This is a genomic window from Roseibium denhamense (genome assembly GCF_009711415.1).
GTDB classification, from domain to species: Bacteria; Pseudomonadota; Alphaproteobacteria; order Rhizobiales; family Stappiaceae; genus Roseibium; species Roseibium denhamense.
On record NZ_SMLZ01000087.1, the window covers coordinates 1 to 57500 of the forward strand.

The window sequence follows — 57500 nt, forward strand, 5'->3', positions numbered from 1 at the left end:
TCCGTTATTGTTCATAAACTTGCCCTTTCGGAGAATGCCAAGAGCCTGATAGGAAACGCCGACGATTGCCGATAAGGAACTCTGGGAATGCAAGTGCTCTACAAGGCCTATGTTTACCTGACCTGCGGCCCGGAGCTTCTCGTCTTCAGCGAGCCCGATTCGCCCGAAGTGGGTTTGCAGATACCGGGCGGGACGCTCGATCCCGGCGAAAGCTTTCTTCAGGGCGCCCGCCGGGAGTTTTTCGAAGAGACAGGACTTTCATTGGATATCGCAATCGAATCGTTCGCCGATCAGGATCACATCCCGGAAGATGGTTCCGTCTATCTCTCCGGTGTGCATCGGCGGCGGCATTTTCATGGAGTTTTGAAAGCCAAGCCCGCCGAGACGTGGGACCATTTCGAAATGACGCCCAGCGCTGGCGGACCCCCTATCCGGTTCCGCTTGTTCTGGATCGACGTGCTTTCCAGCAAGGCGCCGGAAGATGGACTGTTGTCACAGGGCTTCGGAGCACAGCTTGAAACACTACGGCCGCGCATGGAAAGGCAGATCAATGGGTGCCATTAACTCGATCGGCGTGATCGGCGGTGGTGCCTGGGGCACAGCCTTGGCCCTGACAGCCGCGCGGGCCGGGCGTACCGTGTGCCTGTGGGCCCGTGATCCGGCCACCGTGTCCGATATCAGGGCACGTCAGCAAAACCCGCGCTATCTGCCGGGAATAACATTTGACGAAGATCTGAATGCGACCGCGAAACTGGCCGAAGTCGCGGATGCAGATGCCATTTTGCTGGTCACTCCCGCACAAACTACCCGCACGATCCTGGCTAGTTTGAAAGCCACAGGCCTTGTCCGCGGCCCTGTGGTGCTGTGCGCGAAGGGGATCGAACAGTCGTCCGGCAAGATCTTGTCCAAAATCCTGTCTGAGGAATTGCCGGGGATCGAACCTGCGGTCCTGTCGGGCCCAAGCTTTGCCGATGACGTGGCGCGCGGATTGCCAACAGCCGTTACAATTGCGGCCAACTCCGCCAAAACCGCTCTCAGCCTGTGCGAGGCCCTGCAATCTCCGACCTTCCGCCCCTACGCGTCGATCGACCTTCTCGGCGCCCAGATTGGCGGCGCCCTCAAAAATGTTCTGGCGATTGCTTGTGGGGCTGTCGTTGGCCGGAAGCTGGGAGCCAGCGCACAGGCCGCCTTGACCGCAAGAGGGTTTGCCGAACTGAACAGGCTGGGGATCGCAATGGGCGCCCAAGGCGAAACACTGACCGGCCTGTCCGGCCTTGGCGACCTGGTGCTGACCTGTTCGTCGAGCCAATCGCGCAACTTCTCGTTCGGGCTCCGGCTTGGAGAGGGTTTTATGGCGTCGGAACTCATCTCTGCGGGTGGAAAGCTTGCTGAAGGCGCCTATTCGGCACGCGTTGCCGTGAAACTCGGCCGCAAGTACGAGGTGGACGTTCCGATTTGCGAAACCGTTGCGCAAATGATCGATGAGGATCTGAGCATAGACGATGCTTTGACCACGCTCATGGCTCGCCCGCTGAAGGCCGAGTCCGGCATGCTTTAACCGACCCAATTGCCATTGAGTTTAAAGGACCGCGGCCCTAGTGTGGCGGGGTTGAAATCCGTCCCCTACTTGAAGCGACTCCCGGGATGGATTTCAGCTCCCGAACCCACACTCGAAACAAAAACGTGCTCGTCACCTTCAAAAATTTGAAGTTCGTTCAGAGCAGACCGGGACATGAGCCGGGCTTCAGTTTCAGGTGACTGGGTTCAGCGCAGTCTGAATCGCGAGGATCCACATACATGCTCTACGCCTTGATTTGCACCGACAAAGCCGGTGCCCTGCAAACACGTCTCGACAACAGGCCAGCCCATCTCGAGTTCCTGAACGGCCTTGGTGATGCCCTGAAAGCTGGCGGCCCTTTCACCGATGACGAGGGCAACATGACCGGATCGATGCTTGTCATTGAGGCCTCAAACCGGGACGAGATTCTTGCGATTTCCCAGGAAGATCCTTACGCCAAAGCGGATCTGTTCGAATCAGTCGAAATCAGGCCATGGAAATGGGTGGTCAAGAATCCGGAGGCGAATTAAGTGCAATACTGGCTGATCAAGTCCGAACCGGACAAATGGTCCTGGGAACAGCAAAAGGCCAAGGGTGAGGCCGGCGAGGAATGGGACGGCATCCGCAATTACCAGGCCCGCAACAACATGCGCGCCATGGAGATTGGCGATAAGGCCTTTTTCTATCATTCCAATATCGGCAAGGAAGTGGTCGGTGTTGTTGAGGTCTGCAGCGAGATACACCCGGACAGCACAATCGATGATCCGCGCTGGGAGTGCGTGGACTTCAAAGCGGTTTGCGACATGCCGAAGCCTGTCACCCTTGCCGATGTCAAAGCAGAGCCGCGCCTGGCGAATATGTCACTCGTCACCTCCATGCGATTGTCCGTGCAACCGGTCACGGAAGAAGAATGGAAAATCGTCTGCGAAATGGGCGGCATGAAAGAACCGGCATAAAGCATTAAGGCCTGCCGGTGCAGTGGAGAGCGGATGGCAAAGATATTGGATCCTGTCCGCTTCATCCAGGAGCAGACCCGTGTAAAGCCTGTCCCGCACGCCGAAGAGATCAGGCTTCATGTCGCCGACGAGGCCATGGACCTCTGGCAAAAAACCGAGGACGAACTGGGGGAGCTTGGACTTCCCCCGCCCTTTTGGGCGTTTGCATGGGCCGGTGGCCAGGGCCTCGCAAGATACATTCTTGATCATCCGGATATGGTCCGGGAAAAGTCGGTTGTCGATTTTGCCTGCGGATCCGGGCTTGTCGGTATCGCGGCCATGCTGGCGGGAGCGCGGTCCTGCCACGCGGTCGACGTCGATTCATTTGCACTTGAAGCAACGCAGCTGAACGCGGCGTTGAACGGTGTCGAGCTCTCGGTCGAGGCGGCTGACATTACGGGTGCACGACCGCCCCTTGCCGACCTTCTGGTCTGCGGCGATGTTTTTTATGACAAGCAGATGGCCGGAAAGGTTTTGCCCTTCCTGCAAGCTGTTCTGGACAGCGGAACGATTGTTCTTATCGGCGACCCGGGACGGTCCTACCTGCCCACGGCCCGTCTGAAAGAACTGGCGGTTTACCGCGTCCCGGTGGTCGGAGCGCTGGAAGACAATGAGATCAAAACAACACGTGTTTTCCGGTTGTTGGAAGAATAATCCCGCAAGATTACCAATTCACGAGAAAAGCGCCCAGACACCTCAACTGGCGCAAGAATTTTATCCGGAGCCACTTTCCCTTTTAAGCAACTGAGGTAGTTTACCCGCTCAAGCGCCGATGCGCAGGTCGTTTCACGTTCAAGGAGCCCTTCATGCCAATTGTCAACCGCCTGGCCGATCTAGCTGATGAGATCACCGCGTGGCGCCGTGACTTTCACGAGAACCCGGAAATTCTATACGAAACCGTCAGAACTGCCGGGAAAGTCGCCGAGTTGTTGACAAGCTTTGGGGTCGATGAAGTTGCAACCGGCATTGGCAAGACGGGTGTTGTTGGCGTCATCAAGGGCAGAAATGGCGGCACCGGCAGAACCATTGGCCTGAGAGCCGACATGGATGCGCTGCCGATTGAGGAAATCACCGGAAAACCTTACGCGTCCAAGATCCCGGGCAAAATGCATGCCTGCGGACACGACGGGCATACCGCCATGTTGCTTGGCGCAGCGAAATACCTTGCAGAAACGCGCAACTTCGACGGAAGTGTGGTTGTCATCTTTCAGCCGGCCGAAGAAGGCGGTGCAGGTGCCAAGGCCATGATCGACGATGGCCTCATGACGCGCTGGCCGATCGAAGAAGTCTACGGGATGCATAATTTTCCCGGAATGCCTGTCGGTGAATTTGCGATCTGCAAAGGCCCGATCATGGCAGCAACGGACGAGTTCAAGATCACGGTTACAGGGCGCGGCGGCCATGCCGCCAAACCCCACGAAACCGTGGACCCGATTGTCGTCGGCTCAAACATCGTCAACGCGCTTCAGACGATTGCAAGCCGCAACGCCAACCCGCTCGATTCGGTCGTGGTCTCCGTAACCGTGTTCAAGGCAGGCAACGCATATAATGTGATCCCGCAAGAGGTCTTCATGCAGGGTACCGTTCGCACCCTCAGCCCGGACATGCGGGACCTTGCGGAGGACAGGATGCGCAAGATTGTTCAGTCAGTGGCGGATGCCTTTGATGCCAAGGCGAATCTTGAGTTCAACCGCGGCTATCCGGTCACCGCAAACCATGACGCGCAGACTGATTTTGCTGCTGAAGTCGCAGAAGGCATTGCGGGCAAAGGCAAGGTCATTCGTGATATTGACCCAATGATGGGGGGAGAAGACTTCTCCTACATGCTGGAAGAACGTCCCGGCGCCTTCATCTTTGCCGGGAACGGCGACAGTGCCGGCCTTCATCATCCGGCCTATGACTTTAACGACGATCTAATTCCCCTGGGCTCTTCCTACTGGGTCAAACTCGTCGAAACCGCCTTGCCCACGGCGGCCTGACCGAAATATGATAGGGAAACGCCGGGCCTTTTCCGGCGTTTTCTTTGGGCGTATCATCATGACTTTCCTGCCGTTCCGGCTTCCGTTTTTAGCAACCTACATTCTTGTCGGCGCTTTCGTCGGCGTCCTGATCATTCATCCGCTTACCTTGCTGGTTGCCTGGTGGGAGCTGTCCCGTTTTTCCGAAACAGCACCAGATTCCCTGGAATTCCTCTCTGCGCGGCTATGGCTCGGGCTTTTGCCAAGACACTGGGATCTTGGGCTCGCTTTTGCCATCATGGGCGCGATTGTCGGGCTCGCATTTGGAATTTTCACCCGGAATTATATGCAGACCAGCGCAGCCTACAGGAACTTGCGGGAAGAGCAGACCGCCCTCATCCCCGAACTCATGCGTCAGGGAGAGAGCGAGCGCACGGAATTCAAATCCTCCCTTCGCTGGGATCTTCAGGAAAACCGGACAAACCGAAACCTTGAGAAGGTCATTGCCAAGACCATTGCTGGTTTCTTGAATGCCAAAGGGGGGTATCTGCTTGTTGGCGTTGACGACAACGGTGCCCCGCTCGGGCTTGCCCCGGACATGGCAACCCTAAAGAGCCCGGACCATGACGCCTTTGAACGCACGGTTACCGAGGTTGTCTCAAAAAATCTCGGCGGCGACGTGTGTCCCTATATCCATACGGTTTTTGCGACGGTCAGCGGACTTGAGGTCGCAATGATCATCATCCGGCCCTCGCCCCGGGCGGTCTATATGGAAGAAAACAAGACATCGGTGTTTTACCTGCGCAGCGGCAACTCAACGCGCAAACTCGATGTGCGCGAGGCGGTCAACTACGCCAATACACGGTGGTCCTAAGGGGATGGAGCTGCTTTCCGACGGACTGCACTGGGGCGCTGCTCTCCTTCTGATTATCGCGAGCTTTGGAACATCGGCCATGACCGCAGCCGTTGGGCTGGGCGGCGGTGTGACGCTGATTGCAATCATGGCGGCGGTCATGCCCGCAGCTGCCCTTGTTCCTGTCCATGGGGTCATCCAGCTTGGGTCCAATGCCGGACGCGCGCTCGTCCAGCTCAAACACATTGACTGGTTGATCGCCCTTTGGTTTGCGCTCGGCGCAGCTGCAGGTGCGGGACTGGGGGGCGCGATTGCCGTCGAGCTTCCTGACGAGATCCTGAAGACCGGGATCGGCATTTTCATTCTTTGGATCGTCTGGGGACGGCCGCCGAAATTCCAGAAGGCGCGCAAGCGCGCCATGGCCGGGGCGGGCTTTGCTTCAACATTCCTGTCGATGTTCTTCGGGGCGGCCGGTCCCGTGGGCGGTGCCGTTCTGTCGACGCTGGGTCTGACGCGGCACCAGTTCGTTGCCAATCAAGCGGTCACGGCGCTGATCATGCATGTGTTCAAGATCGTTGTGTTCGGATTGCTCGGCTTCGCTTTTGCTCCTTGGGCTGAACTGATCGTCCTGATGATCGCAAGCGGTTTTCTCGGAACCCTTGTTGGCAGCAGCCTTCTTGGAAAGATGAATGAGGCTGCCTTCAAGACCGGCTTCAAATGGGTGATGACGGTGCTTGCCTTAAACCTTCTGGTCCAGGTGGGACGCAGCTGGCTCCCCTCTTGAGCGATCAACGGCCCAGCTGAATTCGTTTGACCTTTGCAGGCGCATTGCTTGAGTTCTTTGCAACACCGGAGAGCTTGAAAGACGGTGAGCGACGGGGTAACCCAACCCTTCAGTTTCATAAAATACGGGGATGGAATGTCTATGGCGTCTCAAAATCTGCTGCTTTTGCCCGGCGATGGCATTGGCCCGGAAATCATGGTTGAAGTGAAGAAGGTCATTGCCTGGTTCAATGAAAAAGGCGGCATGTCCTTTGAAACAGACGATGGTCTTGTTGGCGGGTCGGCCTATGACGCCCATGGCCAGTCCATTTCCGAAGAAGATATGGCAAAGGCCATGGCGGCAGACGCTGTCATCTTCGGCGCGGTCGGCGGTCCGAAATGGGATGATGTGCCCTATGAAGTCCGCCCGGAAGCAGGCCTCTTGCGGTTGCGCAAGGACATGGAGCTGTTTGCCAACCTGCGGCCTGCCATCTGTTATCCGGCGCTGGCCGACGCGTCCTCCCTCAAGAAGGACATCATCGAAGGCCTCGACATCCTGATCGTGCGGGAGCTGACCGGCGGTGTCTATTTCGGCGAACCGAAGGAAATCACGGATCTTGGCAACGGCCAGAAGCGCGGCGTCGACACCCAGGTCTATGACACTTACGAAATCGAGCGCATTTCCAAGGTGGCCTTCGAGCTGGCGCGGACCCGGAACAACAAGGTCTGCTCGATGGAAAAACGCAACGTCATGAAGTCCGGCGTTCTGTGGAACGAAGTCGTCACGCAGACCCACAAGGCTGGCTTCGAAGACGTGACGCTGGAGCATATGCTGGCCGATGCGGGCGGCATGCAGCTTGTGCGCTGGCCGAAGCAGTTCGACGTGATCGTCACCGACAACCTGTTCGGCGACATGCTGTCTGATGTTGCTGCCATGCTAACCGGCTCGCTCGGCATGCTGCCCTCCGCGTCGCTCGGGGCACCAGATGCCAAGACCGGCAAGCGCAAGGCGCTGTATGAGCCGGTCCACGGTTCTGCGCCGGACATTGCCGGGACAGGCGCCGCCAACCCGATAGCGATGATCGCAAGCTTTGGGATGGCCCTGCGGTATTCCTTTGAAGAAGTTGCCGCCGCAGACATGCTGGATAAGGCCATCGCAAATGCTCTGGACAAGGGTCTGCGCACCAAGGACATCGCAGCTGCCGGCGAAGCCACCGTTTCAACGACCGAAATGGGCGACGCGATTGTGGCTGAACTGGACGCCTTGAGCGCCTGAAACTGACCTGACGATTTGCATGAAACGCCGTCTGCGGGTATCCCGTGGACGGCTTTTTCCTTAAGAGACCCTTGGACGCAATGACCGAAGACAAACTCGCCCCCTTTCTGGGCACCTGGATCCTGGACGCAGACGAGAGCGAATTCGAGCAAGGAGATCCGCCCAAGAGCGCGACACTCCGGATCGAGGACAATTTCGGAATGGCCATCTTCACGATGAACCAGGTTGCAGCAGATGGTGAAGTCACCAATGATAGCTTTGAAGCCATGCCGGACGGGCCCGAAGTGAAACTTGGCAAAAGCGGACTGGTGGATGCCATGCGCCTCGTGTTCAACGGGGACCGGACCCTTGTTTCAGAAGCGCGGCGCGGCGGGTTGACCATCATGAAAGCTGAACGGGAGCTGTCGGAAGACGGCCGGACATTAACGGTGACGCAAACCGTTCATTTGGTCGATGTTGCCTCATTTGAGAACGTGTCCGTATACCGGCGCGCACAATAAACGGCAAGCAAGAACGCTTCTCTGACGCAGAGGCCCCCCAAAGATAAAAGCGTTGGTGTGCGGATATATTCGTTCATCCGGATTATTGCAAAATATCTTACTTGCGATTTTGAGGATGTTACTCGTCAGAAGAAACAGGGCTGCCTAAATACACATCAAAACAACCCTTGGTTTAAACGTGCATTAACCTCACTCATGAACCCTTGGATGAATATTTGGAGGGTTTCATGTGGGATCGCTTATCTATCCGTTTTAAAATTCCGGCTGCCATACTGGGCGTAGCGCTCGCGGTTGGGGCCGGCATCGGGCTGAGCAGCTACTTTTCCGCTGCACATGAAATTCAGACGCTTACCAAGAGCCGGCTCCAGGCGATTTCAACCAGCCGGGTGCTCGAGCTGTCCGACTATCTGAAGGAAATCGACACGGATCTGGCGCTGGTCAGTCAGCTCCCGTTTGTCCACGAGGCCGTCCGGGAGTTTGATGCCGCATGGGCACAAGTCGGCGGTGACAAGACCCTGGCACTGAAATCCGCTTACATCCGGGAAAACCCCAATCCGCTCGGCCAGAAGCACCTTTTCGACCAAGCGGCAACGGGAACACCCTATGACGCGGCGCATGCGAAGTATCACCCCTGGCTGCGCAAGCTGCTCCTGGATCGCGGCTACTACGACATCTTCCTGTTCAATATGAACGGCGACCTGATTTACACCGTGTTCAAGGAGGAGGACTTTGCCACCAATTTCCGGGCGGGCGGCCCCTGGTCCGACACGGACCTCGGGCGTGCGTTCCGCGCGGCTGCCGATGGAGCGCCCAGCGCTGTCCACTTCTTCGATTTTCAGCCCTACGGGCCCAGCCATGGCGCTGCGGCAAGCTTCATGTCACGGCCGATCCAAGCAAATGGACAAACGCTGGGCGTGCTGGTCTTCCAAATGCCGATTGACCGGATCAATGCCCTCATGAGCCGATCAGCTGGCCTGGGAGACACGGGAGAGACCGTGCTTGTCGGAGAAGACAGTCTGTTCCGGAACGACTCGCGGTTTACAGAGGAAAACGACATCCTGAAAACCGCGCTGACAACGAAAACAGCTGCTGCCGTGCTCAACGGCCAAACCAAGGTAATGATCGGCCCAAGCCATCGGGGCGAAGGCTTTATAAAGGCTGGAGCACCCTTGGAGTTTCTGGGCAACACCTGGGCCGTGCTGGCCATGCAGACCGAAGCCGAAGCCATGGCTCCATTGAACAGTCTCAAAAGCTGGATGATCGGGATCGGCATTGGCTTGTTCGTTCTTGCAGCACCAGCCGGGTATTTTCTGGCCCTCACGTTTACCCGTCCGCTTGGGCAATTGATCGGAAACATTCGTGACATCATCGATGGCCGGCTCGACACGCGGATCGACGGGACCGACCGTGCAGACGAGATCGGCGATATGAAACGGGCTATGGAAGTGTTCCGGGACAATGCAAGCGAGATTAAACAAAACGAAGAGGCCGCAGCGCTCAGGCGGTCAACCGAAACCGCAAGGCGCGCCGAGATGGACCGGCTGGTCGACACTTTCAAGACCCAGATCGCCGACGTGAAAAGACAACTGGCAGATCAAACATCGATCTTGAGCAATACGTCCGATCAACTGGCCGGGAATGCGACGTCTTCCCTGACAGCGACAAAAAGCGCGCTCGCAGCTTCAAGCAAGGCGGATGAAAGCGTTCAGGCATCGGCAACCGCTTCGGAAGAACTGCGCATCTCAATCGCCGAAATCACACAGCACACGACACGCGCCTTGCAAACGGCACAAACCGCGACCGATGCAGCGCGGTCCACGGACCGGGACGTGACCGCCCTTGCCGGATCGGCGGAAAAGATCGGGGCGGTCATCAATATGATCCGGGATATTGCCGAACAGACCAATCTCCTTGCCCTCAATGCCACCATTGAGGCCGCCAGAGCCGGAGAGGCGGGCAAAGGCTTCGCGGTCGTTGCTGCCGAAGTCAAGGAGCTCTCGACACAGACCGCGAAAGCGACAGACGAAATATCCGCCCAAGTCGCCGCCGTTCAAACCTCAACCACCCGCGCCGTTGAGGCGATCCGCGCCATCGCCGGGCAAATGGAAGACGTTCAAGAGGTCACGGCCGCAATAGCCTCCGCGGTGGAGGAACAAGGTGCAGCCACGGGCGAAATCAGCCACGCGATGGCCATGGCGGCCCGCTCCAGCAACGATGCGGCCCGCGACGTCTCCGACCTCCAGGCCAATATAGGTGAGACCAAGACAACTGCGGTCGAGGTCGAACGTTTGACGTCCGTCCTGGAAGATGTCAGCGACACGCTCAACACCGCTGTTGATGCGTTCCTCGCGTCTGATGTCTGGGTCTCATCCGAAGACATGATGGAGGCAAAATCAGCCTGACCGGTGCCCCGCATACCTCGAAGCATTTGCGGCCTGCCCGAGAAAAAAGCCCGGCAACACGCACGTTGCCGGGCTTTAGATTTATAGCTCCGAAGAGCCTTTTAGATCTTAGTTCAGGCGGGTCGCCGGACCGAGATCGATCAGCTGGGTCTCACCGGCCGCGTCATCAACGCCGTCATTGTCGGTGATCAGGATCAACCGGCCGTTAGCCGTGATGGTAAGGCCTTCCGGCTTGTCCAGGATCCAGCCCTTGCCTTGTGCCATGGCCGGAAGCACATCAACCGCAAACCGCTTTTCCAGAACCGGGAGGGTTTCGCCGTGGGCTGCAGGGGTTACGCCTTCCAGGGAGACAACCGTGATCTGCTTGATCGCAGCATCTTCGCCGCCCTTGTTGTCGCGCTCCAGAACGGCAAACTGGCCGTTGCCCATGGAAACGATTTCGGACAGTCCGACCCAGCCGCCAGCGGCACTTTTCGGTGCATCAAGCGGATAGTGAACGAAGCCCCAGGACTTGTCCGCCGGGTTGTAGATCGCCAGTTTGGTCAAGCCTTTCGGGTCGTCCTTCCACTCGCGCTGAACGGCGACAGCAACCATTGTCTGACCATTCATCTCAAACTCGGCAACGCCTTCGAAAGAGAACCGCTGTGCCTGGTCGATCAGCGACTGCGGCAGCAGGATTTCTTCCTGGACAGCACCTGCGTCATCAACCTTCAGGAGAAGGTGACGGCGATCATTTTCCGGATGGCCTTCAGATGCCAGCCAGAACCCGCCATCGGAAGCAACCGAGATGCCTTCCAGATCCAACTTGGACTGATTGAAACCCGTGACAGTCACATAGGACGTGATCTTGGCCGGGATTTCGGAGATGTCCATCGTGTAGATGCGGGCTTCGTCATAGAAGCTGTCGGAAACCGCATAAAGGGTGTTGGCATCTTCCGGATGCGCTGCCAGAGCGGACAATGCACCCCAGCCGATCGGCGCGCTCTTTTCAGGATCCATTTCAGAAACAACGGACGGATAAACCGGAACATCCGCACCGAACTGATAGACCGACAGATGCGACCGCACGCCATCTTCATCGACTTCGTTGGCAACCACAAAGAGGTCGCGTTGCGGAATTGCCAGCAAGCCTTCCGGACCCACATGGGTCGGCAGGAATTGCAGGAATTCCGGCTCTGCACCGGTGTCTTTATAAACGGCGACGAAGTTACCACGCTCGGAATTGACGAAGATCAGGGTCTCGCCCCCGAACTCTCCAACAGCAACACCTTCGGGCTCGGTGCCCTTCTTGGCGGCGCGCTTGGCCGGATAATGGCCGTGGGACATGCCCAGATGTTCCATCTGGTTACCGCTGTCGAACAGGACGTCGCCGTTCTTGCTCCAGATGGTGAACCCGCGTGAGCCGCCTTCATAGTCGCCCTCGTTCGCCGTGACGAAACGCTCGCTGTCGATCCAGGCGACCGCATCCGGTTCGCGGGCCACGTTTTCCGTGGTGCCGGAGGCGTCGCTCATACGCGCATCGATGACCGGAACATTTTCAGCCGTTGCCACGCCAGCGGAGAAATGGGAGACCACCTCACCAGTTGCCAGGTCAACCACGGCCAGGTGATTGTTTTCCTGCAAGGTGACGACTGCCTGGTTCTCAGCGTTGATGGAGACGAATTCTGGCTCCGGATCGGTCGGAGCCACGTCCGCCAAACCGGTCAGGTCGACAATGCGAACCGCATCACAGTTGGTGGGCAGGCCGTTCTCATCCAGATCAAAGACGGCCAAATGCCCTGCCGGCATTTGCGGGATAACGCCGTCGTTCAGATCTTCGTCGCGCTCGTTTTCGATCGCGATTGCCAGGAATTTGCCATCCGGCGAGATCGCGACGCTGTCCGGCTGGCCCTTAGCGTCGCATGTTGCCGTAATGCCCATTTCGGCAAGGGAAATCACAGCCATGTGGCCGGAGGCGTTGATGTAGTCCTCAGAGGTGTTCACACCGGCATAAGCGGCCATTTCACCCAAGGCAACGGAAGTTGGCTCACCGCCCAGGGCAACACGGCCCATCGGCTGGATGTTGAGCGGGTTCGCGGCATTGACGAACACAATGTCTTCACCCGGGCTGTCGGTGAAGGCGAGCGTGCGGCCGTCCTTGGAGGCATACACGATTTCAGCAACTGTTTCGGTGGACTTGTCCGCCCCTTCCGGCAAGGTCTTGTAGACTGGATAACTGTTGATCCGCTCGAAGAAATCAGCTTGAGCTGCCGGCACGGTTCCAAGACCGAACAGAACAGCGAGGCTGACGCCTTTCAAAAAACGTCCGCGAAGGTTCGCCATCACACGTGCTCCCATACTTTTTGTGGGTTGAGGTTGCGGCAAGCTAGAAGCGCTGCTTGCAAAGCCGGTGACGATTTCAAGAAGGTTTGATGACAGCCGAAACTGACGGGATCACGAAGGCCGAAAGTACCGGCGAACGGGCCGTTCATTCACGAAATTAAACTTGGGTGACCAGAGAAGCTGGTCCGCGAGCATGACCTGAAGCCGCCGCATCCGCGGCGGCCGGTCTCGTCCCTACACGAATAATCCCGCCGGAGGCAGGCGCCTGACATATCAGGCTGTTTCGGCAACCGCCTGGCCGATCTCGTCCAGCTTTTTCTGAAGCGAAAGCTTGTCCAAGGAATCCATGGGCAAATTCATAAAGATCGAAATCCGGTTGTTCAGCATCCGGAAAGCTTCGGTGTAAGCCAATTGATGTTCGACATCATTGCCCCCAGCACCGACCGGATCTGGAACACCCCAATGGGCGGACATGGGCTGACCCGGCCAAACCGGACAGCTTTCCTTGGCCGCGTTGTCACAGACCGTAAAGACAAAGTCCATGACCGGTGCATCCGGGCCAGCAAACTCGTCCCAGTTTTTGGACCGCAAGCCCTCTGTTACGAAATTCAGTTTCTGCAGCAGATGCAATGCTTCCGGACGGACTGCGCCCGCAGGCTGCGATCCCGCTGAATAGGCCTTGAAGCGTCTTTGGCCGTCCCGGTTCAAGATGGCCTCAGCCATGATCGAACGCGCTGAATTCCCAGTGCACAAGAAGAGCACGTTATAAACACCCTCTGACATGGTTATCTCCCTTTGTAAGCTATTGGGCCTCGACACATGCGATGCCATCGATCACTTGAGCGCAGAGTTCCGGATGACCGCCGCAACAATCTGCCACCAGGAAAGTCAGCAGTTCCTGGGTTCCGCTTAGATCGGCGTAGTACCGGATAGTTCGGCCTTCGCGGGTGTTGCGGACAAGGCCTGCCTGCAACAACACGGATAGATTGGCCGACATGGTGTTTTGCTTCACGCCAAGATCTTCGCCGATTTCTCCGGCGGTCATTCCGTTTGCACCTGATTTGATCAAGAGGCGGAAAACCTCCAGCCGGGTTTTTTGACTGAGCGCTGCAAAAGCGCCGAGAGCTGCATTTATATCCATAATTCATGATATATTGATATTTCAGCAAACACAAACGCAAAATGCTGCAGGCACCGCAATGGCGGACCATTTGTGACACGCACTGATTCGCGCAGATTGCCCTTGCCAGCAGGCCTTTGACCTGATGCTGTACGGCAAAGAAAAATGAGGACCGCATGCAGTTTCAGAACAATCCATGGAAAGGCACAGGCCTGCCAGATTTGACCGGTCTTGCCGATGGCAATGTTTCCCATGAGGTGGAGCAAGCGAAGACCCTCTTTGCCCCTTACAAAGGCCAGGACCCGACACCTCTCGTCGATGACCGGACCATGGCGGCCGAGCTCGGCCTTGGCGCTCTTTATATCAAGGATGAGAGCAGCCGGATGGGTCTCGGCAGCTTCAAGGCCCTGGGAGCCGGTTATGCGATTGCGAAGTCCGCCAGCAACGGCACGGCGGAAAGCGGAAACAAGGCCGATCTCGCGGACATCACCTTTATTTGCGCCAGCGCCGGCAACCACGGTCTGTCCATGGCATCCGGCGCCCGGAGGTTTGGTGCAAACGCCGTGGTTGTCATTTCCGAGACAGTTCCGGAGGCCTTTGCCCAGAGGCTGAGAGCCCTGGGCGCCGACGCCGTTCGTGCCGGCAAAATCTACGAAGAGAGCATGGCGGAGGCTGAACGGCTTGCCGCCGAAAATGGCTGGCACCTCCTCCCGGACAGCACCTGGCCCGGAATGACGACACCCGGCCATGATGTGATGGAAGGCTATCTCATCATGGGGGATGAAGTGGCAGCGCAGGTGCCCGAACCCCCAACTCATGTGTTTTTGCAGGCCGGTGTTGGTGGCATGGCTGCCGCATGTGCCGTGAGTGCCAGGATTGCCTGGGGCGGCGCCCCGCAGATCATTATTGTGGAACCGGACGCTGCGCCTGCTCTTTGGGCGAGTATCGAAGCCGGCCGGCTTGCCGTTGGCGCTGGCCCCGTTTCCAACATGGGCCGGCTCGACTGCAAGGAGCCCTCCCATCTGGCATTGAAATATCTGGCCCGTGAAGCAAACGGTTTCGCGCTGATTTCCGATGACGAGGCATCGCAGGCGGTCGATTGGCTCGCCGGACATGGCCTCAAGACCACTCCGTCCGGCGGCGCAGGCATCGCTGGCGTTCTTCATGCCAAGGCAAACAAGACCGCACTTGGTCTCGACAGCGCCTCCCGCGTTCTCTGCTATTTGTCCGAAGGTCCGGAAGATGGTTGATTTGGACTTTGCCACCAGCGAATTCGAGCAAAGAACAGAACGCGCGCAGACACTCATGAGCGAACAGTCGCTCGACGCCCTCCTGTTTATGACAGAGCCGGAAGTTCGCTATTTCACCGGGTTTCGAACGTTGTTTTGGCAAAGCCCGGCCCGGCCGTGGTTTGTAATCGTCCCAAAAACGGGAAAGCCAATCGCGGTCATCCCGCAAATCGGCACGCATTTGATGGCAAGCACCTGGATCGACGACATCCGGACCTTTGCGGCGCCCCACCCTGATGATGAAGGCATTACGGCACTTGCCAACGCCCTGACCGGCTCAGAAAAAATCGGCCTGCCCATGGGCCGCGAAAGCGTCTTGCGGATGCCGCTGAAGGACTTCCGTCTTCTGACATCAAAGCTGCGCCATGCCACGTTCGTTGATGCCTCCCCGCTGATCCATGCCCTGCGACAGATCAAGTCCGAAGCGGAAATCGCAATTCTGAAGACAATTTGCGCGATTGGCTCCAAGAGTTTCGGAAACGCGGGCAGCTTGTTTCATGAAGGTCAGACCTTGAAGGAGGCCTTTCGGGCCTTCAAAATCGACCTCATCAAAAATGGCGCAGATGATGTGCCCTATTTGGTCGGCGGCGCCGGGCAAGGCGGTTACGGCGATGTCATATCGCCCCCATCGGAGCAAAGGCTTCAGTCCGGCGATGTGTTGATGCTCGACACAGGCGCGACACTGAAGGGCTATTTCTGCGATTTTGACCGCAACTATGCCATCACCCATGCCAGCGAAACCGTTCAATCTGCCCACCGGACGCTTGTGCAGGCGGCTCATGCGGCGGCCTCGATTGCGCGCCCCGGAAAGACGTGCGCTGATCTGTTCAAGGCCATGATTGAGGTCATCGGCCAGAGTGACAGCGACGTCGGCCGGATGGGTCACGGGCTCGGCAGTCAGCTGACCGAAACGCCGTCATTAACCCATTTCGACAACACTGAGCTGGGCGAACGCATGGTTCTCACGCTGGAACCAAGCCTGTCGCTTGGCGGCGGCAAGATGATGGTCCACGAGGAAAATATCGTCATCCGCGACGGAGAGCCTGAGTTTCTCAGCACACCTGCGGAGCCGGATATTCCGGTGATCGGATAAGGGCGGTGAGATGGATCTGAACTTCGTTTGTGATGACGGACTTGCACAACGCGCCGCCTTCGGCCTGATTGTTCTGCAAGCCGACGAGACAATGGAAAACGAATTCCGGACGCTTTTTGATTTAAAAGGCGTCACACTCAACCATGCGCGCATCCCGAGCGCACCGGACGTCACACCGGATACGCTGATGCGCATGAAAGAGCAGCTAACCGGAACGGCGGCCCTGCTGCCGAGCGCACGCCCACTGGATGTCATTGGATATGGCTGCACGTCTGCATCAACCATCATTGGATCGGACACCGTCGCGGCGGCAGTGCAAAAAGCCCACCCGACTGCCAAAGTCACCAATCCGGCCGCCGCGGTCATAGCCGCGCTTCAGAAACTGAAGGTGAAAAAGATTGGCGTTGTTACGCCATATATCGCCGAGGTTTCCAAGGCCGTGGTGACCCTTTTGGAAAACAACGGCTTCACCGCAGACAAAGTTGGTTCCTTCGGCCAATCGGAAGAAGCCGTCGTGGCGCGGATCGCCGCAGACTCGGTGGAAGCAGCAATCTGTTCCGTCGGCGACGCTCCGGACATTGAGGCCGTTTTTGCGTCCTGCACCAACCTGCGCACTTTCCCGATCATCGAGGCCTGCGAAGCAAAACTGGGCAAACCAGTGATCAGTTCCAACTCCGCGCTCGCCTGGCACATGATGCAACTGGCCGGACTTGAGACCAAAGGACGTGGACCGGGCCGGCTTTTCGGATAAGAAGACGCAGCTTACGCCCGTTGCCGAAACAGCACGATATCAGGCAAAGGTCACCTTCCTGGCCGTAGGTGATCTTTGCAGGTTGACTTCCCAAGCGTTCCGGGCAAAAACACGCCGTCTTTTGTGAACCAACGTGCGAGTTTTCGATGAAACGGCTGAAAGCCGACATTCTGGATATGTTGTCCGAAGCTCTTGCCAGCGCAACTTTTTTGCGCGGCGAGACGAAGACGCATGCCGCGACCGCATATAAACGCACAACAAAGACCACCAAGACCACCGCTTAAGGTGCTGCTCATCCCGTGCTCCCCGGGGATGGGGAGCGCTGAAAGCCAAGGCTGTCCGGAAACAGGGCAGCCGGCGAAGCGGGGAGACGGATAAGGACCAGACCGAAAATGGGTTTCAAGATCGCAATCGCTGGCGCAACCGGAAACGTTGGCCGGGAGATGCTGGATATTCTCGCAGAGCGCGGCTTTCCGGCTGATGAAGTTGTCGCCCTGGCGTCCCGCCGCTCTCAGGGAACGGAAGTCTCCTTCGGGGATAAAACTCTGAAAGTCCAGGCGATGGAGAATTACGACTTCTCCGATACCGATATCTGCCTGATGTCCGCTGGCGGCACCATTTCCAAAGAATGGTCCCCAAGGATCGGCGCCAAGGGCTGCGTTGTCATCGACAACTCTTCCGCCTGGCGCTATGACGCGGACGTGCCGTTGATCGTTCCTGAAGTGAATGCCGATGCCATTACCGGCTTCACCAAAAAGAACATCATCGCCAACCCAAACTGCTCCACTGCACAGCTTGTGGTCGCTCTGAAGCCGCTTCATGATCACGCCAAGATCAAGCGCGTTGTCGTTTCCACGTACCAGTCGGTTTCCGGCGGCGGCAAGGACGCGATGGAAGAGCTGTTCAACCAGACCCGTGCGGTTTTCGTGAACGACCCGATCGAGCCGGAAAAATTCACCAAGCGGATCGCCTTCAACGTGATCCCGCATATCGACAGCTTCATGGAAGACGGCTACACCAAGGAAGAATGGAAGGTGCTGGCCGAAACCAAGAAGATGCTTGATCCGAAGATCAAGGTGACCTGCACCGCGGTGCGCGTGCCGGTTTTCATCGGCCACTCGGAAAGCGTCAACATCGAGTTTGAAAACGAGATTACAGCCGAGGAAGCCCGCAACATTCTGCGCGAAGCGCCCGGTTGCCTCGTCATCGACAAGCAGGAAGACGGCGGCTATATCACGCCTTACGAATCGGCCGGTGAAGATGCGACCTATATCAGCCGGATCCGTGAAGACGCGACCGTCGAGAACGGGCTGAACATGTGGGTGGTTTCCGACAACCTGCGCAAAGGTGCGGCGCTCAACACAGTCCAGATCGCCGAGGTTCTTGTGAACCGTGGCTTGATCTCCCCGAAAAAGGCAGCTGCCTAAATCTGATTAGACGGGCGCCTCGGGCGCCCGTTTTTAACTGCCCTGCCTTCTTGTTCGTCTTCATTCACAGAGTTTGATCTCATGACCGAGGCATTCGCCGGGTCCTTCCAGGATTTCCTGCTGGCTAACCCCAATGCCAGGTTCACGGATTGGCTCGCCGACCGCGCCGAACCGCACTGGAGCGCCGCCACCGGTCATGTGTTCACCAAGGCCATCGGCGACGGCACGATGCCGGAAGACGCCTACGCGCGCTATCTCATTGAAGACTATACTTTCATAACCGATCTTGCCGCGACACTCGGCTATCTGGTGGCAAAGGCCCCGTCGATGCGCTCCAAGGCGCGGCTCGCCGGATTTCTCGCGTTGTTGACGTCGGAGGAAAACGACTACTTCCTGCGCTCGTTCGAGGCGCTTGGGGTTTCTCCGGCCACTTATGAAACCGCCGCGCAGGGACCGGTCACACGTGCGTTTGCCAACCTGTTGATGTCTTCGGCTGGCCAGGGCACCTATGCTGAGGGCCTGGCGTGCTTGCTTTGCGCGGAATGGTGTTACCTGACCTGGGGGCTGCGGGAGGCCCGCAAGCCGCGCCCGGAACAATTTTATCTCGCCGAATGGATCGACCTTCACGCCGTTGAGGGTTTTGAAAGTTTCGTCAACTGGATCCGGGAGGAAATGGACCACACCGGCGCTGCGTTGCCTCCTTCAGAGCAGCAAAAAATCGCCGATCTGTTCCGGCAAATGTGCATTCTGGAAGTCGCCTTCTTTGACGCTGCTTGGACCGGAACACCCGGCGCCGCCGCCAGCAAGACCAGCGGGGTCTAGCAGCCTGTGTTCATTTATGAAGCCGCTGCCGTTGGCGCCGCCGCCTTGTGGGCCATTGGCGGCCTGATTTCAGCCGCACCATCCCAGCATCTTGGCGCCATCGCGTTCAACAAGATCCGCATGATCCTGGTGTTTGCGATGCTGGCCGGATATGTGGCGCTGACCACGGGCTGGACGTCGATCACCCCGGACCACTATCTGCCTCTGATCCTGTCCGGTTTCATTGGCATCTTTCTTGGCGACACCGCCCTTTTCCTGACCTTGAACCGCATGGGACCGCGCCGGACGGCCATGCTGTTCTCGCTGAATGCCCCCATGTCCGTCATCCTGGGCTGGATCTTTCTGTCGGAAGAGCTCACGCCGATACAGATTGCGGGAATTGCGCTTACGTTTGCGGGTGTTCTCCTGGCCATCCGCTTCGGAAAACGGCCATCGCAGCTGCATCAATGGGAAAGCATCAAGGGCCCCTTGTGGGCAGGTGTTCTGCTTGGTCTGGCAGCTGCGCTCTCACAGTCCATCGGATCTCTGATTGCGCGACCGGTCATGGAAACCGGCGCCGACCCTGTTGCCGCCTCCAGTATCCGCGTCGGTGTTGCAGCCCTTGGTCTGATTGTCCTCACGCAGCTGCCATTCACCTGGGTCAAGCCGGCCGGAAAGATGACCGTGCCGATCCTTGCAGTCGTCGCCTTGTCGGGCCTGATCGGGATGGGGATCGGCATGACGCTGATCCTGTTCGCCCTGACAGGCGGCGAAGTCGGCATTATCGCGACGCTCTCGGCCACCACCCCCGCGCTCATGCTGCCGATGCTGTGGTGGCGGACCAAAGAAATTCCGGCCCTTGGCGCCTGGGCCGGTGCCGGTCTGGTTGTTGTGGGCAGTGCATTGCTGTTTTTAAACTGACGCTTTCGGGCATCAATTTTTAAAAGACACCGCGCGTCACGATCTGTCAGAAGGCACCGTGATCACGATTGTGCCCAGTGCCAAACAGCATGCGGACAAAAGATCGTCGTCCGCCAAGCCCGCGCGCAGCCTCAGAACCCAGTCAAAGTCTGCAAAAAGTCTCCGGACCTTTCCAAACAATCCCTTTGGCGGCTCGGGATTGCGCGGCTCCCGCGAGATGTAACCGATGATCTCGCCGCCTTTCATCAGATGGTATGCATCCGGCCAGCCGTTCAAGGCATTGCGCAGGAGCTGATCTTTCAGCTTGGTTGCATCCAGCATCGCCAGCTCTGCCCCGGAGCGGATCTGCGCTTTCCAGCCCGTTGATGCAAGATTGGGAGCTTTCAAGTACCCGGCTTGGGCCTTATTATCCATGAAGACCCAGCTCATCCCGCCCAGACCGGTCTTGCCTTCAAGAGACCCGTTGGACCCGGAATGGCTTGTAACCTCAGTCCGGCCCATCATGCTCCGCTTCGAAAACAGGAACTCGAAGCAATGATCAGATTGATCGGCAACCACCGAGTAGCGCTCGACCGTGCCTTTGGGCAGATCGGCCGCGTTGGTCGTCCGCTGAATCCGATAGGAGATAGGAAAATCACTGATCCGGTGCATCTTGTGTTCCCAGGGTCAGGAGCCATTCTCAGTAAAAAGGAATTGCCGAAACGGCCATTACATCAAATCCGGCATGAACGGCAGATCGGTTACACCAATATCAATCCCGGCCTGGGTTAAAAGCGTCGAAATCTGGCCCCGATGATGCGTCTGGTGATTGAACATGTGGGTCACCAAGAGCCATTTCGGGCGGACCTTGGTGAGACCGCGCGTGTTCGTCCATTCCAGCTCCCCGGCCAGCCATTCCGGCGTCAGCGTTCCGGTGAAGGCAATAATGTCGCCGGCGATTGCCAGATGCGCCGATTTCAGGCCTCCAAAGTCGGCGTAAAGATCAACACCCATGCCCTTGATCTCATAAGGATGCCCTGTAAACCGGCTCATCCATGCGCGGTCCGCAAACAATAAATGGTTCAATGTCGAGTGGACGGACTTGAAGAAGGCGCCCCGGTCCCGCTTCCGCTCCTCGTCGGTCATCTGACCCGACGCAGCGTATAGTTTCTCGCTCATCCAGAGATTGTAGGCGGCCATACGCCTGTACAGGGCCGGATCGGCGCTCATGCCGGGCCCCTTATTCGGCCGCGGCAATGGGGATTGGAATTGCCTTCGGGCCGTTTGCCGTTTCAAACCGCTCTGTGGCCGGATCCATCACCCGGAGTTCCGCAGACCCGATGTCAAACCAGGCGCCGTGCAGCTGCAGCTCCCCGCGTTCTACAGCCTCTTTGATGAACGGAAAAGTCATCAGGTTCTTCAAGGACTGGCGGACACCGGCATATTCCATGGCCAGCTGCGGATCTTCAATCTTGTCGACCGGCATGCAAGCCATAGAGATGGCTGCCGGTTCCAGGAGCTTGATCCAGCGGCCGATGAACCCGCTCGGCGGGTGATCCTGATTGGCACTTTCCCGGAAGGCTTGAATGCCGCCGCACTTGCAATGCCCCATGACGACGATGTGCTTCACATGAAGACCCGTCACACCATACTCGATGGCTGCACTTGTACCGTGCTGGCCCTCGGTGGCCTCGAACGGTGGAACCAGATTGGCGACATTACGCACGACAAACAGCTCGCCCGGACCGGCCCCAAAGATACCTTCCGGCGTCACGCGGCTATCGCAGCAGGAAACCACCATGACGTCCGGGGTCTGACCGTAGATCGCCAGGTGTTCCTGGATTTCCTTGTGGCGCACAAAGCCCTTGTTCAGATAACGGCTGTATCCGCTCAGCAGTTCGGATGGGAAAGCCATCGCCGCGATCTCCTACCACTTGGCGCGCCAGAACCACCGGGTCTTGAGGAAAACACCCAATGATGCCTGGCTGCTTAGCAATCGGTCCGCGTTGGACGGCAAACCGTTTCCGGTTTGGTGTCCGCTGATCTGATTGCAGTCCAACAGTATTACGGGATCGTCTTTGCCCGCCCAATCAGGGGAAGTACTTACACGCCTTCAGCAATGCAGCTAAAGGACTGTCCAGATGCCTTTTAGAACCGTTCGGCGCGCAAGACCTGGCAGTCGGAAACGCAAACGACACCGATGTGACGCTCAACAACACCGAAAGCGGCTTCCAGGAGCTGATCCAGCCGCTCAGGCCGGATGATGCAAATAATGGTTACCATGCCGCCCGCGCGCGACACCTGGCCCTCCCGGCTCCAACGCCCGGACCGGCCACTTCCGCCCAGAACCGGCAAGATCGTGTAGCCGGTCACCCCGGCACGGTCCAGGGAATCGGTCAGACGGTTTTCCATCGGCGCTTCGATGGTGATCTCCACCCGCTTGGCCTGTTTCATTTCCATGCGTCTATCCTCCGAACGCCTGCGCCATGGTCAAGTAAAGCGGGATACCAACTGTCAGATTGAATGGGAAGGTGATCCCGAGAGACATGGTCAGATAGATGGCCGGGTTTGCATCTGGCAAGGCGACACGCATGGCCGCGGGGACAGCGATGTAAGAGGCGGAGGCAGACAGGGTCATGAGAAGAACCGTGCCGCCCGGCGACAAGCCGATCAACAGCGCTGCGGCAAGACCGGCCAGCGAGCCGAGAACCGGCATGAGGATACCGAACAGGATAAGCCCGGGGCGCAGCTGATGCGCACTCGCCCTCAGCCCCCTCCCGGCGACAAGGCCCATATCCAGCAGGAACAGGCACAACACGCCTTTGAACGGAGACACGATGAAGCTCTCGATATCGGCCAGGCCCTTCGGCCCGGAGATCAGACCGATTGCAAAGGAGCCGAGCAGCAGCACGATCGATCCGTTCAGGAGGATCTCACGGTAAAGACCCTTGGTATCTTGTGCTTGATCCGCTTGCTCTTTCGGACTGGAGTAGCGTGCCGCAATCCAGAGCGCCGACAAGATGGCCGGGGCCTCCATCGCAGCTGCGACAGCAACCATGTAACCTTCGCTGGCAATTCCCTGGCTCTGCAAAACGGATGTGGCAGCCACAAAGGTGACGATCGAAATCGAACCGTAGTGACCGGCAACCGCGGCGGCATCGATCGTGCCGAGCTGCGTCATGACCCGCAACAGACCAAAGGCTGCGAAGGGGATTGCAAAGGAAAGGACCGTGCCCGCGACCAACGAGAGTAGGAGCGTGGAGTCGACCCCATGCGAGGCCACACTGACGCCACCCTTGAAGCCGATGGCGAACAAAAGATAGATCGATAGGGCTTTGGCTGCCGCTTCGGGTACCGAAAGATCGGACCGCACCAGCGCAGCGCCAAGACCAAGTGCAAAGAACAGGATGATCGGCGACAGAAGATTCGTCGCCGCCAGCGTCAGAACCGTATCGGCCACAGTGGCGTTACCCCTTGGCTTGAGCCGCAAGACCGGCCTGAATGGACCCAGCGCCAGCCAAGTATACCTACGTAATCGAGGCCATATGAAACACTTTTACGGAAGATACAAGGGTGACGGGCAGATTAAGACGCTCCGCGAAGCAGATCATTCATGGGTCATCACCACAAGACTTGAGAGCCGGAAATTCAATTACCGGCTTTAGCGCGTGTCGCATTCTTTCGGATTCATCATGTGTCGTCTTTTGCGTTGAAATCATTGATTTTAGAAAGTGAAAGACGACACCGATCAAATGCGATTTGCTCTAGGTCGCAACATTCACCGTATGCTCATCCTCGTCTGCAGACGGATCTTCATAGGCATGCCGGATATTATCGGCCGATGTGTACCCGGCCGGTCCGCGCAGGGGCTGAACGGGACCATGGTCAATTCCAGGCTCGAGCACACTGAGGGCGGTCGCCCGGTATGCGGCAACCCCATCAAGAGCATGGTCGACATAATGATGGTCATCAACGAGGACCGCAGGCTCTTCGTTGGAAGACCCTGGTTCCTGATCCGGGCGCTGTGCGTCACGCTTTTTGTGCTGACCGGCACCATGACCGTCGCGATCAGCTGGATACTCTGTCGCATGCGCCACGGATTGCGGCCCCTTGGGCCTTTCAATCGTGTTCGCCATTTCGGCCTCCTGGCCTTCACAGAATAACCGCCTTCTGGCGGCCTTAACAGAGTATGTGAAAAATTCGTTAACGAATACTTACGTAGCGGAACCAAAATCCAATCGGTCACAGCAGACAATAAGACACGCTTCCGCTTCGTGATGCGTGCGACCGAGACCCGCCGGGAAGTATTTAAGCAGCGCGTTCACCGGCGTGTCCGGCAATCTTCACAACATCGGCCATGATGTCCGTCAACTGGAAATCCTTGGGCGTATAAACGGCCGCGACGCCTTGAGCCTTCATTTCCCGCGCATCCTCGTCGGGGATAATACCGCCGACCACAACCGGGATGTCATCCGCTCCAGCCGCACGGAGCCGGTCCAGCACATCCCGGACCAGCGCCAGATGCGACCCTGACAGGATCGACAAGCCGATCACATGGACGTCTTCTTCCACCGCAGCGTTCACGATTTGCGCTGGTGTGAGACGAATGCCTTCATAGACGACTTCCATGCCGCAATCCCTTGCGCGCACGGCAATCTGTTCCGCCCCGTTCGAATGTCCGTCGAGTCCCGGCTTCCCGACAAGAAACTTCAGCCGGCGTCCCAGTTTCGCGGAGACCGCCTCCACATCCCGCCGGACAGCATCCAGGTCGCCGGCCTCTTCGCGGGCAGCTTTACCGACGCCCGTCGGGGCGCGGTATTCGCCAAACACTTCGCGCAAGGTCCGGCCCCATTCGCCAGTCGTTACCCCAACCTTGGCAGCGGAAATGGAGGGCTCCATGATGTTCCGGTTTTCACTGGCGGCGGCTCTCAAGTCCTTGAGAGCGGCATCGACCGCAGCCTGATCCCGTGCCTCACGCCAGGCTTTCACTTTCTCAATTGCCTCGCCTTCAACATGTTCCGGAACGGTCAGAATTCCGCCGTCTTCCCCCGCCGCGAGCGGAGAAGGTTCGCTTTCAATATATTTGTTCACGCCAACGACAACCTGGTCGCCGGTTTCAATTCCGGACAGCCGTTCGGAGTTGGCGTCCACCAGTTGGCGCTTCATGTAACTTGATTCAACGGCGGCAACGGCCCCGCCCATGTCATCGATCCGCTTCAGCTCCGAACGGGCCTCATCCTTCAAGGCCTCGACCTTGCGGGTAATTTCTTCGGACCCATCGAAGATATCGGCATAGTCCAGCAGGTCGGTCTCATAGGCGACGATCTGCTGCATCCGCAAGGACCACTGCTGGTCAAACGGGCGCGGCAGGCCGAGCGCCTCGTTCCAGGCCGGCAATTGAACCGCTCTTGCACGGGCATTTTTGGACAACACCACCGCCAGCATTTCGATCAGGATGCGGTAGACGTTGTTTTCCGGCTGCTGTTCCGTCAGGCCAAGCGAGTTGACCTGAACGCCATAGCGGAAGCGGCGGTAACGCTCGTCCTCAACGCCATACCGTTCCCGGCAGATCTCATCCCAGAGCTCGGTAAACGCGCGCATCTTGCACATCTCGGTGATGAAGCGCATGCCCGCATTGACGAAAAACGAGATCCGGCCGACGGCTTTGGGAAAGTCCTCTTCCGGGATCGCCCCGCCGGCTTTCAGATTGTCGAGAATGGCAACCGCGGTCGCGAGCGCAAAAGACAGCTCCTGCACCGGCGTCGCACCTGCCTCCTGCAAGTGATAGGAACACACATTCATGGGGTTCCACTTGGGCATGTTGGAGTAGGTCCAGGCGATCACATCCGTTGTCAGGCGCAAGGAGGGGGCCGGCGGGAACACGTAGGTTCCGCGCGAGAGATACTCCTTGATGATGTCATTCTGCGTTGTGCCGGACAGCAAACTGCGGTCGGCGCCCTGCTCATCGGCCGCCGCGATATAAAGCGACAACAACCACGGAGCGGTCGCATTGATCGTCATGGACGTATTCATGCGCTCCAGCGGGATCTCGTGAAACAGCGTGCGCATGTCGCCCAAATGGGAAACCGGCACCCCAACCTTGCCCACTTCCCCCTTGGCCAGGAGATCATCCGGGTCGTAGCCGGTCTGTGTTGGAAGGTCGAACGCAACGGACAGGCCGGTCTGGCCTTTGGCGAGATTTCCCCGGTACAACTTATTCGATTCGGCAGCCGTCGAGTGTCCGGCATACGTGCGGAAGATCCAAGGACGATCCCGCTCCTGCTTGCCCTGGCCTGTTGCACTCATCTTGGCTCTCCTCCTAAGGCACTCAACTGCCTCGACTATTCTCACTGTCAGCGGCGCGTACGCGGTCCGTCTTTTCACAAGCCGCCCCGTGGCGGACCTTACGTGCGCGCAAGATTTCTCTCGCAATGCAAAATATGCTTGGCATCAAAACGCAAGTTAAGCAATAGTCGTATAGATGACGCTTCAATTTTGAACAATAGTTGCGCAAAAGCCGGTTTCCAGCCGGCAACTTTTTTGCGCTTGCGAAATTCTAAGGCCATTGAACACGCCCTGGGAGGGGAGAATGACAGCAACAGCCGAAGCCAACGACAATCGTACGCTTGGAGATGCTCCGGTGAAAGATCTTTACGAAATCGGTGAAATTCCGCCCCTCGGGCACGTGCCGAAAAACATGTATGCCTGGGCCATCCGGCGGGACCGGCACGGTGCCCCCGAAGACGCCATGAAAGTGGAAGTCGTCCCAACATGGGAGCTGGACAGCCACGAAGTTCTCGTGCTCGTGATGGCCGCCGGCGTCAACTACAATGGCATCTGGGCAGGCCTTGGCGAACCAATCAGCCCGTTCGACGGCCACGGCGCCCCCTTCCATGTTGCCGGGTCTGATGCGTCCGGAATCGTTTGGGCGGTCGGCGACAAGGTCAAACGCTGGAAGGTCGGCGATGAAGTCGTCATCCACTGCAATCAGGATGACGGGGACGACGAAGAGTGCAATGGCGGCGACCCGATGTTCTCGCCCACCCAGAGGATTTGGGGATATGAGACACCGGATGGCTCTTTCTCACAGTTTACCAGGGTCCAGGCGCAACAGCTTATGGCGCGCCCGAAACACCTGACCTGGGAAGAAAGCGCCTGCTACACCCTGACCCTGGCGACCGCCTACAGAATGCTGTTCGGCCACCATCCGCACGAACTCAAACCCGGCCAGAATGTTCTGGTCTGGGGCGCCTCGGGCGGGCTGGGCTCCTATGCCATTCAGCTGATCAACACGGCCGGTGCCAATGCGATTGGTGTGATTTCCGATGAGGACAAGCGCCAATTCGTGATGGATCTCGGTGCAAAAGGCGTGATCAACCGCAAGGACTTCAAATGCTGGGGTCAGTTGCCGAAAGTCGGTTCGCCCGAATACGGGGAATGGTTCAAGGAGGCCCGCCGTTTCGGCAAGGCCATCTGGGACATCACCGGAAAAGGCAACAATGTCGACATCGTCTTTGAGCACCCGGGGGAAGCCACATTCCCAGTGTCGACATTCGTCTGCAAAAAAGGCGGCATGGTCGTGATCTGCGCCGGAACATCCGGCTTCAACACAACATTTGATGTTCGCTACATGTGGATGCACCAAAAACGCCTGCAAGGGTCGCACTTCGCCCATCTTCAGCAAGCGTCAGCCGCAAACAAGCTGATGGTGGAACGCCGGATCGATCCATACATGTCGGAGGTCTTCCCGTGGGACCAGATCCCGCAGGCCCATACCAAGATGTGGAGGAACGAACACGCCCCGGGCAACATGTCGGTTCTGGTCTGCGCCCCGACGACCGGCTTGCGCACACTCGACGACGTGTTGGAGGCGTCAAAGCGCTAATCCGAAATCTCGAACTCCCCAGAAGGCTTCCATAAGCCTTATGCAGCCTGCCAGTCCGCTTATGCGGGCTGGCTTTTTCCTTGTTGATGAGAGGAAGCTTTTTAGGGACCGCCGCAATTCTGCTCAGGTGTTTCAGCAGGAGGAGCTAACATCTACGCGAATCGCAGCTGCTCAATGCTGCCGGGGAGTTTCTTTATCGTGCCGACCGCCCTTTCTTTCAAAACTCTTCTTCTGGCAGGGCTTATGTGCGGTGCCGGGGTAATCGTGAGCGGATGTACCGGCGACAGGATGCAAACGCCGCCCTTTTACACCGATCTGGCGAATACGAGTGACAAGGTGGATGCCGCGACAGCGGCACAAATGATCTCCCAATACCGTGTCAACAATGGCTTGCCGCCAGTCGTGCCAGATGCCCAGCTTTCCGCCATTGCGCAGACACAGGCAGATGCCATGGCCGCAGCAGGGTCGGTTCGCGCGTCTCTGGCCCCCAACCTTCAACTGGCAACGCGGATGACGTCCATTGGGGAGCCGAAGACCGCGGCCTCCGAAAATGTGAGCGCGGGCTATCGCACCTTTGCGGAAGCCTTTTCCGGCTGGCGCGAATCGCCAAAGCACAATGATGTTCTCTTAATGAAGGACGCAACGCGCCTCGGCATTGCAACGGCCTATTCGGCCACTGCAAAGCACAAGGTGTTTTGGTCGCTGGTCGTGGCCGGCAACAAACCGGCCGCCAATACGGGCGCCGGCCTATAGCGCCGGTTCGAAGTACCGCCGTGGGTACGGTGTGTAATCGCGGTAAGGATACGGATAAGGCCGGTAGGGCTGGTTTGCGATCGCCGGCCCACCATAGACCGGATAGTTCCGATGATAGCGTTGAACACCGACGCTTGCACCCGCGTTCGGGATCGGACGGCCGTAATAGATGCCGTCCCCGCCGTAACTCAGGTATTTGCCCGAAACCCAGCCCTTGGTGGTGGTAAATGCCGCGTCACACCAACGGTAATCCGCAGTACATCCGAAAATCGTGACACCCCCGCCGCGCGGAATCGTTGTCAGGACCGGATAGTTGGTTCCCGGCCCGGCGCGCATGTTCAAATTGGCCGTCGTATAGGCAATTGCAGGGCGGGACTGCGCCAGTGCAGGTACGGACATGATCAAGATGGCCAAAACGGCCAAGGGTATACGGGCAAGCGGCATGCTTTACTCCCAATCAAACAAGAATGCGCCCTGACCTCGTCTGGTGTGAGGGCATATCATGGCGAAAATATAACGCCAGCCCTGCCCCAAGCTGATCCACCTTCGGCTTGGCGCCAAAAAGACTTGCATACCGGACCGGCAAACGGCTTCAATCGGGTCGGCACGGATTTCAAGGGGCAGGCGATTATGGGGTTGGATATCTTCAGGTGGCGGCACATTGCAGCACTGTGCGTGTTTGCGGCGCTATCGGCCCCAGCAGCCGCGTTCGACAGCCATGCAGGCTATTACTATCCGGAACCGCAGACGTCTGAGGTCTATATATCCGAAACGGAAATTGCGTCAGACGCATCCGAGCGGTCCCGGGCGGCTTTTGTGGTGGGCCTTGCCGCTCAGAACGCCAAACGGGGATATGATCCCGGCTATCATCTCTTTGCCAAAGGTGGCGAACTGGAAAAACTGATCATCGTATCGACCACGGATGGCCACTATGACACGCTCTACCGGTTGCGGGGCCTGTTGGCATCTCTCACATCCATGGCCCGTGCGACAGAACTTTTTGCCCGGTCAAACGTCTCGCACGAGCTCAATTTCTTCGATTTCTGCAAGCTGATCGGCTTTACACAGGTCACCGTGACCAACGGCAAGGATGTCGCGCATCAGGTGAAGATCCGCTGACCGCGAACGCAATTGGATGAGCGTGGATCTAGCGCCGCAATTTTCCTCGCAGCCAGTCCCGGTATTGAGAACGGGTCCCGAAAAACACATTCCGGTCCACATCGCCTTGAATGCCCGGTATCCGGCCCTCGGCCGTATATTGCCAGAACACCCAGTCGTCGCGCTGGTCATAAATATTGTTCGGGAAAGCTGCGACGGACCGCAGCCAGAACTGTTCGCCTTTCAGCGCCCCCACCAGACGGTCACGGTGGAAGTCGACAGACGAGTAAATCACCGGCCGCTTGCCGTAGTGGCGTTCCATCTCGTCCAGGAAAATCTTCATATCTCGCAAAATCTGCGCGCGCGGCGGACGCTTGGTGCAGGTCTTGGAATGCGCATTCCACTCCATATCGAGCACAAGCGGGATCGCTTGCGGATCGAGCGGCACCACTTCCTTCACCCAGGAGATCTGCTCCTCCACCGGGCGGCAGAAGTAATAGAAGTGATAGGCTCCGCGCGGCACACCGGCCTTACGGGCAGCGATCCAGTTCTGCGCGAACAGCGGATCGGCATGATCGCCCCCTTCCGTCGCCTTGATCCAGGCAAACTGCACCCCGGACCGCTTCACCGCCTCCCAGTCGATATCCCCCTGCCACCGGGACACATCAATGCCATGAACGGCGTAGTCTTCGGGTGTGGGATCAGGAAAGTCATAGGCTGAACAGGCGCTGAGGACGGCAAAACCGACAAGCGAGCAAAACGTTTTGATCAGAGCAATCACAGCAACCTCGACAAGGTAAAAAAAGACTTTCCTTGGCCGCTAAAATGCGGATGAATTCCTAATGGACTATGGACGAATTTGCGAATTCTCCGCAAAAACACGTAGCCACTTGTGAAACAGCCCGATGCGGCGGGAATGGGGCGCTTTTTCGGGTCTCTTTCCAAGGATTTCTTTTATCCACGCCTTCCGGGAAGTCAGCCGCGCTTGATCAGGTCACAGCCTAGCCCGGCCATTACACCGGGACCATTTTCATTGCGAAACCGGACAGAATCCTTATGACTTGCCGGACCGCGTCCCGCCAGTGCAAGGATCCTCATGTCAGATCAGTTGAAACTCGTCACATGGAACATCAATTCCGTGCGTCTGCGCATGCCGATCGTCGAGCAGCTGATCGAGGACGTTGCGCCGGATGTCATCTGTCTTCAGGAAACGAAATGCCCGGACGCGAATTTCCCGGAAAAAGCGTTTCGCGCTGCCGGTTACGAGCACATGGCCATCCATGGCCAGAAGGGCTATCACGGTGTGGCAACGCTCTCCAAGCGCCCTTTGGAAAACATCGAAAAACGCGATTTCTGCAACGTCGGCGACAGCCGCCACGTGGCGGCAGATGTTCCGTTCAACGGAATGGCGCTCCGCGTACACAATTTTTATGTGCCCGCAGGCGGGGATGAACCAGACCGGGAAATCAACCCGAAATTTGCGCATAAACTTGATTTCATGGCTGAAATGAAGGCCTGGCTTCAGGGACCCGAAACGGGCAAACCAGCCGTTCTCGTCGGCGATCTCAATGTCGCCCCGTATGAGCATGATGTCTGGTCCCACAAACAGCTTTTGAAAGTCGTCTCGCATACACCGGTTGAGACGGAACTCTTCGAGGATGTCCGCAAGACCGGCGGCTGGCTGGATGTGATGCGCCAGTTCACACCGATGGAAGAAAAACTCTACACCTGGTGGAGCTACCGGGCCAAGGACTGGTCAAAGGCAGACAAGGGCCGCCGCCTCGATCATGTTTGGGTGTCGGCCCCTCTTGGGCCGCATATCAAGGGCACGGAAGTCCTGCGCGAAGCCCGTGGTTGGGAAAAACCGTCGGACCATGCGCCGGTGATTGCCGTGTTCGAGGCCTGATCCAGCGTTACGCGGGATAGGTAATCTCTGTCCGGTTTTCCGGCCGGCTGGCCCATTCGAAATACGCCCGATGGATCGCATTGGTTAATTCGCCTGGGGCCCCGTTCGAGAAAATCCGGTCATCGACCCGGGTGATCGACGCAACGCCGCCACCGGATGTGGTAACGAAGATCTCATCGCTTTGCATGAACTCGCCCAGTGGAAGCGGTCGGATCTCGGTCGCAATGTCATGCTCGCGGGCGATGTCGAGCACCGTCTGCCGGCTGATCCCTTCCAGAACGCCGGAGTCCGATGTGATGAGCCGGCCGTTTTTGACCGAGAACACATTGAAGCCGGGACCTTCCGTAACGTTGCCCGCGGCGTCGAGCAGGATCGCGGTTTCTGCGCCCGCGTCCTTGGCCTCGAACAGGCCGCGGGTAAAGTCCCCCCAATGATAGTTTTTCACACGGGGATCCACGCTATCTGACGGGATCCGGACAACGGTGCGGGCGATGTGGGCATGTGCTCCGGTCTGCGCAATCTCGGGTCTGATGACGTGGATGTAAGGCACGCACCAAGCGAAGAACCGGTTCTTGCAGTCGCGCGGGTCACGGGAGCCTGCCACCATGTTGACCCCGCGCGTCGTGACCATCGCGACATAGGCTTTGCGCAGCCCACTTGCCGCGACAAGCTCGTGCAAGGCGGCCTCGATCGCGGGCCGGTCCATATCCGGATCAAGGCGGAGGGCCTGCATCGATTTGAGGAAACGGTCGAGGTAGAGCGGGAGCCTGAAAAACGCTCCGTCCAGGACCGGGACGACGTCATACGTGATATCCGAGTGGATGAGGCCCCAGTCGTTGAGCGGAATTGATGCATCTGCAATCGGCATAATGCGTCCGTCCATCCAAGCAGCGCCCGTGGATAGGCGCGGCCCGGGCCGCTTGGGGGTGTCGTCTGTCTGCCGTGCGTCCATGGAGGCCTCCGCCGCGCCGCTGTTTGTTGGACCATCTCTACGGGGTAATAATCACCTTGCCCTTCACCTTCCGGGCTGCAAGTTCCTCCAGGGCGGGAGCGATGTCTTCGAGCGGATAAACAGCATGCACATGCGGTTTCAAACGGCCTTCGCGCACCCATTCCAGAACACGGGTCATGTTGGCCCGGTGGCCTTGCGGATCACGGTCGACAGCCTCCCCCCAGAACACACCGCGCACATCGCACCCTTTGAGCATGATGACATTGAGCGGCAGTTTCGGAATGGTTCCGGCGGCAAAGCCAATCACAAGGAAACGCCCCTCCCAACCGGTCGCCCGCAACGCCTGCTCTGAGTGGTCTCCTCCGACCGGGTCATATACAACATCAACACCCTTGCCGCCGGTGAGCTCCTTCAAGGTCTCTTTGAGTGGCACTCTTGAGTAATCGAGCGTCTCTTGCGCGCCAAGTTCGCGGGCAAATGCGAGCTTGTCTTCAGAAGACGCACACGCGATGACGCGCGCTCCCATCAGAAGGGCAATTTCGACCGCCGCCTGACCGACACCGCCAGATGCGCCCAGAACGGCAACGGTTTCCCCCGGTTTCAAACTGGCGCGATCCACAAAGGCGTGTAGCGTCGTCCCATAGGTCACGGTCAGACCGGCCGCCACTTCGAAAGAAATGTCATCCGGCACAGGCACCAAATCCTTGGGACGGGCAACAACCAGCTCACGCGCCGCACCCCATTTGACATATCCCATCACCCGGTCGCCGGGACCAAACCCTTCAACGCCCGCACCGATGGCCTCCACTTCCCCTGCAAATTCAGCACTCGGTGAAAATGGAAACTCCGGTTTGAACTGGTATTTGCCTTGAATGATCAAAGTGTCGAAGAAGTTCAGCGCGCAGGCGCGGACCCGCACCAGAACCTCCCCGGGCGCCGGGGCCGGATCCGGAATGTCTTCAATCACAAGACTGGACGGCGGGCCAAAGGTCTTACACAAACAGGCTTTCACGGCAGCTCCTGCATCACACCGCGCTTTTGAATGTGATGCATCCAAGAAGCCGGACATTGCCAAGGTTCTTTTAAAACCTAACAACAGCTCGCCAATTGGAGAATACGCCATCCGCATAAGGGCAAGGTTCAAACAGGCCTGCACTTGGGATATGAGAGCCGGGCCGCTCCCATAACAAAACGGATACAGGAATGCGCGGATACTTTGCAATCGGAGCCGAAGGGCTGTCCAAACGGATGAATCTTGGCACACTCATGCGCTCGGCGCATGCCTTTGGCGCGAGTTTTTTCTTCACGGTCGACGCGGATCAGAAGATCCGGAAAGCGCCGCCATCCGACACGTCAAAAAGTCTCGGGCACTTGCCAACCTTTACCTGGGACAGTGTCGACACGATGGATCTCCCGCGCGGGTGCCAGCTCGTCGGCATTGAGCTGACCGACGACTCCATCGATCTGCCGAGTTTCGGTCATCCGCTGCAGGCAGCTTACATCCTTGGCCCCGAGCGCGGCTCTCTCTCGCCGCAAATGCTGGAGCGGTGTGACCACGTCGTAAAAATTCCAACCAAGTTCTGCATCAATGTTGCCATGGCGGGCGCTATTGTCATGTATGACCGCCACCGGGCCCTCGGCCGGTATGCCGACAGAGCCGTGTCCTCAGGCGCGCCCACCGTTGACCGCCCGAAACACGTCAGTGGCGGCCCGATCAGCCGGACCGGCCGGAAAGTTCCCGGAAATTAGAGAATTGTGCGGGCGGGCTGCCGGTTCAGTGGCGGCTTCAGTCCACATCCACCGCTTCATCGGCCTCAATCAACCGGCGCAACCGGCCAAAAGCCAGCCTGATTCGGGACTTCACAGTTCCCAAAGGCAATTCGGTGCGGTCGGCAATTTCGCTGTGGGACAGGCCGAGGAAAAAGGCCATCTCGACCACTTGCTTCTGATCGTCCGGCAAAGTGGACAGGGCAACCCGGACACGCTTTTCCCGCAGCCGGGCGTCCATTTCAACCGCGACATCGGCGGGCGCCGCCGGCTGCAACGACGGTTCTTCCGGGTCCAGCTCTGCGGTTTTTTGACGCCTCAACCGGTCGATACGCCGGTTCCGCGCGACCCGGAACAGCCAGGTGCTGGCGGAGGATTTCTTGGGGTCGAACAAGTCCGCCTTGCGCCAAAGCGTGACCATTACATCCTGTGCGATTTCCTCGGCAACTGCATCATCCGCGCCTTGTTTCATCAGGTAACCCTTCAAACGAGGGGCGAAATGATCAAACAATTCGACAAATGCGGATTTGTCCCGGTCGACCGCAACCTTGACGATAAGGTCGGAAAAATACTGCGTCTGCGCCAACGGCTAATCTACTCCATATAGAACCATATCTTTAGCAGGTTCGGCGCATTTCGAAAGAGGCTTCAAAGACCTTTGCCACACTGTCGCCGCCTTTGGCCGCAACAGGCTAATAGCAACAACAAAGTGAGCTTGCGGAGAAATTTCGCCGATTTCAGGTCTTCAACCCTTTCGTAACCCGCTTTAAGTTATCATTAAAGCAAGGTTTATATGACAGTCGGCAATTGAATTAAATTCGACAAAATCACGAGTCCAAACGGTGTGGAGATGATGAAAGCAAAATCGCTGGTTCTGGCCCTTGCAGGTCTTGCCGTTTCGAGTGCAGCGGCTTTCGCCCAAACCCCGACCCTGATCAAACAGCATAATGACTGGGCGTCATATGCCTTGACCGGTGGCAGCGGAAAAGTGTGTTACGCGCTGACCAAGCCGACAACCATGCTGCCGGGCGACCGGAACCATGGTGATGTGTTTTTCTTTGTCACATCCCGGCCGGCTGAAGGTGTGAGTTCTGAACCGAGCCTTCTTGTTGGATACCCCTTCAAAGATAGCTCTTCGGTCAGCGTCGATGTCGACGGAAAGGGCTTCAACCTTTTCACGAACAATGACGGGGCTTGGGTCGAAAACGCGGCAACGGAAGCTCAATTGGTCGCCGCCATGAAGGCCGGCCGGGAAATGACCGTTAATGGCGAATCCAGCCGCGGTACGCGCACGACCTACAAGTTTTCGCTCTCAGGTGTGACCGCCGCCATCAACTCGATGGGGCAGGCCTGCCAGTAACGGCAAGCCGACCTGCAAGACAAGACTTTCTGTCCCGGTGGCCTGTCCGGCCAACCGGGACTTTTAATTCTTCCCAGCGTCAGCATGCACGATGGGACGCTGCGTCCGCATAGCTCCCTTGCACCCGGAAAAACTTGCTTTCCCGGCGTTTATGTGGTTTTGGAAGCGCTTGAATTTCCGCCTGCGGCAATGCGGGCACCCGGCCGCGCCCCATTTGTGAGCTTGCGTTGAACTGGCCGGATGAGACGACGGATCACATCATGGCGACAACGCTCGATATCGCGCGGGACAACCCCAACGCGCAAACAGTCATAGCTTCCGCTCCCGGAATGGGCGAGGAAAAACCGACTTTGATCGGCCTGTCCCGCGAGGAACTCGGGGAAGCGCTCGGCAGCATCGGCGTTCCACAAAAACAGTGGCGCATGCGGGCGTCCCAGCTCTGGCACTGGCTTTATGTGCGCGGCCTGTCCGACTTTTCGCAGATGACAAACATCGGCAAGGACTTGCGCCAGAAGCTGGACGATGCCTTCTCGATTTCCCGGCCCGAAATCGTATCCGAACAAATTTCCGTCGATGGCACCCGGAAATGGCTGTTCCGCTTTCCGCCGCGCGGAGCCGGACATCCAGTCGAAGTCGAAACCGTCTACATTCCGGAAGAAGGCCGTGGCACACTGTGCGTGTCTTCCCAGGTCGGATGCACCCTGACCTGCACCTTCTGCCATACCGGTACGCAGAAGCTGGTCCGCAATCTGACATCTGAGGAGATCCTCTCCCAGATCCTGATCGCGCGTGACCGCCTTGGCGATTTCCCGGACGCGGACACACCGCAGGGCGCAATTGTTCCCTCAGAAGGCCGGTTGGTAACGAACATCGTCATGATGGGGATGGGCGAGCCGCTCTACAATTTTGAGAACGTCAAGAAGGCGCTTCTGATTGCGTCTGACGGCGATGGCCTGTCCTTGTCAAAGCGCCGTATCACACTGTCCACGTCAGGGGTCGTGCCTGAGATCTACCGCACCGGCGACGAAATCGGCTGCATGCTTGCGATTTCGCTTCACGCCGTGCGCGATGATGACCGGGACATTCTGGTCCCGATCAACAAAAAGTGGAACATCGAGGCTCTGCTAGAAGCGTGCCGGAACTATCCGGGCCTGTCTAATGCCAAGCGCATCACGTTTGAATACGTCATGCTGAAAGATATCAATGACAGCAACGAAGATGCATTGGAGCTGGTGCGGCTCCTGAAGGGCATTCCGGCGAAGATCAATCTGATCCCGTTCAACCCCTGGCCCGGTTCGCAATATGCGTGCTCTGATTGGGAGCGCATCGAGGAGTTTGCCGACATCGTCAACCGCGCCGGCTATGCCTCTCCGATCCGTACCCCGCGCGGCCGCGACATTTTTGCAGCCTGCGGGCAGCTGAAATCAGCTTCTGAACGCATGCGCAAAAAGGACCGGGACGCTCTTACGGCTGGGAAGACAGCCGTTTATTGAGACCTCCGACGGCTTAGCTGGCCAGCAGGCGGTCCTCTTAAATTGGTTTCCTACCCAAAACTCTAAAAACGCGCCTCTTGCCGCAGCGCCAGCTGGATCAGGTTTGAAAACATCTTGATCCCCGGCTCCAGCAGGGTATCCGGGAAATCATAGTCCGGATTATGAAGATCCGGCTGGTGTTCGCCCGCCCCTAGACCGAACATGCCGCCTTCATAGCGCTGAGTGATTTCGCCGAAGTCCTCCCCCCACCGGAACGGCCGGTCAATCTCGATAAAATCGGCACCTGCCTCAGCCGCAGCCATGCGGATCATGTCAAAAGACACCTGACTGTTCGCATTGGCCGCAAATTCTTCCTTGGTTTCGGTTTCCAGTGCCAGACCATAAGCGTTTGCGCGCTTTTCCGCCTCGCCCAACAAATCCGTCCACATTCGCTCAACGGTGCGGCCTTCCGCCGCCCGCAAGGTGAAATGAACCTCCCCCTTGGCCGGGCATACGCCAGACGATTGAACGCCCATGCCGGTATAGACCGGCACAATCAGCGCGTAGGCATCGGGCCCATCATAGCGGGCCTGGATCTCACGGGCTGCCAGCGTCAACTCAGCCATGGCGAAGGACGGGCTGGCGCCGGTTTCCGGTTGCGCGCTGTGGGCTTCTTTTCCGGTAAATCTGAAGGCGGCATATTTGACGGCGGAGGCAAACGTCCCGGTCTTACAAACGACGGCGCCCTTCGGAAAACCAGGCAGATTATGGAGTGCGAAGGCAACATCCGGCCGGATTTTTTCGAAATCCGGATGTGTGCAGCAGCTCCACGCCCCGGTCCCGGTCTCTTCATCCGGCTGAAACAGCAACACAACACGCCCCTCAGCCGGGCGGTCCGCAAGCCCTTGGGCGACACCGGCGAGAATGGCCATATGACCGTCATGGCCGCATTTATGGCCCACGCCATCCTGGAGGGAACGATAGGGCAAGTCTTCGTTGATCTCGTGAATTGGCAAGGCATCAAGCTCAGCGCGAAGCATCACCGTTTTTCCTGCGGCCCGGCCTTCATAGACAGCGGCAAAACCGGCACCGGCCAATGAAACGATTTCATCCGGGGCAGCATGATCTGACAGGAAACGGCGCATGTACCTGCCGGTTTCGACTTCCTGCCTGGAGACTTCAGGATGGGCGTGCAACCAATGACGTAACTCAATCAAAATCTTAAAATCAATAATCAATTCTTAGCTCATCCAGGTTCTTTAGGCTCTTAGCATGCAAGAGCATACCGGAAAGACAGCCGCAGCCAAGAACCAACCGGTATAGTCTATCGGGCTAAGCCCGAGCGCATATCGGTCACACCTAGACTGTGCATTGGCGGCAATATTGGAAAAATACGGCCTAGCGAACGACTTGTGCTCGTTCCCGCCCCAAAGGGACCTATGCCACCGCATTTCCCTTAATGGTGTTGCCTGCTTAATCGCCATTTAAACCACCTACAGCCTTGCAGGGCAAAACACCGCCGGGCCCTAAAAACACAAAAGGCCGCCAAAATGGCGACCTCTCAAGTTCTATCTGAACCCGCCCTAGACCAGGTCTGCCTCGATCAGCGGCAGCGGGCGGCCCTTTCGTCTATTGGAGCGGGGGCTGCTAAACCCCCGCGGCAAGCACTCAGCCCTCGACAAAGGCCAACAAATCGGCATTCACCTCATCTGGATGGGTTGCAAAGAACCCGTGGGACAGACCGGCATAGGTTTTCTGAGTACCATTTTTCAAAAGCTTGATCGCCTTGTCCGCTGAATTGGCGATGGGGACCACTTGGTCGTCATCTCCGTGCAGCACCAGGACCGGGACATCAATTGCCATCAGATCCTCGGTCTGATCGGTTTCCGAGAACACGGCAATGCACTGATAATGCGCAGACGCGCTGCCCATCATGCCCTGACGCCACCAGTTCTGGATAAGGCCCTCGCTCACCTGCGCACTGTCCCGGTTGAAGCCATAGAATGGGCCGGAAGGCACATCCAGAAAGAACTGTGCACGGTTGCTCGCCAATGCAGCCCGCAGCCCATCGAACACCTCCAATGGAATGCCGTCCGGATTCGTTTCGGTTTTCAACATTAATGGCGTAATGGCGCCGAGGAGAGCAGCTTTGGCAACCCGGCCAGGTTCAGCCCGCGCAACATAACGTGCGACTTCACCGCCACCGGTGGAATGCCCGATATGAACAGCATTCTTCAGGTCCAGTTCCCGGACGAGCTCTGCAACATCCGCGGCGTAGGTGTCCATGTTGTGGCCTCGGTCTGTCTGCTCCGACCGGCCATGCCCGCGCCGGTCATGCGCAATCACTCGATAGCCCTTGGACAGGAAAAAGAGCATCTGGTTGTCCCAGTCATCGCCGCTCAATGGCCATCCATGGTGAAAGACGATCGGCTGAGCATCGGTCGATCCCCAGTCTTTGTAAAAGATTTCAGTTCCGTCCGAAGTTGTAAAAGTCGCCATTCTCAAGTCTCCTTGGTTTTTGGATGTTGCCGCGGCAAAGCCAGGCACAGCGGCAACCGCGAGCAGCGCTCCGCTGCCTTGTAACACCTGCCGCCGGTTAGGGATGGGCGTTTTAAGATCAGTCATTGGTCTTGGGTCTCTGTCGTTGTTTCGACATGGACACAGATAGACGTTTGGACGTACGTTCAGAATTGGCGCAAATGACTTTCATCGAGGCATAAGTGACAAATCGTCCAAATGGCTGTATCGCAGAAATTGCCCTGCTGATTTATCCGGACTGCCAACTTGCTGCCGTGCACGGGCTTACGGACCTTTTTCGCATTGCCAGCGAATGGTCCGAAGCAAGTTCAGACCGGTGGATCAGGGTCACACATTGGGCACCCCATGCAGGCAACAGCAGCCCTGAGCTTACCTGCACCTTCGACACACATCCCAGCGCCGATCATCAGCCAGATTATGTGATCGCTCCGCCGAGCATCGCCATGCCGGATAAGATGCAATCTGTTCCAGAGGCAGCCGAATGGCTTACTGATCAGCACCGACAGGGCAGCCGGATCTGTTCTGTTTGTGCAGGTGCCTTCGTTTTGGCGGAAAGTGGACTTATCGATGGCCGGCAGGTAACGACCCATTGGGCCTTCGCTCAAGAACTCTCCTCAAAGTACCCGGAGGTGACCGTTGCCGATCAACATATGGTTTTGGACGATGGCGACATCATTACCGCTGGCGGGATACTCGCCTGGACCGATCTTGGATTGACACTTGTGGACCGTCTCATGGGACCCAGCACGATGCTTTCGACTGCCCGCTTTCTGCTGATTGATCCCCCGCGCCAACTACAGCGGCCCTTCAGCCAATTCATTCCACGACTTGACCACGGCGACGATTCAATCCTATCCGCCCAGCATCACATTCACGCACACGTTGCCGACCCACATAATCTTGAAGAACTATCAAGTGTTGCCAACCTCGGTAGCCGCACATTCCTGCGCCGTTTTGCAAAGGCAACCGGCCTGAAACCAACGGAATATGTCCAAAGTGTCAGGATCAGCAAAGCACGCGAGCACTTGGAACTAACTGTAAAGACGGTTGATCAGATCACTTGGGACGTTGGTTATTCCGATCCGGCAGCTTTCAGGAAAGTCTTCCACCGCCTGACCGGCTTGAGCCCGAACGCATATCGGCAACGCTTCGGCATCGCCCGGCGGGGCGCGCCGTAAGACTAGCAAAAAGGCCGCCTCAACGGCGGCCTTTCTTTATTCCGTATTTGCTGGGGCTTTAGACCAAACCGGCTTTCGTGAAGGGCAGGCTTGTAATCCACTTGTCCTTTGCAGCGGCAATGGCGTTGGCAACAGCCGGACCAATCGGCGGTGTTCCAGGCTCCCCGATCCCGGTCGGAGAATCGGTCGAGGGAACAATATGAACTTCGATCTCCGGCATGTCAGACATGCGCAGTGACTCGTAAGTGTCGAAATTGGTTTCCTCGACATACCCGTCCGAGAGCGTCACCTGATTGCGCAGGATCGCACCAAGACCGTAGCCAATGCCGCCTTCAACCTGGGCGCGGATGTTGTCCGGGTTGACCGGTACACCGCAATCAACCGCAGCAACGACTTTTTCGACCTTGACCGTGTCATCCTCGCGGATTGAGATCTCGACGACCTCCGCCACATAGGACCCGAAGGACTTGTGGACGGCAACGCCGCGATGACGGCCTTCGGGCAACGGCGTGTCCCAGCCAGCCTTCTCAGCGGCCAGCTTCAACACATTGGTCTTGCGCGGATCGTCCTTTAGAAGCTCAAGGCGCAGCGCCACCGGGTCCTTGCCGGTTTCCTTGGCGATCCGGTCGATCATCGTTTCCATGACATAGGCCGTGTGGGTGTGCCCCACGGACCGCCACCACAGAACCGGCACGGGCGTTTCCTGGAATGCCTGGTCCATGTTCATCATCGGAAACGAATAGGTGGTGTCTGATGCACCTTCCGTCATGTTGTGGTCCACACCGTTGGGCATGAGCATCGGCTCAAAGGCCGTGCCCTTGATGATGGACTTGGCCGCGATGTTGTACTTCACCGCCGTAACGTTGCCATCACCGTCGAGACCCACCTTGATCTTGTGCGCAGACATCGGACGGTAGTAACCGCCGGCCATATCGTCTTCACGCGTCCAGACAATTTTGACCGGGCGCGGCTCCATGCCGGCCTCCCGCATGGCCTTCAACAGGAAGGAAATCTCCGAGACAGGATGCGCGTCACCCTGCGCCCGGCGCCCGAAGGATCCGCCAGCCCACAAGGTGTTGATGCTGACCTTCTCGAACGGAATGCCAAGGATGGTGGAGGCAACATTGTGATCGATGGTCGGGATTTGCGAGCCGAACCAGAACTGTGCCGTTTCACCATCGAATTCACCGACAATGTCCAGCGGCTCCATGGCTCCATGGGCCAGGAACGGGAAATCGTAGTCAATTTCCATGACCTTCGCCGACGCGTCCAGCGCCGCATCGACGTCGCCGTCCTCACGGACCTTGAGCCCCGATTTCGTGGTCATGTCCTTGAGTTCGGTCATCATCTCATCGGTGGAGCGGGTTTCTGCCGCACTGTCGTCCCACTCGATCTCCAGGAGATCGCGCGCCTTGATGGCCGGCCAAGTGCTTTCGGCAACCACGGCAACGCCATTCGGGATCTGGAAGATGTCGACGACACCTGCGACCTTCTTGGCCTCAGCCGCATTGAAGGACTTAACCGTACCGCCAAATCGCGGGGATCGCGCAACCGTTGCGGTCAGCATGCCCTCGCGGCTGAAGTCGATGGTGTAGGTGTTCGGCGCACCGACGGTCTTGTTCTTGACGTCCTTCCGCGGGAACGACTTGCCGATATAGACCCATTGGTCTGGCGTCTTGAGAGCCGGTTCAGCCGGAACATCCTCGTTCGCCGCCAATCCTGCAAGCTCACCGAGCGTTGCTGATTTGCCGGAGGCGTGAGAAACAACGCCATCGGAAATGGTGATTTCACCCGCCGGGACGCCCCATTCCTTGGCAGCTGCGGAGACAACCATTGCCTTTGCCGCCGCGCCGGCCTGACGATACTGCATGAAGGCATTCGGTATGGCGGTAGATCCGCCCGTGCCCTGAACACCGAACAGGCTGTTCGCATAAAGCTGCGGGTTGGACGGGGCAAGCGCCAGCACGATTTGCTCGTGAGATGCATCAAGTTCATCGGCAACCAGCGTTGCCAGACCATTTGCCGTGCCCTGCCCCTTGTCCAGATGCTTTGACAAGACAACGACCGTGTTGTCCGGCCGGATGTGTACAAAGGGCTGAACAAACTCATCCGCACCGGCAGCGGCCTTCGCAGCGTTTGGCATCTTGGCCGCGATGATCAGGCCGCCAACAGCACCTGCCGACATTTTCAGGAAGGTACGGCGGCTCGGCTTTTGAGCTTCAAGGGGTTTATGCAAGAGATGCAACATGGCTTAGGCCTCCATCTTGTCGGCTGCGGCATGGATCGCCTTGCGGATGCGGGCGTAGGTCGCGCAGCGGCAGACGTTTCCATCCATGGCAATGTCGATGTCTTCATCGGTCGGCTTCGACGTTTCGGCAAGAAGCGCGGTGGCTGCCATGATCTGACCGGATTGGCAGTAGCCGCATTGCGGCACGTCCAGCTCATTCCAGGCTTCCTGGACCGCCTTGGCCGCTTTGCCGTTCACGCCTTCGATCGTGGTGATTTCAGCGCCTTCAAGATCCCCCACCATGGTTTGGCAGGAGCGGATCGGCATTCCGTCCCAGTGAACCGTGCAGGCGCCGCAGGCTGCGATCCCGCATCCGAATTTGGTGCCGGTCATTCCGAGCTCGTCGCGCAAAGCCCACAGCAGAGGGCTGTCGGGATCGGCATCAAGCGTGCGGGATTCCCCGTTTATTTTGAGAGTAACAGACATGAGGAGGCGTCTCCCTTGGCTGGCCTAGACTGGCTGAAGGATGTAAACTACACTGTGCAGTGTAATCAGATGTTCTGCATCTGTAAACGCCATAGTTTACATAGGGCCTGATTTTTGGGATGAAAGGGTAACAGGGAACACTGGGACAACAATGTCGGTATCCGGCCAGAAAAAGAAACAGATCGTCGAAGCGGCAATCGCCGAGTTCCAGGAAAAAGGCTATGCGGGCGCCAGCATGGACCGCATTTCCGAACGGGCACAGGTTTCCAAACGCACAGTCTACAATCACTTTGAAAGCAAGGAGATGCTTTTCAAGGCGATCAACCAGTGCCTTGCCGACCAGGTCAACTCGGCGCTTGAAGTGCCGTATGATCGGGACAAACCGATCCGTGACGCCTTGATCGAACTTGGCTGGGCCGAGGGTGAACTGATGGTATCGGCCTGCTTCATGAATCTTGCCCGCATGGTCATGAGCGAAACAATCCGGGATCCGGAGCTTGCGGCGGACATGAACGCCCGCATGACTAAACTCAGCATCTTTGCGGAGTTCATGGAGCGGGCGACATCAGATGGGCGCTTGTCGGTTGATGATCCGGCTGTGGCAGCTGAGCAGTTCCTCGGCCTCATCAAGTCGCGCAGCTTCTTTCCGAACATCTACGCCAATCGGGTCGCCGAACGGGACGAGATGGACAAGATTATCAATGAAAGTGTTGATCTGTTCCTGGCGCAATATGCGGCCTCTGAAAGCAAGCCGGCAGAAAAAACAGCCTGATCAGCAATATATCTATTCCAATAGAGCGTCGGGCTTTTTGCCGGAAACGCCCAAAGCTGATCTAACGCGTGTCGCATTAATGCGAATTCATCATGTGTCGTCTTTTGCGTTGAAATCATTGATTTTAGAAAGTGAAAGACGACACCGATTAAAGGCGAGTTGCTCTACCCACCCACAGGTTTATCCAGAAGCTGTCCCCAATGTGTGCGGTCCGCCATTTGGGCGCGGGTCTTGTCGGATATAAGCCCGTCGACATTTTCCGGCGCCCAGCCACCGCCAAGCCCTTTGTAGATCGCGATCAGGTTGGTGAGCACATTCGCCTCTGCCGCGATCAGGCGTTCTTCCGCTGCAATCAGGCTTTTCTGGGCATCGACAACCCGGTTGTAGGACGCCGTCCCGTCCTCATATTGGGCATCGACTTCTTCAATGGAACTGCGTGCGGCCCTCAGGCTCCGGCGCAGATAAACCGCCTGCTGCTTTGCCGCCAGAAAACCGGTAATCGCGGTTTCAACTTCCGAATAGGCGGACAGGACCGTGTTTTCATATTTCAGAAGCGCTTCCTGGAACTTGGCATCCTGCACGCGGACATTGTTCCGGATCCGCCCGTAATTGAGGAAATTCCAGGAAAATCCAGGATTGATAAACCCGGCGGTCGTCCCGTTGTTGAACAGGTTCGAAAAATCATCGGCCCGCACGCCAATGGCTCCGGAGATCGTAAAGGCCGGAAGAAGATCTGCCTTGGCAACGCCGATTTGAGCCGATTGGGCAGCTGCCACATACTCGGCATAGCGGATGTCGGGCCGGCGGCGCAACATGTCCGCCGGAACGCCAATCGCAACTTCCGCAGGCACTTTCGGGAAGCGCTTCTTGGCGCCAAGCCGCTTTTCGATCCGGCCCGGCGGCTCACTCAACAGCACACTCATCGCGTTATAGGCCTGCGAAAGCTCAGCCCGGTAAGCCGGAATACTCGCGAGTGTGTTGTTGTAAACGACCGTTGCCTCATCGACATCCAGTTTCGTGGCCGCCCCATTGTCCAGGCGCAGCTGCGTCAAATCGAGCGACTTTTTCTGCAAGGACGCATTCCGGCGGGCGGCGGCGATCAGGTTCTGCAATTCGCGGATCGTGATGTAGGTGGCAGCGATATCGCCCGTCAACGTTACGAGCACATCGTCGTAGGACGCAAGGTTGGCTTTCAGATCTGCATTTGCAGATTGAACGTCGCGGCGGATCTTGCCCCAGACATCAATCTCCCAGGCCGCATCAAAGCCGGCAGAGACTTGGGTGATGTGATCGTTGATCAGGCCAAACCGCTCCAGGTCCCGGATGAACGGGTCTTTCGAACTGAAACGGATGCTGCGCGCGCCACCCTTTGCCTGCTGGACCTGCGGAAACAGCTCTCCGCGGGCGATCCCCAGTTGCGCCCGCGCCTGATAAACCCGCACACCGGCGGCCTGAAGGTTCACATTCTGCCGGTAAGCTTCGGCAATCAGGCTGTTTAATGTCGTATCGTTGAAAACATGCCACCAGGGAACGGAATGAGCACTCCGGCTGGTAAATCCGGTGCGTCCATCGACGGGCAGTCCAGCGCCCTGGCTCCAGCTGTCGAGCACCGGTGCCTCTGGCCGTTCAAAATCGGGCCCGACCATGCATCCGCTCACGAGCATTGTGGCCGTCAGAACAATCAGAGACCTAGCCCAGCGCATCTTTACGCCTCTCTCAGACATCGAACGGAACAATGAAGTTGATCCACGCATAAAGCCGCAGGTTTATCTTGCGCAGGGCCGTCACCCACGCGCCTCCGCCACTGGTATAGATCGCAACCGCACCATGGGCCCCGCCCGGAAACCGCTTCAGCGCCGGGTCCTGGTCCAGATCGATCTCAACGGCAAAGCGCCCCTGCGGATGCATAAAGAGGAAATTGGGGACCGTTCCGCTTGGTTTGATCTGGCCCTGACCGGTGCCTTCCCAGATCGCTTTCACTGTCCCGGCGAAAATCTGTCCCGGATAGATATCCAGCGCGACCTCCACAGGCTGTCCCGGCTCTACAAATTTGAGATGTTCCTGATAGAACGTCGCCAGAAAATAGGGATCGGCATCCGCCACAAAGGCTGCAATCGCAGCAATCCGGAACCCGCCGACCACCAGTCCCGGACGGGCCTGCTGGCTGATGATCTTGCCGTCCTCAGGCGCGTAGATTGTCGTCTGATCAACATAGTATTGGGCTTGATCCACCTGCGCCTGCGCCGCCGCAACCTGCGCATTGACACCGTCAATCTGTGCCTCGGCGGCAAGCTGGGCCTTTTTCACATTGGCCTGCGCCTCGGCGGTTTGGGCTTTGGCGGACGCAAGCTGCGCCGTCCATTGATCAAGCGTTTCCTGCCGCGCCCCACCCCTCGGCACAAGATCCGTGTACCGCTTGACCTGTTCTTCCGCGAAGGTCTCATTCGCCTGCGCTTCGAGAAGGGCATCTTGCGCCAGAACAATATTTTCTTGCAGGATCAGCGCGTTCTGTTCCGCTTCCACCAAATTCGCCTGCGCCTCGGCCAGTTGCGCCTCATAGAGCGTGGTGTCGAACTGATAAAGCTTCTCCCCCTTTTTGACGGGCTGGTTCTGACTGACAAACACCTCGGTCAGGAGCGTCGGGTGCGGCAGACGGGGCGCAATCTGGATGGTCTGCCGGATGACATGCCCATCAATTGTGTAAGGGGCATAGAACCGAAGGAAAACAACGAGCAAAAACAGGACATGAAATCCAATCCAGAACGAGACAATGCCCCAGGCGATATTGAATTTTAAAAGCTTGAACTTGTAGAAAATCAGCCAGACGAAAACGGCGTAAAACCCGAGAAGCAAAAGGGCAATGGTCATACCGACGCCCCGCCTTTGGCGTCCCTGGCCACTGTGCCCGCGCGCCCGGAGGCCGCCTCTGAAGTGTTCGCGCCGGCCGGCGCCTGATCCCCCGCCGCGATTACAATTTCCGCAGGCGCATCACCGGCCGGCTTGGCGTCACCGCTGCCGCCGGGCGTCTTGGGAAACTTCCGCACATCGATGGTCAGGCTGTCGTGATACGCCCAGATCAGAGCATGGATCCACGGAAAGACGGTGAACAGCCCGATCCAGCCGCCAAGCTTGACGGATTCCGCATGGGGGTGATTGCGTTTTTCAGCCAGTTTGCCCGGCAGACCGCCCAGTGTGACCATGACGTAGAAAAAGACGATCACGCATAAGAGCAAAAGCGCAAACGTTGCATAATCATAGCCATCGAGCTCGAAATCGATCAGGCTCATCGGTCACTCCCCGCACGGATAGCCCCCCGCTACCCTTGAGTTTCTTCGTTCCGCTAGCCTCAACCGGGCGCAGGCGAATTGCAAGCGGGAAGTGCCGGACCAGCACCGTGCATAAAACTGGCGGAATTAGGTCCTCTTGTGGTGCGGCAGGACTTGCACCGCGTGGATATCCGGCTAAATTGCCGCCGGATTTCAACTGCGCGGTTCACCCGCCCAAGACACGAACTGGACCTTCCGCATCATGGCGTATGGCGACATCAAAAAAGTGGTTCTGGCCTATTCCGGCGGCCTGGACACCTCCATCATCCTGAAATGGCTGCAGACGGAACTCGGCTGCGAGGTCGTGACCTTCACCGCCGATCTTGGTCAGGGCGAGGAGCTGGAGCCTGCACGCAAAAAAGCGGAAATGATGGGCATCAGGGAAATCTATGTTGATGACCTGCGCGAAGAATTCATCCGGGATTTCGTCTTCCCGATGTTCCGCGCAAATGCCGTCTATGAAGGGGTTTATCTGCTCGGCACGTCCATTGCCCGCCCACTCATCTCCAAGCGCCTTATTGAAATCGCCGAGGAAACCGGCGCTGATGCGGTCGCCCATGGCGCGACCGGCAAGGGCAACGATCAGGTGCGGTTCGAGCTGTCCGCCTATGCGCTTAACCCGGATATCAAGGTGATCGCGCCATGGCGTGACTGGACCTTCAAGTCGCGCACCGACCTGCTGGACTTCGCCGAAAAACATCAAATTCCAGTTCCTAAGGACAAGCGCGGCGAAGCCCCGTTCTCGGTTGACGCCAACATGTTGCACTCGTCTTCCGAAGGCAAAGTTTTGGAAGATCCGAACGAGGAAGCGCCGAACTACGTGTTCCAGCGCACCGTTGATCCGACCGAGGCGCCGGACGTCGTCACCGAAATCGAGATCGGCTTTGAAAAAGGCGATGCGGTAACGCTCAACGGCGAAAAAATGTCTCCGGCAACACTGTTTGCCAAGCTCAACGATTATGGCCGCGACAACGGCATCGGCCGCCTCGACATGGTCGAAAACCGTTTTGTCGGCATGAAAAGCCGCGGCATTTATGAAACGCCGGGCGGCACCATCCTTCTGACGGCGCACCGTGCCATGGAATCCATTACGCTTGACCGGGGCGCCGGTCACCTGAAGGATGAACTGATGCCGCGTTATGCAGAGCTCATCTATAACGGCTTCTGGTTCTCACCTGAACGCGAGATGCTGCAGGCCCTGATCGACAAAAGCCAGGAGCATGTCACCGGAACGGTCCGGCTCAAGCTCTACAAAGGCAACGTCATTCTGGTTGGCCGGTCTTCTCCGTATTCTCTTTATGCCGAGGAGCTGGTCACGTTCGAAGATGACCATGGCGCCTATGACCAAAAGGATGCGGCCGGCTTCATCAAGCTGAACGCCCTCCGGCTCAGAACACTCGCAAAGCGCAATCGCATCGGCTGAGAGACCTCCTCATGAATGAACCGGCGGCAGCACGATTGATCACGGACCTGACCGCTGCCGGTTTTTCGGTGATGGGGACTTTTTCGCCGTCCGAAGGAGACGGCCTCCCGCCCCTGCCGGACGGCCGCAAAGCCACTTCCGTCTGGTTGATCGGCAGCACCGGGCCAAGCCTTTGGCCGGTTTTCATCCAAAGCTCCGAATATACGGACGGCAATCCCGATCCGATGGACCGCTATACCAAGCGCGTTATCGGAACCTTGTCAAAGGCGCACGGGCTGGATTCGCTCTACCCTTTCGAGGGGCCGCCTTACTTTCCGTTTCAGCAATGGGCGATCCGATGCGGGGGCTTTTCCCAAAGCCCGCTAGGCGTGCTTGCACATGAGGACTTCGGCCCCTGGGCGGGGTTCCGGGCTGCGCTTCTCTCTGCAGCCCCACAGGACGAAGCCAATCAGCGGAAAAAAACTGGCCCCTGTCCAACCTGCACGGCTAAACCCTGCCTGACCATTTGCCCGGTTGGCGCAATCTCGCTAAGCGGCGGCTATGATGTCTTGGCGTGCAGGGATTATCTTGCGGCCCATCCGGCAGCGGACTGCTGGACAGGCTGCCTGGCCCGCAAGGCCTGCCCGCACGGCCCGGACCATGCGCCCGAAGCAGCCAATGCCCAGTTTCATATGCAAAGTTTTTTGTCTATTTAGGGCAAGTCGCGTTTAAACGGAATCAGGTTTCGCTGCCACTCGGCTGTGCCTCCTACGCAAAACCTGATGTTGCCTGAATTTAAATAAACGCGACACGCTATAGAAAGACCGGGCATTTGTATTGAATACCCGAAGATGTTCGGCTACTTCGTATTCCCGTCTGATGCCACACCGGTTGATTTAGTCGGCACTGCCCCGCAGCACATCAGGCAAAAACGCCGTGACGTCCTGACCGCCAGCTGCTTTAGGCTTCAGATGAAGCCATGCAACACGTCCCGGCTGAAACAACTTGCGCCCGCTGCGGGTAAACAACGGCGGATGGTGATCGCCGACGACGAGAACCTCTGTTTCTGCGATATCCGGATTAAGGGCGATATCACGCACGATGTGGGAAATGTTGAGCCATTGATCACTCATGCGGCAAAGCTCGACATCGCCAAACACGTTGCCGCCCTCCTCGCAGCCCAGCCGTGCAGGCACCTCCCCGACACGAATTGGCTTGTGGGAGTTAAGTGTTAACCAATAAACGAATTTTCGTGCCGCAGGATCTTGGAGAAGATACTGCTCCACCGCCGTTCCGGCATCCGTATCGCACAGGCCGCGGAAAGAGAGACCACACTCCTCAAGCTTGACATCTTCTTCAATGCCAAGGCGGTTCTCCATAAAAAAGAGAGCCTGAAAACCGATCTTCGGGAACCAGTCGAACCGCTCGAAGAATGCTCCGGTAAATGCGTGAAAAGCTGCGGTCTTGTAACCGGCTGCGGCGGCTTGCGCCGGCAGGCAGTCAGCGGTGTCCCGATCCCTGAAATCCCGGTAGTCCCCCTTTACATGACAAAGCTCCCGGACCTCGCCAGCGGTGGTCGAGCCAAAATAAACGGCGCTCCCGGTTTCGACGGCATAGCCGGAACGAACATCGCTCTCAAGAAGAGGCCCCCAGACAATGTTCTGCAACTCTTCTGACGTAAAGGCTCCAAGCCCCTCAACCATCACAATCAGGATGTTGCGCGGCTTTTGCTCCGCCATGTCCCCGCCCAGGCCAGTGTGAAGACTGGCGGCATCGCTGATTGGAGAAAACGGTTCGACAAACCTGTTGCGGACCGTTTCGACTGCATGCGGTTCCGAATTCAGCCACCAATCAATGCCCGCATAGGAAAACAGAACCCCAATGAACAGGAAGAGGTTGATTGCATTTCGGTTTTTCTTTGCCTCAGACACCACAATGAATGTCGCGATGAAGGACGCTGTGAGCAGTCCGAGAAGCGCTAGATAGGTGATGGAACTCGAAATACTGATGTTCCCGGCATACTGAAGGGAATCGAACAGCATCGGGATCGGCATTTGGAAAAACCCTGCCACCAAAAGCAGAGCGTCGAGCACCATCACGATCAGAAGCAGTATGAAAAACAAGAACCTCGGCAGGAACAATCCGGCAAGGCAAACGCCCGACAGGCCGAGGATCAGCGGCGTCCGCACCGGACAATACAGAAGGCTCAGGAGGATATAGACCGAGTTTGGTAGGAGGACCGCGAGGACACTGAAAAGCAGGCTCTCGCGGGTCGGCTTGAGACGGCTTCTTGCCTTCATGAACATGCTGGCTGTCGAACGCATGGCACCACCCTTGTTGCGGGCGCACCTTGGCCGAAAATTGTTAATTTCCCGTATGGACCGGATCCCGGATGGACGGGGTTTAATCAGAAACCCCGAGGCTCTAGGCTCAGGACTTAGGCCTCCAGCTTCACCACACCTTCAAGATCCGGACATGTCAGCAAAGCTTCAGATGCCGTGCGGCCATCGGCAAGCGGGGCGTCGGGCCAGATTTCGGACAGCGGAACGAGCACAAAGGCCCGCTCGCCCATGCGCGGATGGGGCAGCTCAAGATCCGGCTCATCGACCGTTTGCGCGCCATAGAGCAACACGTCGATGTCGATGACTCTCGGCCCCCAGCGGATATCGCGCACGCGGCCGATCTCTGCTTCGATGGCAAGGCAGCACTCCAGAAGCTTGCGCGGCGGCAAGGTCGTATCGACGAGAAGGCACATGTTGCGGAAGTCATCCTGCGAAACAGGGCCCCATGGCGGGGTCCGGTAATCGGAGGACCTGGCAACCACTGTAATTCCATCTGTTGCGCCAAGGCACTCCACGGCCTTGTCCAGATGAGCTCTTGTGTCGCCGATATTTGAGCCGAGACCCAGCGCACAGCGGGTCGGAGCGGCGTTTCCGGCGGACGTATCTGTCATTTAAGCGGGAACCTTTTCAAGCCGACATGCTTCCATCATACGCGCGCAATCCGCATGCGGACGTACATCATGCACACGCACGATGTCGGCTCCCATTTGGAGCGCCATCATGTGAACGGCAAGGGACCCAAACAACCTCTCATCGGTTTCGACATTCAGCACAGCCCCGATCATCCGTTTGCGCGATGCCCCGGCCAGAACCGGCAGACCGTGTTTCTTCAAGTGATCGAACCGGTTGAGAATGACGAAATTCTGGTCGATCGTTTTGCCAAAGCCAAACCCCGGATCCAGGATCTGCTTTGAGCGCGGAATGCCGGCTTTGTCCGCAAGGCTCATGGAGACCTCGAAGAACCGGTCCATGTCCGACAGGATGTCCAGGGCGGGATCTGCTTCAAGACGGTTGTGCATCATCACCACATGGACACCGGCCTCCGCGGCTGTTTCCGGCATCGCAGGATCTTTTTGAAGCCCCCAAACGTCATTGATGATCGCAGCCCCGGCCGCGCAGGCCCGGCGCGCAATTTCCGCCTTGTAGGTATCAATGGAGACCGGAATGCCGCGTGCCACAACACCGCCGATCACCGGTTCGATCCGGGACCATTCTTCTTCGAGGGAAACAGGGGTGGCGCCCGGCCGTGTGCTTTCACCGCCCAAATCCAGTATATCCGCACCTTCGCCGATCATCTTGCGCGCATGTGCCAGCGCTGCCTCGGCAGCATTATGTCGGCCGCCATCTGAAAAGGAGTCCGGTGTCAGGTTTAAAACACCCATGACATGGGGGCGGGTGTGCGGGAGCTGATAAGCCGGGCGCTGTGCCATTGAGCCTTACCTCTTGTCGTTTTGGGACAGATGCCCGGTTGAGGCGAACTGGTCAAGCCGTGCTTTGATGGCTGTCAGCGGCACGGTAAGGGATTATTCGGCGGCGGCCGGTTCCACAATCCGGCTTTTCAGCATCAGATACGCTGCAACTCCGATGGCGGGCATGGCCGACAGGATGAATGCCTTGCCAAGCGCAGGATCTCCGATGGCGGCAACCGCAAGGCTCGCAACGATCCCGCCGCCAAATTGCAAAAACCCCATCAGCGAGGACGCTGCGCCCGCGATATGCGGAAAGGCCGCCAGCCCCTCGGTGAAACTGGCGGGCAGAACGAAGGCAAGCGCGAAGACGAACAGCATGACCGGCCCCATGACCGACACAACGCTCGGGTCGATTGTCAGTGTCGTGATGCACATCAAGGCGGATGAGAGAAGCAGCATACCCATTCCAAATGGAACGAGGCGCTTGGCATTCATATGTTTCAGCAACCGTCCGGTGATGATTGTGCCGACGATGAACGACCCGGACTGCAGGATCATGACGATGCCGAATTCGGACGGTGACAGGCCGACATCGTAGATCAGAAGAAATGGCAGCACCGTCGTCAACGCGTAAAGGTTGCCCAGTCCGCACCCGACCAGCAATCCCGGCGCCATGAAACGGGGGTCGCGCAGTAAATTGACGTAATTTGCGGCAAGGAGACGCGGATTAAGGTGTTGCAGCCCCGGATTGGGGTTCGTTTCCGATTGGAAAACGGTGACGGCCACCATCAATACGGCACCGTAGATGATCATGCACCAGAAGACTTCCTGCCAGCCGAAAATCTCAAGCACGAAGCCGCCGATGGTCGGTGAAACCGCGGGCCCAAGCGCCAGCATCATCGCAATCGTGTTCATGATCCGGGCCGATGCCTGGCCGGTAAACTGATCGCGCACCATTGCACGGGACACGGCAATGCCGATGGCAGCACCAACACCCTGAAAGCCGCGGGCGGCAATCATGAACTCAATTGTCGGTGCGAACGTGGCGAAGATACTGGAGACAACATAAAGCCCCAGGAACATGAGGGTCATGGGCTTGCGCCCGAACGCATCGGCCAGCGGACCGCAGACAAGCTGCGCAAGGGCAAATCCGACGAAATAGGCCGTAAGCGTCAACTTGATGGCGACATCCGTCGTTCCGAAGGCTTCGACCAGGGCAGGCATGGCAGGAGTGTAGAGCGCCATCGACACGGGGCCGATTGCCACCAGCCCGGCCCCCAGCAGCGATGTCCGCCGTGCGGTCATAACCGAAGAAGTCACGGCTGTTTCCATTTGGCGGCGTCCAGAAGCAGGCTGTCTTTCATCGTCTGCAAAAGCGCCTCAAGAGTCGTCTTGTCCTGATCATCCAGCCCGGACAATGCCGTAGATCTCACATCTGTAAGGGCATTTCCAATCCGCTCAAGGAGCGGGTCGGCCAGCGGTGTCAGCTCCACCAGCTTGGCGCGCTTGTCCCTGGGATCGGCGCAGCGGTTGATCAGACCAGCCTTTTCCAGGGAATCCAGGTAGCCGACAAGGGTCATCGGCTCGACATACATGGCATCGGCCAAAGCGGCCTGACGCTGGCCCGGCAGACGCCAGACATAAAACAATGTGCGCGCTTCGCCCACCGTGAGCCCGGTCTCAACTTCCGCCAAGGCCGCTTCAAACCGCCGGCGCAGCATCCGCGCCAGGTCGACGACGAGCATGGTAACACCAACATTGGGTCCCGGACGCGTCATTGCCGCTCCACAATTAATAAGGTTACCTTACGAATTAGGGGAGCACCTGCTGCCTGTCAATGCGCACAAATGACATCGCATTGCACAATCGGGACGGCACGCGTATAAAGGCGCCAAATCCGGCACCAAGCGCCGGCACGTTACACTTTCTCGAGGCAGGCTGCGGGTCCCAAATGGGCCCGCGCTGTCTTTTGGAGCCCTCTCATGAACTTGCGTAATATTGCCATCATCGCCCACGTTGACCATGGCAAAACCACTCTTATCGACGTCCTCTTGAAGAAGTCCGGGGCTTTCCGTGACAATCAGCGCACCGAAGAGCGCATGATGGACTCCAACGACATCGAGCGGGAGCGTGGCATCACCATCCTGGCCAAGGTTACGTCGCTGGTGTGGAAAGACACCCGCATCAACATCGTCGACACACCGGGCCACGCCGATTTCGGTGGCGAGGTCGAGCGTATCTTGCACATGGTCGACGGTGTGATCCTTCTGGTGGATGCCGCCGAAGGCCCGATGCCGCAGACCAAGTTCGTTCTTGGCAAGGCATTGAAACTTGGCCTGAAGCCGATTGTTGCGATCAACAAGATCGACAAGCCCGAGCAGCGCGCGGACGAGGTTCTGGATGAAGTCTTTGACCTGTTCGCCTCCCTCGACGCCAATGAAGACCAGCTCGACTTCCCGGTTCTTTACGGGTCGGCGAAACAGGAATGGATGGCGCTTGACCCGGACGGACCGCAGGACGGCATGGAACCGCTGTTCGACATGGTTCTCGACAAGGTGTCCCCGCCGGAATCCGGCGATGGTGACTTCAAGCTGCTTGCCACCACCATTGAATCCGATCCGTTCCTGGGCCGGATCCTGACAGGCCGTATCGCCTCTGGAACCGCAACGCCGAACATGCCGATCAAGGCCCTGTCGCGCGACGGAAAACAGATCGAAACGGGCCGTGTCTCCAAAATCCTCGCTTTCCGGGGCCTGGAGCGCCAGCCGATCGAAAAGGGCGAAGCCGGCGACATCGTCGCCATTGCTGGCCTGACCAAGGCGACCGTTGCCGACACGCTCTGCGCCCAGTCGATTGCCGATCCGATCCAGGCCCAGCCGATTGATCCGCCGACACTGTCCATGACGTTTAGGGTCAATGACAGCCCGCTTGCGGGAACGGAAGGCTCAAAAGTGCAGTCGCGTGTCATCCGCGAACGCCTGATGAAGGAAGCCGAGGGCAATGTTGCCTTGAAAGTGGAAGAGACCGACGAGCCGGACGCCTTTATCGTTTCCGGCCGCGGGGAACTTCTGCTGGCCATCCTGATCGAGAACATGCGCCGGGAAGGCTTTGAGCTTGGTGTTGGCCGTCCGCGCGTCGTCTATCAGTATGACGACCAAAACAACCGCCTGGAGCCGATTGAGGAAGTCATCATCGATGTTGATGAAGAATTTTCCGGCGCCGTTGTCCAGAAACTCCAGGAGCGCAAGGCCGATCTTCTGGAAATGAAACCGTCCGGCGGCGGACGCACGCGGCTTGTGTTCCATGCCCCGACGCGCGGTCTCATCGGCTATCAGGCCGAACTGATGTCCGACACGCGCGGGTCTGCGATCTTCAACCGCCTGTTCCATGCCTATGAGCCCTACAAGGGCCCGATCCAGGGCCGCCACACCGGCGTGCTCCTGTCCAACGGCACGGGCGAAGCGGTTGCCTACGCCCTGTTCAACCTGGAAGACCGCGGCCCCATGATGATCGATCCGGGCACCAAGGTCTATCCGGGCATGATCATCGGCGAGCATACGCGCGGCAACGATCTGGAAGTCAACGTCCTGAAAGGCAAGCAGCTGACCAACATCCGCTCTGCCGGCAAGGACGATGCGGTGAAACTCACCACCCCGATCCGCCTGACGCTGGAAGCTGCGTTGTCCTACATTGCCGATGACGAGCTGGTGGAAGTCACCCCGGACTCAATCCGCCTGCGCAAGGCCGAGCTCGACCCGCACGAGCGCAAACGTGCCGAACGCGCGAGCAAAAAAGAAAGCGCGTAAGGTTTCTGAGTGTCTAGGTGGCATGAGATTGAAAAGCCCGGGTCGAAAGATCCGGGTTTTTTGTTTTTGCCTCCCGCCAGCAACGGCCCTCGATCATAGCACCGCCTCTGCCCCTATTCCGTCATCCTGTGGCCCGACCATGGGACCCGGTCCGGTTCCTCGCCATAAGCACTGCTGGTTGGGAGGAAACCTCTCGGTATGGATCCCCTCACAAGGCGGGGATGACGTCCGAGGGTGGGCGTGGGGTCATGCCTCTCCCGGCAACTCTGGGAACGAATGGTCCCGGATCACATCCGGGGTTGCTTTTGGGTGCGGGAAAGCCCTGGCAATTCCCCGGATGTCACCCCGGCCTCAGCGGAGCGGAGAGCCGGGGCCCACTCGCTGTCCCGCTTGGTGGAGCCATGGCAGATTGTGCAGCCCCTCCAAGACCGAACGGGACCTGTGGCAAGTTTGAGGCAGGCTCTTAAGCCGGGCAATAACGACGGCGCGGACGAAAAAGTCTTGAACGTGCTCCAGCCGTCATCCCCGCCTCGTGCGGGGATCTACTCCACCGCTTGGCATTGGCCAGAGAACAGTTTGAGCTCATGGCCGGGCCGCCGCGCAGAGGTCCTCTCAGCACCCTCGGGTACAAATGGATCCCCGCATGAAGCGGGGATGACGGCCAGAGGGTGTGGCGGGCCCGTGCCTTTCCCGGCGGCTCTGGAAATGAGTAGACCCCGGATCAAGTCCGGGGTGACAGACTGCATATTTCGCAACGCCATCCCCCCAGCTGTCACCCCGGCCGCAGCGGAGCGGAGAGCCGGGGCCCACTCGC

General features: G+C 58.0%; 57 protein-coding genes. 30 read left to right on the forward strand and 27 right to left on the reverse strand.

Going from position 1 to position 57500, the window contains the following annotated elements; translation table 11 throughout:
* The first annotated feature begins 87 nt into the window (after nt 1–87).
* The 11 genes from E1180_RS02835 to E1180_RS02885 all read left to right on the forward strand — a co-directional run bounded on the left by E1180_RS02835 (nt 88) and on the right by E1180_RS02885 (nt 10304).
* Nucleotides 88–564 (forward strand): NUDIX hydrolase, encoded by a 477-nt coding sequence (locus E1180_RS02835; protein ID WP_155189576.1) that lies wholly within the window; start codon nt 88–90, stop codon nt 562–564.
* Nucleotides 551–1558 (forward strand): NAD(P)H-dependent glycerol-3-phosphate dehydrogenase, encoded by a 1008-nt coding sequence (locus E1180_RS02840; RefSeq protein WP_155189577.1) that lies wholly within the window; start codon nt 551–553, stop codon nt 1556–1558. Before E1180_RS02835 ends, E1180_RS02840 begins: the two co-directional genes overlap by 14 nt.
* A 239-nt stretch (nt 1559–1797) precedes the next feature.
* Nucleotides 1798–2088, forward strand: coding sequence for a YciI family protein (locus E1180_RS02845; RefSeq protein WP_155189578.1), 291 nt, complete (start codon nt 1798–1800; stop codon nt 2086–2088).
* Nucleotides 2089–2514 carry an EVE domain-containing protein gene (locus E1180_RS02850; RefSeq protein WP_283404561.1) on the forward strand — a complete coding sequence of 142 codons (426 nt, stop codon included), beginning with the start codon at nt 2089–2091 and terminating at the stop codon, nt 2512–2514.
* A 33-nt stretch (nt 2515–2547) separates the two neighbouring features.
* Nucleotides 2548–3207: a class I SAM-dependent methyltransferase gene (locus tag E1180_RS02855; protein WP_155189579.1), complete on the forward strand. Its 660-nt coding sequence runs from the start codon at nt 2548–2550 to the stop codon at nt 3205–3207.
* A gap of 152 nt (nt 3208–3359) precedes the next feature.
* Nucleotides 3360–4532 (forward strand): M20 aminoacylase family protein, encoded by a 1173-nt coding sequence (locus E1180_RS02860; RefSeq protein WP_155189580.1) that lies wholly within the window; start codon nt 3360–3362, stop codon nt 4530–4532.
* 7 nt (nt 4533–4539) lie between these two features.
* Nucleotides 4540–5385: an AlbA family DNA-binding domain-containing protein gene (locus E1180_RS02865; protein WP_208996880.1), complete on the forward strand. Its 846-nt coding sequence runs from the start codon at nt 4540–4542 to the stop codon at nt 5383–5385.
* A 4-nt stretch (nt 5386–5389) separates the two neighbouring features.
* Entirely contained in the window at nt 5390–6148 is a 759-nt protein-coding gene (locus E1180_RS02870; RefSeq protein WP_155189582.1) for a sulfite exporter TauE/SafE family protein, read from the forward strand.
* Nucleotides 6149–6289: 141 nt separating this feature from the next.
* Complete coding sequence (gene leuB / locus E1180_RS02875; protein WP_155189583.1) at nt 6290–7402, forward strand: 3-isopropylmalate dehydrogenase; 1113 nt, start codon at nt 6290–6292, stop codon at nt 7400–7402.
* Between the two features lie 80 nt (nt 7403–7482).
* Nucleotides 7483–7902: a hypothetical protein gene (locus tag E1180_RS02880; RefSeq protein ID WP_155189584.1), complete on the forward strand. Its 420-nt coding sequence runs from the start codon at nt 7483–7485 to the stop codon at nt 7900–7902.
* A 227-nt stretch (nt 7903–8129) separates the two neighbouring features.
* Nucleotides 8130–10304, forward strand: coding sequence for a methyl-accepting chemotaxis protein (locus E1180_RS02885; RefSeq protein ID WP_155189585.1), 2175 nt, complete (start codon nt 8130–8132; stop codon nt 10302–10304).
* A 108-nt stretch (nt 10305–10412) separates the two neighbouring features.
* Here E1180_RS02885 and E1180_RS02890 read toward each other — a convergent pair whose 3' ends face one another.
* The 3 genes from E1180_RS02890 to E1180_RS02900 form a co-directional block, all read right to left on the reverse strand.
* On the reverse strand, nt 10413–12626 hold the full coding sequence (locus tag E1180_RS02890) for an esterase-like activity of phytase family protein (RefSeq protein WP_155189586.1): 2214 nt from the start codon (nt 12624–12626) through the stop codon (nt 10413–10415).
* A gap of 273 nt (nt 12627–12899) precedes the next feature.
* Nucleotides 12900–13409, reverse strand: coding sequence for an arsenate reductase ArsC (locus E1180_RS02895; RefSeq protein WP_155189587.1), 510 nt, complete (start codon nt 13407–13409; stop codon nt 12900–12902).
* 19 nt (nt 13410–13428) lie between these two features.
* Complete coding sequence (locus E1180_RS02900) at nt 13429–13767, reverse strand: ArsR/SmtB family transcription factor (RefSeq protein WP_155189588.1); 339 nt, start codon at nt 13765–13767, stop codon at nt 13429–13431.
* 155 nt (nt 13768–13922) lie between these two features.
* Here E1180_RS02900 and E1180_RS02905 point away from each other — a divergent pair, with 155 nt between their 5' ends.
* From E1180_RS02905 to E1180_RS02935, 7 genes are all read left to right on the forward strand, one after another.
* Entirely contained in the window at nt 13923–14996 is a 1074-nt protein-coding gene (locus E1180_RS02905; RefSeq protein ID WP_155189589.1) for a pyridoxal-phosphate dependent enzyme, read from the forward strand.
* Nucleotides 14989–16128: a M24 family metallopeptidase gene (locus E1180_RS02910; protein WP_155189590.1), complete on the forward strand. Its 1140-nt coding sequence runs from the start codon at nt 14989–14991 to the stop codon at nt 16126–16128. Before E1180_RS02905 ends, E1180_RS02910 begins: the two co-directional genes overlap by 8 nt.
* 10 nt (nt 16129–16138) lie before the next feature.
* Nucleotides 16139–16879, forward strand: coding sequence for a maleate cis-trans isomerase family protein (locus E1180_RS02915; RefSeq protein WP_155189591.1), 741 nt, complete (start codon nt 16139–16141; stop codon nt 16877–16879).
* A 146-nt stretch (nt 16880–17025) separates the two neighbouring features.
* Nucleotides 17026–17163 (forward strand): hypothetical protein, encoded by a 138-nt coding sequence (locus E1180_RS02920; protein ID WP_155189592.1) that lies wholly within the window; start codon nt 17026–17028, stop codon nt 17161–17163.
* A 108-nt stretch (nt 17164–17271) separates the two neighbouring features.
* Nucleotides 17272–18306 carry an aspartate-semialdehyde dehydrogenase gene (locus E1180_RS02925; RefSeq protein WP_155189593.1) on the forward strand — a complete coding sequence of 345 codons (1035 nt, stop codon included), beginning with the start codon at nt 17272–17274 and terminating at the stop codon, nt 18304–18306.
* Between the two features lie 81 nt (nt 18307–18387).
* Nucleotides 18388–19128 (forward strand): TenA family protein, encoded by a 741-nt coding sequence (locus tag E1180_RS02930; RefSeq protein WP_155189594.1) that lies wholly within the window; start codon nt 18388–18390, stop codon nt 19126–19128.
* 6 nt (nt 19129–19134) lie between these two features.
* Nucleotides 19135–20028, forward strand: coding sequence for a DMT family transporter (locus tag E1180_RS02935; protein WP_283404562.1), 894 nt, complete (start codon nt 19135–19137; stop codon nt 20026–20028).
* 36 nt (nt 20029–20064) lie between these two features.
* Here the strand turns inward: E1180_RS02935 and E1180_RS02940 are convergent, their stop codons facing one another.
* From E1180_RS02940 to E1180_RS02970, 7 genes are all read right to left on the reverse strand, one after another.
* Nucleotides 20065–20679, reverse strand: a complete 615-nt coding sequence (locus E1180_RS02940; RefSeq protein WP_155189595.1) for a hypothetical protein — start codon at nt 20677–20679, stop codon at nt 20065–20067.
* 57 nt (nt 20680–20736) lie between these two features.
* Entirely contained in the window at nt 20737–21237 is a 501-nt protein-coding gene (locus E1180_RS02945) for a DinB family protein (protein WP_155189596.1), read from the reverse strand.
* A 10-nt stretch (nt 21238–21247) separates the two neighbouring features.
* A complete protein-coding gene (locus E1180_RS02950; protein ID WP_155189597.1) occupies nt 21248–21922 on the reverse strand; it encodes a carbonic anhydrase in 675 nt (224 codons plus the stop codon).
* A 233-nt stretch (nt 21923–22155) separates the two neighbouring features.
* The gene (locus tag E1180_RS02955; protein ID WP_155189598.1) at nt 22156–22467 is read right to left on the reverse strand and encodes a P-II family nitrogen regulator; all 312 of its coding nucleotides are present in this window, start codon (nt 22465–22467) and stop codon (nt 22156–22158) included.
* A gap of 4 nt (nt 22468–22471) precedes the next feature.
* Nucleotides 22472–23467 (reverse strand): sodium-dependent bicarbonate transport family permease, encoded by a 996-nt coding sequence (locus E1180_RS02960; protein ID WP_283404563.1) that lies wholly within the window; start codon nt 23465–23467, stop codon nt 22472–22474.
* Between the two features lie 304 nt (nt 23468–23771).
* A complete protein-coding gene (locus E1180_RS02965; protein ID WP_155189600.1) occupies nt 23772–24143 on the reverse strand; it encodes a hypothetical protein in 372 nt (123 codons plus the stop codon).
* Between the two features lie 172 nt (nt 24144–24315).
* A complete protein-coding gene (locus tag E1180_RS02970; RefSeq protein ID WP_155189601.1) occupies nt 24316–26313 on the reverse strand; it encodes a protein meaA in 1998 nt (665 codons plus the stop codon).
* A gap of 283 nt (nt 26314–26596) precedes the next feature.
* On the opposite strand from E1180_RS02970, the gene ccrA reads away from it, so the two are divergent.
* Both ccrA and E1180_RS02980 read left to right on the forward strand, forming a co-directional pair.
* Complete coding sequence (ccrA, locus tag E1180_RS02975; RefSeq protein WP_155189602.1) at nt 26597–27892, forward strand: crotonyl-CoA carboxylase/reductase; 1296 nt, start codon at nt 26597–26599, stop codon at nt 27890–27892.
* Between the two features lie 198 nt (nt 27893–28090).
* Nucleotides 28091–28645: a CAP domain-containing protein gene (locus E1180_RS02980; RefSeq protein WP_341873541.1), complete on the forward strand. Its 555-nt coding sequence runs from the start codon at nt 28091–28093 to the stop codon at nt 28643–28645.
* On the opposite strand, the gene E1180_RS02985 is transcribed toward E1180_RS02980, so the two are convergent.
* Nucleotides 28640–29089, reverse strand: coding sequence for an SH3 domain-containing protein (locus E1180_RS02985; RefSeq protein ID WP_155189603.1), 450 nt, complete (start codon nt 29087–29089; stop codon nt 28640–28642). The two genes, E1180_RS02980 and E1180_RS02985, sit on opposite strands and share 6 nt — an antisense overlap.
* 186 nt (nt 29090–29275) lie before the next feature.
* Between E1180_RS02985 and E1180_RS02990 the strand changes: the two genes are divergently transcribed.
* Nucleotides 29276–29764, forward strand: coding sequence for a hypothetical protein (locus E1180_RS02990; protein ID WP_208996882.1), 489 nt, complete (start codon nt 29276–29278; stop codon nt 29762–29764).
* A 28-nt stretch (nt 29765–29792) separates the two neighbouring features.
* On the opposite strand, the gene E1180_RS02995 is transcribed toward E1180_RS02990, so the two are convergent.
* On the reverse strand, nt 29793–30515 hold the full coding sequence (locus E1180_RS02995; protein WP_155189629.1) for a glycoside hydrolase family 25 protein: 723 nt from the start codon (nt 30513–30515) through the stop codon (nt 29793–29795).
* 324 nt (nt 30516–30839) lie between these two features.
* Here E1180_RS02995 and xth point away from each other — a divergent pair, with 324 nt between their 5' ends.
* Nucleotides 30840–31649, forward strand: coding sequence for an exodeoxyribonuclease III (gene xth / locus E1180_RS03000; protein ID WP_155189604.1), 810 nt, complete (start codon nt 30840–30842; stop codon nt 31647–31649).
* A gap of 7 nt (nt 31650–31656) precedes the next feature.
* Here xth and E1180_RS03005 read toward each other — a convergent pair whose 3' ends face one another.
* Together E1180_RS03005 and E1180_RS03010 are read right to left on the reverse strand one after the other, a co-directional pair.
* Nucleotides 31657–32601, reverse strand: a complete 945-nt coding sequence (locus E1180_RS03005; protein ID WP_155189605.1) for an aminotransferase class IV — start codon at nt 32599–32601, stop codon at nt 31657–31659.
* A gap of 37 nt (nt 32602–32638) precedes the next feature.
* Complete coding sequence (locus E1180_RS03010; protein WP_283404565.1) at nt 32639–33613, reverse strand: NADPH:quinone oxidoreductase family protein; 975 nt, start codon at nt 33611–33613, stop codon at nt 32639–32641.
* A 191-nt stretch (nt 33614–33804) separates the two neighbouring features.
* Between E1180_RS03010 and E1180_RS03015 the strand changes: the two genes are divergently transcribed.
* Entirely contained in the window at nt 33805–34350 is a 546-nt protein-coding gene (locus E1180_RS03015) for an RNA methyltransferase (protein ID WP_155189607.1), read from the forward strand.
* Between the two features lie 37 nt (nt 34351–34387).
* Here the strand turns inward: E1180_RS03015 and E1180_RS03020 are convergent, their stop codons facing one another.
* Entirely contained in the window at nt 34388–34954 is a 567-nt protein-coding gene (locus E1180_RS03020) for a sigma-70 family RNA polymerase sigma factor (RefSeq protein ID WP_155189608.1), read from the reverse strand.
* 264 nt (nt 34955–35218) lie between these two features.
* On the opposite strand from E1180_RS03020, the gene E1180_RS03025 reads away from it, so the two are divergent.
* Both E1180_RS03025 and rlmN read left to right on the forward strand, forming a co-directional pair.
* Nucleotides 35219–35728, forward strand: coding sequence for an invasion associated locus B family protein (locus E1180_RS03025; protein ID WP_155189609.1), 510 nt, complete (start codon nt 35219–35221; stop codon nt 35726–35728).
* A 329-nt stretch (nt 35729–36057) separates the two neighbouring features.
* Nucleotides 36058–37221, forward strand: a complete 1164-nt coding sequence (rlmN, locus tag E1180_RS03030; RefSeq protein WP_244313947.1) for a dual-specificity RNA methyltransferase RlmN — start codon at nt 36058–36060, stop codon at nt 37219–37221.
* Between the two features lie 62 nt (nt 37222–37283).
* Here rlmN and E1180_RS03035 read toward each other — a convergent pair whose 3' ends face one another.
* Together E1180_RS03035 and E1180_RS03040 are read right to left on the reverse strand one after the other, a co-directional pair.
* Nucleotides 37284–38438 (reverse strand): amidohydrolase, encoded by a 1155-nt coding sequence (locus tag E1180_RS03035; RefSeq protein WP_155189610.1) that lies wholly within the window; start codon nt 38436–38438, stop codon nt 37284–37286.
* Between the two features lie 430 nt (nt 38439–38868).
* Nucleotides 38869–39699 (reverse strand): alpha/beta fold hydrolase, encoded by an 831-nt coding sequence (locus E1180_RS03040; protein WP_155189611.1) that lies wholly within the window; start codon nt 39697–39699, stop codon nt 38869–38871.
* Nucleotides 39700–39920: 221 nt separating this feature from the next.
* Between E1180_RS03040 and E1180_RS03045 the strand changes: the two genes are divergently transcribed.
* Nucleotides 39921–40916 carry a GlxA family transcriptional regulator gene (locus E1180_RS03045; protein ID WP_283404566.1) on the forward strand — a complete coding sequence of 332 codons (996 nt, stop codon included), beginning with the start codon at nt 39921–39923 and terminating at the stop codon, nt 40914–40916.
* A gap of 58 nt (nt 40917–40974) precedes the next feature.
* Here the strand turns inward: E1180_RS03045 and E1180_RS03050 are convergent, their stop codons facing one another.
* Entirely contained in the window at nt 40975–43164 is a 2190-nt protein-coding gene (locus tag E1180_RS03050) for a xanthine dehydrogenase family protein molybdopterin-binding subunit (protein ID WP_155189612.1), read from the reverse strand.
* 3 nt (nt 43165–43167) lie between these two features.
* Nucleotides 43168–43629: a (2Fe-2S)-binding protein gene (locus E1180_RS03055; protein WP_155189613.1), complete on the reverse strand. Its 462-nt coding sequence runs from the start codon at nt 43627–43629 to the stop codon at nt 43168–43170.
* A 151-nt stretch (nt 43630–43780) separates the two neighbouring features.
* On the opposite strand from E1180_RS03055, the gene E1180_RS03060 reads away from it, so the two are divergent.
* Nucleotides 43781–44401: a TetR/AcrR family transcriptional regulator gene (locus E1180_RS03060; RefSeq protein ID WP_155189614.1), complete on the forward strand. Its 621-nt coding sequence runs from the start codon at nt 43781–43783 to the stop codon at nt 44399–44401.
* A gap of 164 nt (nt 44402–44565) precedes the next feature.
* Here E1180_RS03060 and E1180_RS03065 read toward each other — a convergent pair whose 3' ends face one another.
* From E1180_RS03065 to E1180_RS03075, 3 genes are read right to left on the reverse strand one after another with little or no spacing between them, the layout of a single operon-like run.
* A complete protein-coding gene (locus tag E1180_RS03065; protein WP_155189615.1) occupies nt 44566–46155 on the reverse strand; it encodes an efflux transporter outer membrane subunit in 1590 nt (529 codons plus the stop codon).
* The gene (locus tag E1180_RS03070; RefSeq protein ID WP_155189616.1) at nt 46118–47269 is read right to left on the reverse strand and encodes an HlyD family secretion protein; all 1152 of its coding nucleotides are present in this window, start codon (nt 47267–47269) and stop codon (nt 46118–46120) included. The genes E1180_RS03065 and E1180_RS03070 overlap by 38 nt, the downstream gene beginning before the upstream one ends.
* Nucleotides 47266–47688, reverse strand: a complete 423-nt coding sequence (locus E1180_RS03075) for a DUF3302 domain-containing protein (protein ID WP_155189617.1) — start codon at nt 47686–47688, stop codon at nt 47266–47268. The genes E1180_RS03070 and E1180_RS03075 overlap by 4 nt, the downstream gene beginning before the upstream one ends.
* A gap of 241 nt (nt 47689–47929) precedes the next feature.
* On the opposite strand from E1180_RS03075, the gene E1180_RS03080 reads away from it, so the two are divergent.
* Together E1180_RS03080 and E1180_RS03085 are read left to right on the forward strand one after the other, a co-directional pair.
* Nucleotides 47930–49150: an argininosuccinate synthase gene (locus tag E1180_RS03080; RefSeq protein ID WP_155189618.1), complete on the forward strand. Its 1221-nt coding sequence runs from the start codon at nt 47930–47932 to the stop codon at nt 49148–49150.
* 11 nt (nt 49151–49161) lie between these two features.
* Entirely contained in the window at nt 49162–49845 is a 684-nt protein-coding gene (locus E1180_RS03085) for a hypothetical protein (protein WP_155189619.1), read from the forward strand.
* 180 nt (nt 49846–50025) lie between these two features.
* On the opposite strand, the gene E1180_RS03090 is transcribed toward E1180_RS03085, so the two are convergent.
* The 5 genes from E1180_RS03090 to E1180_RS03110 form a co-directional block, all read right to left on the reverse strand.
* Nucleotides 50026–51453: a sulfatase-like hydrolase/transferase gene (locus E1180_RS03090; RefSeq protein WP_155189620.1), complete on the reverse strand. Its 1428-nt coding sequence runs from the start codon at nt 51451–51453 to the stop codon at nt 50026–50028.
* A gap of 113 nt (nt 51454–51566) precedes the next feature.
* Nucleotides 51567–52082, reverse strand: coding sequence for a 2-amino-4-hydroxy-6-hydroxymethyldihydropteridine diphosphokinase (folK, locus tag E1180_RS03095; protein WP_155189621.1), 516 nt, complete (start codon nt 52080–52082; stop codon nt 51567–51569).
* Nucleotides 52083–52901: a dihydropteroate synthase gene (folP, locus tag E1180_RS03100; protein ID WP_208996890.1), complete on the reverse strand. Its 819-nt coding sequence runs from the start codon at nt 52899–52901 to the stop codon at nt 52083–52085. It abuts the gene before it with no gap.
* A gap of 93 nt (nt 52902–52994) precedes the next feature.
* Nucleotides 52995–54200: a multidrug effflux MFS transporter gene (locus E1180_RS03105; protein WP_208996891.1), complete on the reverse strand. Its 1206-nt coding sequence runs from the start codon at nt 54198–54200 to the stop codon at nt 52995–52997.
* Complete coding sequence (locus tag E1180_RS03110) at nt 54197–54658, reverse strand: MarR family winged helix-turn-helix transcriptional regulator (protein WP_155189623.1); 462 nt, start codon at nt 54656–54658, stop codon at nt 54197–54199. Before E1180_RS03110 ends, E1180_RS03105 begins: the two co-directional genes overlap by 4 nt.
* 204 nt (nt 54659–54862) lie before the next feature.
* On the opposite strand from E1180_RS03110, the gene typA reads away from it, so the two are divergent.
* Complete coding sequence (gene typA / locus E1180_RS03115; protein ID WP_155189624.1) at nt 54863–56686, forward strand: translational GTPase TypA; 1824 nt, start codon at nt 54863–54865, stop codon at nt 56684–56686.
* Nucleotides 56687–57500 lie beyond the last annotated feature (814 nt).

Excerpts from the sequence above, each read along its gene's own strand:
- E1180_RS02835 (WP_155189576.1), top strand. The coding sequence starts at position 88 with ATGCAAGTGCTCTACAAGGCCTATGTTTACCTGACCTGCGGCCCGGAG.
- E1180_RS02840 (WP_155189577.1), top strand. The coding sequence starts at position 551 with ATGGGTGCCATTAACTCGATCGGCGTGATCGGCGGTGGTGCCTGGGGC.
- E1180_RS02845 (WP_155189578.1), top strand. The coding sequence starts at position 1,798 with ATGCTCTACGCCTTGATTTGCACCGACAAAGCCGGTGCCCTGCAAACA.
- E1180_RS02855 (WP_155189579.1), top strand. The coding sequence starts at position 2,548 with ATGGCAAAGATATTGGATCCTGTCCGCTTCATCCAGGAGCAGACCCGT.
- E1180_RS02860 (WP_155189580.1), top strand. The coding sequence starts at position 3,360 with ATGCCAATTGTCAACCGCCTGGCCGATCTAGCTGATGAGATCACCGCG.
- E1180_RS02865 (WP_208996880.1), top strand. The coding sequence starts at position 4,540 with ATGATAGGGAAACGCCGGGCCTTTTCCGGCGTTTTCTTTGGGCGTATC.
- E1180_RS02870 (WP_155189582.1), top strand. The coding sequence starts at position 5,390 with ATGGAGCTGCTTTCCGACGGACTGCACTGGGGCGCTGCTCTCCTTCTG.
- leuB (WP_155189583.1), top strand. The coding sequence starts at position 6,290 with ATGGCGTCTCAAAATCTGCTGCTTTTGCCCGGCGATGGCATTGGCCCG.
- E1180_RS02880 (WP_155189584.1), top strand. The coding sequence starts at position 7,483 with ATGACCGAAGACAAACTCGCCCCCTTTCTGGGCACCTGGATCCTGGAC.
- E1180_RS02885 (WP_155189585.1), top strand. The coding sequence starts at position 8,130 with ATGTGGGATCGCTTATCTATCCGTTTTAAAATTCCGGCTGCCATACTG.
- E1180_RS02890 (WP_155189586.1), bottom strand. The coding sequence starts at position 12,626 with ATGGCGAACCTTCGCGGACGTTTTTTGAAAGGCGTCAGCCTCGCTGTT.
- E1180_RS02895 (WP_155189587.1), bottom strand. The coding sequence starts at position 13,409 with ATGTCAGAGGGTGTTTATAACGTGCTCTTCTTGTGCACTGGGAATTCA.
- E1180_RS02900 (WP_155189588.1), bottom strand. The coding sequence starts at position 13,767 with ATGGATATAAATGCAGCTCTCGGCGCTTTTGCAGCGCTCAGTCAAAAA.
- E1180_RS02905 (WP_155189589.1), top strand. The coding sequence starts at position 13,923 with ATGCAGTTTCAGAACAATCCATGGAAAGGCACAGGCCTGCCAGATTTG.
- E1180_RS02910 (WP_155189590.1), top strand. The coding sequence starts at position 14,989 with ATGGTTGATTTGGACTTTGCCACCAGCGAATTCGAGCAAAGAACAGAA.
- E1180_RS02915 (WP_155189591.1), top strand. The coding sequence starts at position 16,139 with ATGGATCTGAACTTCGTTTGTGATGACGGACTTGCACAACGCGCCGCC.
- E1180_RS02920 (WP_155189592.1), top strand. The coding sequence starts at position 17,026 with ATGAAACGGCTGAAAGCCGACATTCTGGATATGTTGTCCGAAGCTCTT.
- E1180_RS02925 (WP_155189593.1), top strand. The coding sequence starts at position 17,272 with ATGGGTTTCAAGATCGCAATCGCTGGCGCAACCGGAAACGTTGGCCGG.
- E1180_RS02930 (WP_155189594.1), top strand. The coding sequence starts at position 18,388 with ATGACCGAGGCATTCGCCGGGTCCTTCCAGGATTTCCTGCTGGCTAAC.
- E1180_RS02940 (WP_155189595.1), bottom strand. The coding sequence starts at position 20,679 with ATGCACCGGATCAGTGATTTTCCTATCTCCTATCGGATTCAGCGGACG.
- E1180_RS02945 (WP_155189596.1), bottom strand. The coding sequence starts at position 21,237 with ATGAGCGCCGATCCGGCCCTGTACAGGCGTATGGCCGCCTACAATCTC.
- E1180_RS02950 (WP_155189597.1), bottom strand. The coding sequence starts at position 21,922 with ATGGCTTTCCCATCCGAACTGCTGAGCGGATACAGCCGTTATCTGAAC.
- E1180_RS02955 (WP_155189598.1), bottom strand. The coding sequence starts at position 22,467 with ATGGAAATGAAACAGGCCAAGCGGGTGGAGATCACCATCGAAGCGCCG.
- E1180_RS02965 (WP_155189600.1), bottom strand. The coding sequence starts at position 24,143 with ATGGCGAACACGATTGAAAGGCCCAAGGGGCCGCAATCCGTGGCGCAT.
- E1180_RS02970 (WP_155189601.1), bottom strand. The coding sequence starts at position 26,313 with ATGAGTGCAACAGGCCAGGGCAAGCAGGAGCGGGATCGTCCTTGGATC.
- ccrA (WP_155189602.1), top strand. The coding sequence starts at position 26,597 with ATGACAGCAACAGCCGAAGCCAACGACAATCGTACGCTTGGAGATGCT.
- E1180_RS02985 (WP_155189603.1), bottom strand. The coding sequence starts at position 29,089 with ATGCCGCTTGCCCGTATACCCTTGGCCGTTTTGGCCATCTTGATCATG.
- E1180_RS02990 (WP_208996882.1), top strand. The coding sequence starts at position 29,276 with ATGGGGTTGGATATCTTCAGGTGGCGGCACATTGCAGCACTGTGCGTG.
- xth (WP_155189604.1), top strand. The coding sequence starts at position 30,840 with ATGTCAGATCAGTTGAAACTCGTCACATGGAACATCAATTCCGTGCGT.
- E1180_RS03005 (WP_155189605.1), bottom strand. The coding sequence starts at position 32,601 with ATGGACGCACGGCAGACAGACGACACCCCCAAGCGGCCCGGGCCGCGC.
- E1180_RS03015 (WP_155189607.1), top strand. The coding sequence starts at position 33,805 with ATGCGCGGATACTTTGCAATCGGAGCCGAAGGGCTGTCCAAACGGATG.
- E1180_RS03025 (WP_155189609.1), top strand. The coding sequence starts at position 35,219 with ATGATGAAAGCAAAATCGCTGGTTCTGGCCCTTGCAGGTCTTGCCGTT.
- rlmN (WP_244313947.1), top strand. The coding sequence starts at position 36,058 with ATGGGCGAGGAAAAACCGACTTTGATCGGCCTGTCCCGCGAGGAACTC.
- E1180_RS03040 (WP_155189611.1), bottom strand. The coding sequence starts at position 39,699 with ATGGCGACTTTTACAACTTCGGACGGAACTGAAATCTTTTACAAAGAC.
- E1180_RS03050 (WP_155189612.1), bottom strand. The coding sequence starts at position 43,164 with ATGTTGCATCTCTTGCATAAACCCCTTGAAGCTCAAAAGCCGAGCCGC.
- E1180_RS03055 (WP_155189613.1), bottom strand. The coding sequence starts at position 43,629 with ATGTCTGTTACTCTCAAAATAAACGGGGAATCCCGCACGCTTGATGCC.
- E1180_RS03060 (WP_155189614.1), top strand. The coding sequence starts at position 43,781 with ATGTCGGTATCCGGCCAGAAAAAGAAACAGATCGTCGAAGCGGCAATC.
- E1180_RS03065 (WP_155189615.1), bottom strand. The coding sequence starts at position 46,155 with ATGCGTGGATCAACTTCATTGTTCCGTTCGATGTCTGAGAGAGGCGTA.
- E1180_RS03070 (WP_155189616.1), bottom strand. The coding sequence starts at position 47,269 with ATGACCATTGCCCTTTTGCTTCTCGGGTTTTACGCCGTTTTCGTCTGG.
- E1180_RS03075 (WP_155189617.1), bottom strand. The coding sequence starts at position 47,688 with ATGAGCCTGATCGATTTCGAGCTCGATGGCTATGATTATGCAACGTTT.
- E1180_RS03080 (WP_155189618.1), top strand. The coding sequence starts at position 47,930 with ATGGCGTATGGCGACATCAAAAAAGTGGTTCTGGCCTATTCCGGCGGC.
- E1180_RS03085 (WP_155189619.1), top strand. The coding sequence starts at position 49,162 with ATGAATGAACCGGCGGCAGCACGATTGATCACGGACCTGACCGCTGCC.
- E1180_RS03090 (WP_155189620.1), bottom strand. The coding sequence starts at position 51,453 with ATGCGTTCGACAGCCAGCATGTTCATGAAGGCAAGAAGCCGTCTCAAG.
- folK (WP_155189621.1), bottom strand. The coding sequence starts at position 52,082 with ATGACAGATACGTCCGCCGGAAACGCCGCTCCGACCCGCTGTGCGCTG.
- folP (WP_208996890.1), bottom strand. The coding sequence starts at position 52,901 with ATGGCACAGCGCCCGGCTTATCAGCTCCCGCACACCCGCCCCCATGTC.
- E1180_RS03110 (WP_155189623.1), bottom strand. The coding sequence starts at position 54,658 with ATGACGCGTCCGGGACCCAATGTTGGTGTTACCATGCTCGTCGTCGAC.
- typA (WP_155189624.1), top strand. The coding sequence starts at position 54,863 with ATGAACTTGCGTAATATTGCCATCATCGCCCACGTTGACCATGGCAAA.